The organism is Lentzea sp. NPDC054927, assembly GCF_053610285.1.
The window spans coordinates 81,316-129,667 of record NZ_JBSGXZ010000024.1 but is presented as its reverse complement, the minus strand read 5'-3'; the positions used below and the strand labels follow the sequence as shown (position 1 = coordinate 129,667).

Below are 48,352 nucleotides of genomic sequence, written 5' to 3'. Positions count from 1 at the left end.
TGTCCGATGTGGACACGCCCCGCTCGCCGGAACCGGTTGTCAGACGGTGACTCCACCGCCGACCGCGGTCGACGCGTGGCCGAGCTGGACCTGCCCGGCGGCGTCGTCGTCGGTCTTGATGACCTTCTTGTTGCGGCGGTTGCGCTTCTCGAGGTACGTCGCGAGCCACGAGAGCAGCAGGCACAGTCCGATGTAGATCAGGGCGACCACGATCATCACCGAGATCATCGGACGGCCGAAGCTGGGCGCGTCACCACCGATGCGGGTACCCCACCTCAGCAGCTCCTCGTAGGTGATGAGGAAGCCCAGCGCGGTGTCCTTCAGCAGCACGACGAGCTGGCTGATGATGGTCGGCAGCATCGCCCGCAACGCCTGCGGCAGCAGCACGAACGTCATCACCTGCGTCTTGCGCATGCCCAGCGCGTACGCCGCCTCGCTCTGCCCCTTCGGCAACGAGTTGATGCCCGCGCGGAAGATCTCGGCGAGCACCGAGCCGTTGTAGAGCATGAGGCTCAGCACGACAGCCGTGAACGCGGTCAGCTTCACGCCGGCCACGGGAAGGCCGTAGTAGAAGAAGAACATCATGATCACGAGCGGGATCGCGCGGAAGATCTCGACGATCACGGCCGCGGGAGCGCGCACCCACGCGTGGTCCGACAGCCGGGCGGCTGCGAAGAGCGCACCGAACGTGAGCGCGAGGATCGCACCGGCGGCGAACGCGCTGAGCGTGTTGCCGATCGCCTCGACCAGGGAGAGCTGGATCTGCTTGTAGTTGATCCAGTCGAGCCTGCGGGAGGAGAACTGGTCCGTGGCGATGAAGCGCATCACCGCGTACACCACGCCCGCGAGCACCGCCGCGATGCCGATGACGGCCATCATCTTGTGACGTGTGCGGGCCTTCGGGCCGGGGACGTCGAACAGCACCATGCTCATCGGGCCACACTCCACCGCTTCTCGAAGAGCTGCTGCGCGTACGTCAGCGGCATGACCAGGATGACGAACCCGAGCGCCACCCACAGGAGTCCGAACAGGACGTTCTCACCCTGCTCCGACAGCAGTTCGCGGATGTTGCCCGCCTGGACGACGCCGAAGCCCGAGGCGACGGTCGTGTTCTTCAGCAACGCGATCATGGTGCTCGTCATGGGCGGCACGACCGAGCGCAACGCCTGCGGCAGCACGATGTTGCCCAGCATCTGCGTGAACGTGAGACCCAGGGCGCGGGACGCCTCCGCCTGGCCGACCGGCACGGTGTTGATGCCCGAGCGGACGACCTCGCAGACGAAAGCCGCGGTGTAGAGCGACAACGCGACCACCGCCGCGGTGTAGTTGCTGATCTTCAGCACGTCCAGCAGCGGGTACGCGAAGACGAAGAACACGAAGACGAGCGTCAGCGGCGTGTTGCGCACGACCGTGACGTACGTCGTGCCGATGCCCCGGAACACCGGGACCGGGCTGACCCGCAGCGCGGCCAGGATCGTGCCCAGCACCAGCGACAGCACCGCGGAGATCGCGAAGAGTTGGAGTGTCTTCCAGAACAGGTCCAGGAAGAGCGGTAGGTGGTTGGTGAGGACGCTCATCGGTTTCCTTGCCGTCGTCCGCCGTCAAAAGGAACGGCCGGTGGACCCACGTGGGATCCACCGGCCACGTGAGAGACCGTCAGTAGCGGTCGATCTTCGGCTTCTCCGCGGACGAACCGGACTTGCCCAGCGAGTTGTCGTAGATCTTCTGCCAGGTGCCGTCGTCGAGCGCGGACTGCAGGACGTCGTTCAGCTTGTCGCGCAGCGCCTTGTCCTCCTTGGGCACGCCGATGCCGTACGGCTCGCTGGAGAACGTCTTGCCGACGACCTTCAGCTTGCCCTGCTCGGCCGCCGCGTAGCCCTTGAGGATCGCGTCGTCGGTGGTGACCGCGTCGACCTCACCGTCGAGGAGCTTGGTGACGCACTGCGAGTAGCCCTGGAACTCGATGACGTTGGCCGCCTCGGTCAGGCCCTCCTCCTTGATGCGCTTGGCCGGCGTGGAGCCGGTCACCGAGCACACCTTCTTGCCCTTGAGGGTCTCCTTGCCGGTGATCGTGGTGTTGTCGGCCTTGATCAGCAGGTCCTGGCCGGCGACGAAGTACGGTCCGGCGAAGCCGACCTTCTCCTTGCGACCGGCGTTGATCGTGTAGGTGCCGACGTAGTAGTCGACGTCACCGTTGATCAGCGCCTGCTCGCGGGCGGCCGACTGGATCGTCTTGAACTGGATCTTCGTCTCGGGGTCGAAGCCCAGCTTCGCGGCGACCAGGCGCGCGATGTCGATGTCGAAGCCGCTGTACTTGTTCGTCGTCGGGTCCTTGTAACCGAGGCCCGGCTGGTCTTCCTTGACACCGACGATGAGCTCGCCGCGCGCCTTGATCTTCTCGAACGTGGGCGAGCCGTCGACCTTGACGTCCTTGGCGACCTCGAACAGGCCGGCGGGCGCGCCCTGGTCGGTCGGGGTGCCCTCCTTGCCACACGCGGTCAGGGCCAGTGCGCCCGTCAGCAGCACCGCCGCAAGGGTGCGAACCCTCATCGTCCTTCTCCTGCCATTCGTTCGAAAGTTGGGCTGACTACTAGTGAGTCAGGATCTTGCCAAGGAAGTCCTTCGCGCGGTTGGACTTCGGGGCCGAGAAGAACTCTTCCGGAGTGGAATCCTCGACGACCTCGCCGTCGGACATGAAGATGACCCGGTCCGCGGCCTTGCGGGCGAAACCCATCTCGTGCGTGACGACCAGCATCGTCATGCCGTCCTTCGCGAGACCCGTCATGACGTCCAGGACCTCCTGGACCATCTCCGGGTCGAGCGCCGACGTGGGCTCGTCGAACAGCATCACCTTGGGCTTCATCGCGAGCGCGCGGGCGATCGCCGCACGCTGCTGCTGCCCACCGGACAGTTGTGCCGGGAACTTCTCCGCCTGGTTGGCGATCCCGACCCGCTCCAGCAGTTCCATCGCGGTCTTGCGGGCGTCGGCCGCGGGGGTCTTGCGCACCTTCGTCGGAGCGAGCATCACGTTCTCGACGATGGTTTTGTGCGCGAAAAGGTTGAAGGACTGGAACACCATGCCGACATCGGCGCGCAGGCGGGCCAGTTCCTTTCCTTCGGCGGGAAGTGGCTGCCCGTCGACCTCGATGACACCGGAATCAATCGGCTCGAGGCGGTTGATGGTCCGGCACAGGGTCGACTTACCGGAACCCGACGGCCCCAGCACGACCACGACCTGCCCCTTCGGCACTTCCAGCTGCACGTTCTTGAGCACGTGCAACGGGCCGAAGAACTTGTCCACACCCGCCACACGAATCATCGGCGGGGCAGAGGCGGCAGTCATCCAGTCCTCCATTTGGGGGTCGTCGGCGTTGGCGGAAACCTAGGTGTCCGCCACCACACCAGTCCAGGACATTGAGCAAGACTTAGGGTCTCAACTCTGTCACAGGCAGACATCGGTTGCCCGGGAGGTAGCGAAAGTGCGCGTGCTGCTCGTCGAGGACGACGACAGGGTCGCAGAGGCCTTGGTCCCAGCCCTGACCAGACGGGGTTTCCACGTCGACCGGCAGGCGACGGGCCGCGGCACGCTCGACCGCCTCGCCGGCGTCGACGTGGTGCTGCTCGACCTCGGTCTGCCCGACATGGACGGCGTGACGCTGTGCCGTGCCATCCGGGCCGCCTCGGACGTCGCGATCATCGTCGTGTCGGCGCGGGGGGAGATCGACGACCGGATCCTCGGCCTGCACGCCGGGGCCGACGACTACCTGGTCAAGCCCTACGACGTGGGCGAACTCGTCGCCCGCGTGCACGCCGTCCGGCGTCGCCGCGGCGCCGACCCGGTCGGGGTGGGCGCGGTGTCCACGGAGGTGTTCGAGACCGGTGACGTGCGGGTCGACCTGGGGCGGCACGAGGTCACCGTCGCGGGGGAGTCGGTCGCGCTGTCCCGCAAGGAGTTCCAGGTGCTCGCGCTGGTGATGGCGGCGGGTGGCGCGGTGTGCACGCGGGAGCGCATCCTGGCCGAGGTGTGGGGACGGACCTGGTCGGGTGCCAACAGGACACTGGACGTGCACGTCGCGACGTTGCGCACCAAGCTTGGCCGGCCCGCGCTGCTGGAGACCGTGCGCGGTGTCGGATACCGGCTGGGGCAGGTGTGATCTCAATTGGGTGATCTTTTGTCGGGTGATCTTCGGTCGGCGTGTCGCGGCCGGGTGGGGTGACGGGCGGTGAGGTCCCGACTGCTGGGCGTGGTGCTCGCCCTGATCGTGCTGGTGCTCGTCGGTCTGGGCGTGCCGCTGGGCCGTGGCGTGGCGGCCGCTGAGCAGCAGGAGATGTTCCTCGACCGGCTCACCGACACCAGCCGGTTCGCCTCGCTGGCGCAGCGGCCGTTGATCGACGACAAGCCGGACCTGCTGCGGCCGGAGCTGGAGCGCTACGACGAGCTCTACGACATCGGCGTGGCGGTGGTGGCCCGCGACGCGCCGACCGTCGCGATGGTGGCGTCGCGCAACGACCTCGCGCTCGGTGACAGCGGGGTGCAGGACCTGGTCAGCAAGGCCCTGGCCGGGCGGCTGCCGGTCGCGCCGCCGTTGTTCATGCCGTGGAGCGAGACGAAGGTGGTGCTCGCCGAACCGATCCTGGTCGACGGCGAGGTGCGCGGCGCGGTGATCACGTTCTCGCCGACGTCCAAGACCCGCTTCGAGGTGCTGGCCTGGTGGGGGCTGCTGCTCGCGGCGTCGCTGCTGGTGCTGGCTCTGGCGGTGCTGCTGGCGTTGCCGGTGGTGCGCTGGACGTTGCGGCCGGTGCAGGCCCTGGACGACGCGACGGGCAAGCTCCTCGCGGCCGTGGTGTCGGGCCGGCCGGTGCCGCCGGTGGGCGCGGACAGCGGACCGCCGGAACTGCGGCAGCTCTCGCGGTCGTTCGACCAGATGGCCGCGAACGTGGGCGATGTTCTTGCCGCGCAACGGGCCTTCGTCGCCGACGCCTCACACCAGCTGCGCAATCCGTTGACCGCCTTGAAACTCCGTCTGTCCAACCTGGAGGGTCACGTCGACGCCGAGGCCGAGGTGCACCAGGTCGAGGCGTTGAGCGAGACCGACCGGCTGAACCGGATCCTCGACGAGCTGCTCGCCATGGCGAGAGCAGAGTCGAGCTCCGTGGACCCGGTGCCGGTGGACGTCGACAAGTCCGTGGCCGCGCGGCTGTCGGCGTGGCAGGCAGCGGCGGCCTCGAAAGAGGTCCACCTGGTGCTCGACGGGGAGCGCGTCGGCATGGCCCTCGCGCCGCCGCGCGGCATCGAGACGATCCTCGACGCGCTGCTGGACAACGCCCTGAAGTTCACGCCGGAGGGCACCCTGATCGTCGTCGACGCCCGCAAGATCGGCGAGGTCATCAGGCTCTCGGTCGCGGACCACGGGCCTGGTCTGCAGGCCGACGAGCTCGAACGCGCGACGGACCGGTTCTGGCGGAGTCCGGCGCACCAGAACGTGCCGGGATCCGGGCTCGGGCTCTCGATCGTGCGGCTGGTCGTCGAGCGCGTCGACGGCAACGTCCGCCTCGAATCGCCGGAGGACGGCGGGTTGAAGGTCGTGATCGAGCTGCCCGCCGCCTAGACCGTTGTTAGACCTTGGCTTCGCGGTAGTAGCGCATCGCGCCGGGATGCAGCGGTACCGGTGACGTCTCGATCGCCGACCGCTGTTCGATCGTGCGTGCCGCCGAGTGCGCCTTCACCAGATCGGGCTGCCCCTCGAACAGCTGCCGCACGAGCGCCTCGGCCACGTCGTCGGGCATCTCCTCGCGGACGAGCAGGAAGTTGCGCACGACGAGGGTGATGACCGGGCCGGACTGCAGGTTGTAGATGGAGGCGGGCAGCGTCGCCGACCCGTACACCGGGTACTGCTGACGGAACTTCGGCAGCTCGTCCTTCAGGTCGAGCATCCGCACGCCGAGCCCCTTGGCGAGGTCGGTGATCTTGCTCGTCGGCAGGCCGCCCGACCAGAAGAACGCGTCGATCCTGCCCTCCTGCATCGCCTGGGCGGAGTCGTCGAGACCGAGGTTCACGGCCTGCGGCGTGACGTTCTCGGACCGCAGCAGCCGGCTCGCGATGATCTCCACGCCCGATCCGGTCGCGCCGATCGACACCCGCAGTCCCGACAGCTCGCGCAGCTTCGTCACCGGCACGTCGGCGCGAACGATCACCTGCAGGTAGTCGTCGTGCATGCGGGCCAGCGCACGCAACCGGGAGGCACCCTCGACGCCTTCGACCGCGTCCGCCTGGGAGAAGCCGACCTGGGCCTGGTCGTTGACGAGCCGGGTGACGTTGTCCTTGGACCCGTCCGTGCGGACGACCTGGGGCCGCACGATGCCGAGCCGCCCGCTCCAGATGTCCGCCAGGCCGTTGCCGAGCGAGTAGTAGACGCCGACCTCGCTGCCCGTGGCCATCGTGATCTTGATGTCCGACACCGTGCTGCTACAGCCCGTCAGGACCGTTGCGGCGGTCAGCAGGCTCACGGCGGCATGTACTCGTCCCAGCACCACCGCATCGTGCCACGGGGGTGGTCCGCGCTTGCACCCGACGAAGGTCCTGCCTGGTCAACGTGCGGATGGGCCCGGGTTTCCGCAGTCCGCGCACATTGGGCCACTGACCAGGGTTTATCGTGTTGGGCGTGAGTACCGCGCAGGTTCGCAGAAGCTTCCAGATCCGCACGTTCGGGTGTCAGATGAACGTGCACGACTCCGAGCGGCTCGCCGGTCTGCTGGAAGGCGCGGGCTACGAGCGGGCCACCGAGGACGAGCAGGCCGACGTCGTCGTCTTCAACACCTGCGCGGTCCGCGAGAACGCCGACAACAAGCTGTACGGCACGCTCGGCCACCTCGCCCCGCAGAAGGCGGAGAGGCCCGGCATGCAGATCGCCGTCGGCGGCTGCCTCGCCCAGAAGGACCGCAGCGAGATCGTCCGCCGCGCCCCGTGGGTCGACGTCGTGTTCGGCACGCACAACATCGGTTCGCTGCCGGTGCTGCTCGAACGCGCGCGCCACAACTCCGAGGCGCAGGTCGAGATCCTCGAGGCGCTGGAGACGTTCCCGTCGTCGCTGCCGGCCGCGCGCGACTCCGCCTACTCGGGCTGGGTGTCGATCTCGGTGGGCTGCAACAACACCTGCACGTTCTGCATCGTGCCGTCGTTGCGCGGCAAGGAGAAGGACCGCCGTCCCGGCGACGTGCTCGCCGAGGTCCAGACGCTCGTGGACGAGGGTGTGCTGGAGGTGACGCTGCTGGGCCAGAACGTCAACTCCTACGGCGTCGAGTTCGGCGACAGGTTCGCGTTCGGCAAGCTGCTGCGGGCGTGTGGCGGCATCGACGGCCTCGAGCGCGTGCGGTTCACATCGCCGCACCCCAAGGACTTCACCGACGACGTCATCGCCGCCATGGCCGAGACGCCGAACGTGTGCCACAGCCTGCACATGCCGCTGCAGTCCGGTTCGGACCGGCTGCTCAAGGCGATGCGCCGGTCGTACCGCACCGAGAAGTACCTCGGCATCATCGACAAGGTCCGTGCCGCCATGCCGGACGCCGCGATCACCACCGACATCATCGTGGGCTTCCCCGGTGAGACCGAGGAGGACTTCCAGGGCACGCTGGACGTGGTGCGCCAGGCCAGGTTCTCCTCCGCCTTCACGTTCCAGTACTCCAAGCGCCCCGGCACGCCCGCCGCGGACCTGCCGGACCAGCTGCCCAAGTCCGTCGTGCAGGAACGGTTCGAGCGGCTCGTGACGCTGCAGAACGAGATGACCCACTCGTTGAACGTCGAGCAGGTCGGCCGCACCGTCGAGGTCCTCGTCGCCACCGGTGAGGGCAAGCGCGACGCCGAGACGCACCGCATGAGCGGCCGTTCCCGCGACGGGCGCCTGGTGCACTTCACGCCCGGCGCCACGGTTCCGCGTCCCGGCGACGTCGTCGAGACCGTCGTGACCTACGCGGCCCCGCACTACCTCGTCGCGGACGGCGACCCGCTGACGTGGCGCCGCACCAAGGCCGGTGACAGGTCGGCGGCGGGCATCAAGCCCAAGACCGCCGGCGTCGGCCTGGGTCTGCCCGCTTTCGGCGCGCCCGCCCCGCTGCCCGCCGCTGTGTCCGGGTGCGCCGCCCAGTGAGCGACGAGGACTTCCTGCGCAAGGAGATCGACGCCGTGGAACAGCAGGCGGCCAAGCGCATCGACCCCGGCACCGGAGCGCTGACGATCTCGATCGCCGTGCTGGCGTTGCTGGTGTCGCTGATCCTGCCGTGGGTGGGGGACAAGACGGGCCTGAACGTCCTGCTGGGCGACTCGACGAGCTTCGTGCCGCGGCTGTTCTCGTTCATCGCGCTCGGCGTCGGCGTGCTCGGTTCCGGCGTCACGCTCGCGGTGCGCCGCTGGGGGCTCGCGTGGGTGTGCGCGCTGGGCCTGTTCGCGGGCTCGGTGACGGGCGTGCTGTCGATCTGGACGCAGCAGACGACCACGAGCAACAAGACGATCGGCCCCGGTCCCGGCATCGGCCTGATCATCGCGGTGCTCGCGGTGATCGTCCTGCTGGTGAAGTGGGTCAGGATCGCGGCTTCCCGCCCGCCGCAGCTCTGATCCGTAGTACGGTCTCGGCTCCATTTCCTCTCAAACGGTGAGTCGAGGTCCCGTGGAATGGCGGACGAGACGTCCAACAGCATGTCCGGCGAGAACAACGGCACGTCCTTCATGGCGGGGGAGGTGCACGGCAACGTCACCTTCCACTCGCCGCGCAGGCGTTCGGTGATGGCGGTCGGCGGCGTGGCCCTCGGAGCCGTCGTGCTGGCGGCGGTGTTCATCGCCGGCACCCGCGTCGACGACCCGCCCGCCCCTGGCCCGGCGACCACGTCGACCACACCGCCGTCTCCGTCGTCAGCGCCACCGGCGACGACCACCACCGCGGTGCAGGCCGCGACCACGAAGCCGCCCAGCCCGGTCCCCCAGCCGCCCGCGCCCGCGCCGAAACCGGCCGACGACGGGCCTGGCTACCTGCTGACCGCCGGGAACAGCGGCGAGGTGGTCGACACCACCGGGGTCACTCTCGACGCCCTCCTGGTCGCAAGGAAGGCGGAGGGCGCGTACGAGGCGGACGTCCAACGGAGCTGGGTGCGCGAGTTCTCCAGCGCCACACCGGACCTCTTCCGCTTTCGCAACACCAGCAAAGGCCTGTGCCTTGAGACGGGTACCGGCGCGGCCGCCCGCGGTGAGTCGATGCGGCTCGCCGACTGCTCGTGGGAGCGCACCCACCAGCTGTGGCGCGCCAGGAACCCCGGCCAGGCCGCCAGTGCCGTCTCGGGGGAGTGCCTGGGGCCGGGCGACGCCTCGCCGCCGTTCGGCACCTCGGTCGTCGTGACCGCCTGCCAGGACGGTCCCGCGCAACGCTGGCAGATCTCCCGCTGAAACGCCCGAGGGTCCCTCTCCCGCGCGGGAGAGGGACCCTCGGTGCGTCACGAACTAGCGGGTCGCCAGCGCCTGCTCAGCGGCGGCGAGCCACTCGCGCCACTGCGCGGCCTGCGCCTCGGCCTGCTCCGTGCGGCGCTTGTCGCCCGCGGCACGAGCCTTCGCGGCCTGCGCCTCGAACTGCTCCACGCGCTCGCGGAACTGCGCCACGCGGGCCTCGGCCTCGGGGTCGGAGCGACGCCACTGCGCGTCGACCGCGCCGCGGACCCTCTCCTCGATCGTGCGCAGCTTGCCCTCGAGCTCGCGGATGCGCTCGCGCGGCACCTTGCCGATCGCGTCCCAGCGCTCCTGGATCTTGTAGAGCTGGTTGCGCGCCGACTCGAGGTCGCTCGACGGGTCGATCGCCTCGGCCTCGGCGAGCAGCTCCTCCTTCAGCTTCGCGTTCGCCGTGAACTCGGCGTCCCGCTCGCTGAACGCCTCGGAGCGCTTCTGGAAGAACGCGTCCTGGGCGGCGCGGAAACGCTGCCACAGCGCGTCGTCGGCCTCCTTGGGCGCACGCCCGGCGGCCTTCCACTCGACCATGAGCTCCTTGTAGCGACCGGCCGTGGGGCCCCAGTCGTCGGAGTCGACCAGCTTCTCGGCCTCTTCGACGAGCGCCTGCTTGGAGGTCTTCGCCACCGAACGCTGCCGGTCGAGGTCCGCGAAGTGCGAGCCGCGACGGCGGTTGAACGCGTCGCGCGCCTTCGAGAACCGGCGCCACAGCTGCTCGTCGGTCTTGCGGTCGACGCCGCGGATCGTCTTCCACTCGTCGAGGATCTGGCGCAGGCGGTCGCCGGCGACCTTCCACTGGGTCGACTCGTTGGCGATCGACTCGGCCTCTTCGACGAGCGTCTGCTTGCGGGCGACGGACTGGGCGCGGGCGGCCTCCTTGGCCTCCTTCGCCTTCTCCATGCCGGCCTCGGCCTGCACCAGCACGTGCTCGACGCGGGCGGCCAGCGCCTTCAGGTCGCCCACCACGGCGGCCTCGGCGAGCTGCTCCTTGACGTGCTTCGCGCTGGTCATGGCGTGCTTCGGGTCGCCGGCGCCGGTCTTCAGGCGCGACACCAGCAGCTCGACCTCGGTGCGCAGGTCGTCGAACCGGCGGGCGAAGTGCGCGAGGCCCTCGACCGGCTCGCCTGCCTGCCACGACCCGACGGCACGCTCGCCGTCCTCGGTCTTCACGTACACGGTGCCGTCGGCGTCGACGCGCCCCCAGCGGTCAGGGTGGTCCGACGCCACGGGGACGGCCGGAGGCGTCGCGTGCGCCGCGGTTTCCTTCGGCGTCTCCTCGACTCCAGCCTCGGCTGCGACCTCCACAGCACCCTCTGCTGGGGCGGCTTCGACCACTGCCTCCGGTGTGCTGTCCTGCTCCGACATCGCCGGTTCCTCCCATCTGACGCCCGTGCCTGCCACGGGCGCCCCGCCGCGGCGGGGCCGATGCAATACGGGCGCTGGAGGGTCTCCCGTCCCCAGTTCCCCGCGCGCATTCAAACAGGTCAGAGCTCGACTCGGTACTGGGAGTCCACGATAGGTAGCCTCGTTCGTCGTGATCACCCGTGCCGCGGTGGTGCCCCACCCACCTCTTCTGGTCCCAGAACTGGTCGCGGGAGCCGCCGCCGAAACCGAGCCCGTGCGCGCCGCAACCCTTGCGGCGGCAGGAAAACTGCCCGGTCCGTGGATCGCGGTGGCGGTCGACGCCTGCGGGCCGGCCACCGTTGTGCCACCGTTGTCGGGAACTTTTCTCGGTTTTGGTGTGGATGTACCTGTGTCACTCGGCGGTGACCTGCCTCCAGCCCCCCGAATTCCGTTGCCTGTGCTAATCACCGCGTGGCTGCGGGAACACTGCGGAGTCGAGGTGTCACGCGTTGAACTCGTACCGCCTGACCTGGCTCCTTCGGAATGTGTCTCGTTTGGACAACAACTCGCGGACGAGTCCGCCGGGCTGCTGATTCTCGGCGACGGTTCGACGCGGCACGGCATTCGCTCGCCGGGCTCGAACGACGAGCGTTCGGGGCCGTTCGATGAGCACGTGCACTCCCTGCTGGCCACCGCCGACGTGGACGGCCTGCTCGGCATCGACCCCGAACTCGCCCGTGAGCTGGGTGCGCAGGGCCGCGCGGCGTGGCAGGTCCTCGCCGGCGTGCCCGGACCGTGGCGCGGCACCGGCGCCGAGTTCTTCGCACCTTTCGGCGTGGGCTACCACGTCGCCCTCTGGGAGCGCCCGTGATCACCCCCATCGCTGTTGTCGGACCCACCGCGACCGGCAAGTCCGACCTGGCCGTCGCGCTCGCCGAACGGTTCGGGGGAGAGGTCGTCAACGCCGACGCCATGCAGCTTTACCGCGGCATGGACATCGGCACGGCCAAGATGACTCTCGCCGAACGCCGCGGGATCCCGCACCACCTGCTCGACGTCCTCTCCGTCACCGAGACCGCGTCGGTGGCGGCCTATCAGCGCGAAACGCGTGCCGTCATCGAACGCCTGCTCGCGGACGGGCGGCCGCCGATCCTCGTTGGTGGTTCGGGTTTGTACGTACAGGCGGTGCTCGACGACCTGAAGTTCCCCGGCACCGACGACGCCGTGCGCGAGCGCTTCGAGGCGGAGCTGGCGTCGGTAGGCCCGGAGGCGTTGCACCGGCGCCTGCAGGAGCTCGACCCGGCCGCCGCGATCGCGATCCTGCCGTCCAACGGCCGCCGCATCGTGCGCGCGCTGGAGGTCATCGAGCTGACCGGGCAACCGTTCTCCGCGAACCTCCCCAAGCCCGGCCCCGCGCGCTACGACACCGTCCAGATCGGCGTCGACCGCGAGGTGTCCGAACTGGACGCACGCGTCGACCTGCGCGTGGACGTGATGTTCGGTTCCGGTTTGGAGGACGAGGTGCGCGCCCTGGTCCGGCTCGGCCTGCGCGAGGGCAAGACGGCTTCTCGCGCGCTGGGCTACCAGCAGGTGCTGTCCGCAATGGACGGAGCGTGCACGATCGACTTCGCCGCGGAGGAGACCAAACGCGCCACCCGCCGGTTCGTGCGCAGGCAGCGGTCGTGGTTCCGGCGTGACCAGCGCATCACCTGGCTGGACGGTGCTCGGCCGGATCTTTTGGAAGCCGCCGGTAATCTGGTCCCGTGGAGTTCGTGAAGGGGCACGGCACGGAGAACGACTTCGTCATCCTGCCCGACCTCGATGACCAGCTGGACCTGACGGTGGCGCGCGTCCAGGCGCTGTGCGACCGGCAGCGCGGCCTGGGCGCGGACGGCGTGTTGCGCGTCGTGCGCTCCGAACCGGCGTCCGACGCCAAGTGGTTCATGGACTACCGCAACGCCGACGGTTCCATCGCCGAGATGTGCGGCAACGGCCTGCGCGTCTTCGCCCGCTACCTCGTCGACGCCGGGCACCAGCCGCAGGGCACGTTCGTCGTCGGCACCCGCGCGGGCGACCGCACCGTCACCACGCACCCGGACGGCTCCGTCACCAACGACATGGGCCCCGCCCGCATGACCGGCACGTCCATCGCGGCGGTCGACGGCCACGGCATCGGCGGCTTCGCGATCGACGTCGGCAACCCGCACCTGGCGTGCGTCACCGACGTCCCGGTCGACAGTTTCGACCTGACCGTGCCGCCCGGCTTCGACCCGGTGTTCTTCCCGCACGGCGTCAACGTCGAACTGATCAACGTCCTGGAAGCCGACGGTCCGCGCGGGGGCGCTCTGAAGATGCGCGTCTACGAGCGCGGCGTCGGCGAGACCCGCTCCTGCGGCACCGGCACCGTCGCGTCCGTCGCGTCCTGGCTCGCCGGCCAGGGCAGGACCACCGGCTCGGCGACCGTCGACGTCCTCGGCGGCCAGGTGTTCGTCACCATCGATCCGACGACGTCGACGCTCACCGGGCCCGCCGTGCTCGTCGCGCGCGGCGAGCTCGACAAGTCCTGGTGGGACGCCCTCGCCTAGTTCCCTGACTGATATATCGGATCCGATATATCAGTTCAGGTCGTAGACCTCGATCTTCCCGAGCTTCTCGGGCTTGACGACGTCCGGGTGCGAATCCGGCGCCGTCAGGCAGACGAGCTTGTCGCCGACGACCGCGACGGCGAAGCACGTCTGCGTCGTCTCGACCCGGTGCGTGATCTTGCCGCCCTCGGTCACCCGGAACGCCGCGGGCTGCAACGCCGCCGCCACCCACACCCCGTCGCCGTCCCCGGCGATCCCGTCCGGCGCGATGCCGAACTCCTTCACATCGGCCCACACCCTGCGGTTTTGCAACGATCCGTTGCGGTCGATCGAAAACGAAGTGAGGTGGAATGCAACGGTCTCGGCGACGACGAGGATGGTGCCGCTCTCCGACTCGCCCGTCGGGTCGGGCAGCAGGGCCATGCCGTTCGGGAACTTGAGGTCCTCGGCCGCGACGCTGACGGAGCCGTCGGGCTGGACGAGGGCGAGTGCGGCGCCCTGCGGTTCGAAGTCCGGCTCCAGCAGCCGCGCGATCCCGACTTCGGTGATGAGGCCGTGCAGGTCGAAGCCGAAGTTGCCGACGTACGCGCGGCCCTCGCCGTCGACGAGCATGTCGTTGGCGTGGAACGTCGCGATATCCGATATATCGGCGTGCATCACCAGCTCTTTGCTTCCTGCGTCGTCACCCTCGAGCCTGCGCACCGAGCGGTCGAGCATCGAGACGACGAGGAGGCTTCCGTCGGGCAGCCAGCCGAGGCCCGAGGGCTGGCCGTCGAAGGCGACGACGAGTTCGTCCTCGCCTGTCGCGAGGTCGAGGGCGTGGACCTCTCCCGCGTAGAAGTCGGAGTAGTAGAGGCGGCCGTCGGGGCCGCGTCGCGGTCCCTCGCCGAAGTGAAGACCGTCCCGCAGCACCGTGGTGTCAGCCATGGGCCTCGACGCTAGACGTGGTCGGCAGGTCCCGCATAGACCGCAACGGTGAGAGCAGGACCCACACCATCCCGCCGACGGAGCCGGCGAGCGCGATCCACAGCGTCGGCACGATCCCGATCCACGTGCCGAGCCCGCCGCCCAGCAGCGCGCCCAGCGGCGTCGACCCCCACACCACCCAGCGGATCGAGGCGTTCATCCGGCCCAGCAGGTGGTCGGGGCAGATCGCCTGCCGATAGCTCACCTGGCCGATGTTGTAGACGACGATGCCGAACACGCTCACCGCGGAACCAGCCATCGGCAGCACGAGGCCCCAGCCGTCGGACACGAACGGCAACGTCAGGGTGAACGGCCAGGTCAGCAGCGGGATGAGCCAGATCATCCTGGCCTGTCCGACCAGTTTGCCGATCCGGTAGGCGAACGCCGCTCCGAGCACGCCACCGACACCTCCCGAGCTGAGCAGCAGGCCGGCGGTTCCTTCGCTCAGCCCCACGGTGTTCAGCAGGAAGAGGATGAACACGGCGTTCTGGATGCCGTGGAAGAAGTTCGACGTGCCGGTGGTGGCCACGATCATGCGCAGGGTGACGTTGCTGAAGACGAACCGCAGTCCCTCCGCGATCTCGCGGCGCAGGTGCGGGTCGGGGTGGCGTTCCGGTGCCGGTTCGACGGTCCTGATCCGGAACAGGAAGAACGCCGAGCTCAGGTAGCCCACCCCGGTCGCGAGGACACCGTTGGCCGCGCCGAGGAACTGGGCCGCGTAACCACCGATCGCGGGCCCGGACACCTCCGCGACCGCGAGGCTGGCCTGCAGCTTCGAGTTGCCCTCGACGAGCTGGCCGCGACCGACCAGTGAGGGCAGGTAGGACTGGTAGGCGACGTCGAAGAACACCGTGCACACGCCCACCGCGAGACTCACCACGATCAGCTGCGGCAGTCCGAGCAGGCCGAACCACCACGCGACGGGCACGCTCAGCAGCAGAGCGGCGCGAGCGACGTCCATCGCGATCATCAGCGGTTTGCGCCGCATCCGGTCCACCCACACGCCCGCGGGCAGGCCGATCAGCAGGAACGCCATCATGCTCGCCGCCGACAGCAGACCCATCTCGAACGGTGTCGCGTTGAGCACACCCGCCGCGAGCAGCGGGACCACTGTCATGCCCACGTTCGCGCCGAACTGGCTGATCGTGTCGCCGATCCAGAGCCTGCGGAAGTCGGGGTGCCCCCAAAGCGCCATGCCGAGAAGTCTGCGCTGAGTGATTGGAAGCTGTCAATCACTTAGACTGGGTCCCGTGACGCTCTCCCGGGACCGACGTCCCGCGACCAGGGACGAAGCCGCGGCCCTCAGCTCTGACCTGCGGCTGCGGATGATCCGCATGACGTTCGACCGCCCGCTGACCAACAAGGAGCTGGCGCAGCGGCTCGGCAAGGATCCGGCCACGACGCTGCACCACGTCCGCAAGCTGGTCGCCGCGGGATTCCTGGAGGCGATGCCGGCGCGCGCGGGCAACCGGGGCGCGAAAGAAATCCCCTATCGGTCGACAGGGCTGTCGTGGCAGCTCGACAACAGCGAAAATGTGGTCGCCGTGGGTGAGGCGATGCTGCACGCTTTCCTCGGCGAGGTTGCCGACATCGGGCTCGAACACGTGGATCAGAGCCGCCTGGTCGTCACCGTCGACCCGGAGGAACTAAAGCAGCGGCTCGCGTCGTTGTTGGATGAGCTGGCCGCGCAACCGGTCAAGCCGGATGTTCCCCGTGTGGCGATCTACCTCGCGGTGTATCCGGGGGACTAACTGTCCGTGGGACGATGAAGGGCAAATGACGGAAAACATCCAGAGCACAGAGTTCGACCCCGAGTTCGACTCGACGTGGGAAGAGGAAGACTTCTCGACGGGCGACTACGAACGCGTCGAACGCGCCGCACTGCGTCGCGTCGCCGGGTTGTCGACCGAGCTCGAGGACATCACCGAGGTCGAGTACCGGCAGCTCCGCCTGGAGCGGGTCGTGCTCGTCGGGGTGTGGACCGAGGGCACGGCGGCGGATTCAGACGCGTCGATGGCCGAACTCGCCCGCCTCGCCGAGACCGCGGGTTCCGAGGTGCTCGAAGGCGTGGTGCAGCGGCGCGACAAGCCGGACGCCGCGACGTACATCGGCTCCGGCAAGGTCTCCGAGCTGCGCGACGTCGTGCAGTCGACGGGTGCCGACACCGTGATCTGCGACGGTGAGCTCTCGCCAGGCCAGCTGCGTCAGCTGGAGGAGAAGCTCAAGGTCAAGGTCGTCGACCGCACCGCGCTCATCCTGGACATCTTCGCGCAGCACGCGCAGTCCAAGGAGGGCAAGGCGCAGGTCGAGCTGGCCCAGCTGCAGTACCTGATGCCGCGTCTGCGCGGCTGGGGTGAGTCGTTGTCGCGGCAGGCCGGTGGTCGTGCCGGTGGCGGCAACGGCGGTGTGGGTCTGCGCGGTCCCGGTGAGACCAAGATCGAGACCGACCGCCGCCGGATCCGTGCGCGCATCGCCAAGCTGCGCCGCGAGATCGCCGCGATCGGCGTCGTCCGCGAGACTAAGCGGGGCCGCCGCACGGCGAACGAGATCCCGAGCGTCGCCATCGCGGGCTACACGAACGCGGGCAAGTCGTCGCTGCTCAACGCGCTGACGGGCGCCGGTGTCCTGGTGGAGGACGCGCTGTTCGCCACCCTCGACCCGACGACGCGCCGCGCGGAGACGCCGGAGGGCCTGGCGTACACGCTGACGGACACGGTCGGCTTCGTCCGGCACCTGCCGCACCAGCTGGTCGAGGCGTTCCGCTCCACGCTGGAGGAGGTCGGCCAGGCCGACCTGCTCGTGCACGTGGTCGACGGCTCCGACGCCATGCCGGAGAAGCAGGTCAGTGCCGTGCGCGAGGTCATCTCCGAGATCAACGAGAAGACCGGCGCGGCGATGCCGCGCGAGCTGCTGGTCGTGAACAAGATCGACGCCGTGGGCGACCTGGGCCTGGCCCGGCTGCGGCACCTGTTCCCGGACGCGTCGTTCGTGTCGGCGCACTCGGGCCTCGGCATCGAGGAACTGCGGGTCCGCATCGCCGAGCTGATGCCACGTCCCGAAGTGGTGGTCGAGGCTCTCGTGCCGTACGCGCGCGGCGAGGTGGTCGCCCGCGTGCACCGCGACGGCGAAGTGCTGTCCGAGAAGCACACGGAGTCGGGCACGCTGCTCAGCGCCCGAGTGCGCCCGGACCTCGCCGGCGTGCTCGAGGAGTTCGCGACGAACGGAACGCCTGCTTGATCCCGCCTCCACCGGTGGACGTGTGCCCGGTAGCCATGCAGGAGCTCTCCGGGCTCACGTCCGACGGCAAGCAGTTCTTCGCCGTCAGCGACAGCGACAACGGCACGCTGCGCATCCAGGTCATGGGCCGCGACTGCGTGGTGACGCGCACGATCACCGCGCCCGTGGACCCCTACGACGTCGAAGACCTCGCGATGACGCCGGACGGCACCCTCTGGGCCTCCGACACCGGCGACAACAACAAGTCCCGCACCACGGTCGCCCTGCACAAGGTCTCACCAACGGGCGCCGTGGAGCGGTACCGCGTGACGTACCCGGACGGCAAACACGACGCCGAAGCCCTGCTCATCGACAAGGCCGGTATCCCGTACATCATCACCAAGGAACCCCTGGGTTCCGCACTGGTATACCGCCCCACGGCCGCACTCCGAACCGATGTATCAGTCCCGTTGGAGCAGGTGGCCCGCGTGTCCCTGTCGACGACGGACACCCCGGGCGGCCCGCTCGAAGGCACCCTCGACTCACGCCTGGTGACCGGCGCCGCCTCGATGTCCGACGGCTCCGTCATCGCCCTGCGCACCTACACCGACGCCTACCTCTACCCGGTCCCGGACGGCGACATCTCCAAGGCCTTCGCCGGCGACCCGGTCCGCGTCCCCCTGCCGAACGAACCCCAGGGCGAGGCCATCGCCTTCGACCCGGACGGCACCCTGCTCTCCGCCTCCGAAGGCGCCGGCACCCCGATCCGTTCCGTGGCAGGCGCCGCCGCCCTGGCCCAGCCACCCGCGCCGACGACAACCACGCCTCCACCCGCGGCCGACCAACCGCAGTCGTCGCCGTCGGACTCGCCGAGCTCCTCGTGGCAGAACTGGCCACTGGCCCTGACCCTGGGCGGCCTCGTCCTCATCGCCGCCCTCGTCATCGGCCTCCGCTTCCGCCGCCGCGCCTGACCGCGGGTTCGGGCGGTCAGTCCCAGGCGACGGGCATGCGTTCCAGGCCGCCGATCACCAGGCTCGCCCGGTGCGGCAGTTCGTTCTCGGGGACGGCGAGACGCAGCTTGGGGAACCGGGTGAAGAGGCCCGGAAAGGCGATCTTCAGCTCGATCCGGGCCAGGTGCTGCCCGATGCACTGGTGGATGCCGTGGCCGAACGCGAGATGGCCGGCCGCCCCGCGCGCCAGGTCGAGGACGTCGGGGTCGGCGTAGCGCGCCGGGTCGCGGTTGGCCGAACCCAGCTCGACGAACACGGTGTCACCCGCGCGCACGAGGGTGCCGTCGATCTCTGCGTCCTCCAACGCGGTGCGCGCCGTCGCCGGCGTCAGGCTGATGTAGCGCAGGAGCTCTTCGACGGCTGCGTCGGGATTCGCCAGCATCGCGTCCACCCGCTCCGGCGAGCGCATGAGTTCCAGCGTGCCGAGCGACAGCATGTTCGTGGTCGTGTCGAGGCCGCCGCCGAGCAACGCCATGCCCATCGCGGCCATCTCGTCATCGGTCAGGTCGCTTCCCGACGACGAATTGGCGTTGACGAGGTCGCTGAGCAGGTCGTCGGTCGGCTGCAGGCGCTTCGCCGCGACCATTTCCAGCATGAACCGCTGCAGCCGTTCGAACGCGGCGAACATCTCCGCCGCCTCGTCCGCTCCCGCGCCGCTGGCGCCGGTCAGCAGCATGGCGTCCTGCTGGAAGTCCGTGCGGCGCTCGTACGGGACGCCCAGCAGTTCGCAGATCATCAAGCCTGGGACCGGCACCGCGAAGTGCGCGACCAGGTCCGCCGGCGATCCCTGCGCCGCCAGCTCGTCGAGGTGGTCGGCGGTGATCGCTTCGAGCCGCTCGGCGAGCAGGCGCATCCGGCGGACGGTGAACTGACCGGTGAGCTTGCCGCGGTAGCGGGTGTGGTCCGGCGGGTCGTGGTCGGTGAACGCGCCGGGTGGTGACGGCGGCGCGTCGCCGGGGCTGCCGGGACCGAACGGGTTGTGCATCAGGTCCGGCCGGATGCTGAAGCGGTGGTCCGCGAGCACGGCCCGCACGGTGGCGTGGTCGTGTGCTCGCCAGCCGGCGTGCCCGTCCGGGAACGTCATCGGGCTGAGTGGCATTGCTCCCCCTTGCAACGAGGTCTTTCCCCTACCTGCAAGCTAAGAACGTTTGCGGACGAAGTCAAAAGACTCATTGCAATGGCCTGAGGCGCAAGGCACCATGAGGTTGTGCCTGGTAAGCGGCTAGATGAAGAGGAACGGCAGCTCATCGCCCAGTGGGTGTGGGACGGGCTGGGGTACTCCGAAATCGGGAGGCGGTTGCAAAGGCCGGCGTCCACGATCCAGCGGGAAGTGGTGCGCAACGGGGGCCACAACAATTACCGGCCGGCCGCCGCGCACCGGGCGGCGAGCGAGCGGGCGATGCGCCGGATGCCCGCGGCGGACGATCTCGACGTCGACGACGAGGCGTACTCGTTCGACCGCAGCCCGGGACAGGTGCAGGAGTTCCACCTGAGGCTGGTCGCGGTGTTCGTGCAGACCGGGCTGACGCGCACGGCGGCGCGGATCCTCGCCGAGATCTTCATGACCGACAAGGGCAGTCTGTCCGCGACCGAGCTGGTGCTGCGGTTGTCGGTCAGTCCCGGCACGATCTCGCGGTCGACGACTCACCTGCAGCAGTTGGACCTGTTGCGCGCCGAGCGCGACGGCAAACGCATGCGGTACTTCCTCGACGACGAGATCTGGTACCGCGCGTGGCTGTCCAGCGCCCAGCGCAACTCGACCTGGGCGCACACCGCACTGGACGGTGCCGAGATCTTCGGTCTCGACACCCCAGTGGGTGCACGCCTCAAGGACATGGGTCAGTTCTTCAGCTTCGTCGTCGTGGACATGGAGTCCACGCGGCAGAAGTGGCTGGACTTCTTCGAGAAGAAGAAGCGAGCCAGGGGAGAGAGCTAGAACTGGTGAGGAGAACTACGGCAGGCGCCGCAGCACGGTGACGACCTTGCCGAGGATGGTGGCCTCGTCGCCGTTGATCGGCTGGTAGGCCGTGTTGTGCGGCATCAGCCACACGTGCCCGTCCTTGCGCTTGAACGTCTTCACGGTCGCCTCGCCGTCGATCATGGCGGCGACGATCTCGCCCTGGTCCGCGGTGGGCTGCTTGCGGATCACGACCCAGTCGCCGTCGGTGATCGCGGCGTCGATCATCGAGTCACCGACGACGCGCAGCAGGAACAGCTCGCCCTCGCCGACGATCTCGCGCGGCAACGGGAACACGTCCTCGATCGACTCCTCCGCCAGGATCGGGCCACCGGCGGCGATGCGGCCGAGCATCGGCACGTACGCGGGCGTCGGCTTGGACATCGGGTCGAGGCCGGGATCGATCTCGGACGGCAGCATCCCCACCGCTCGCGGGCGGTTCGCGTCGCGGCGCAGGAAACCCTTCCGCTCCAGCGCGCGCAACTGGTACGCGACCGAGGAGGTCGACGTGAGGCCGACGGCCTCACCGATCTCCCGCACGCTCGGCGGATAGCCGAATCGGTCGACCCAGTCGCGAATCACGTCGAGCACCTTGCGCTGGCGCAAAGTCAGGCCGGCATTACCTGCGATCTCGCTTACCTCTGTCTCAACAAGAGCGGGGTCTGGGCCGATCGTCTTGCCTGCCACGGTCGCTGTCCTCCTCGCCGCCCCCAGTTCGAATGGGATTCCGGCCTCCGTCGATCTTCGTGGTCGACGGTAGTCGTGTTTGCTGCACAGATCAAACACCTGTTCGAGGTATTTGGGCGCGTGTTGTGGCGTCCGGCGGGTCGCCGTGGTAGAAATTCGCACGGACGTTCGATCGAACCCCTGTTCGATCAAGGTACTTGACCTGCGATGGAGGGCGTCATGGCGGTGCTCGTCGAGAAGCGGTTGCGCGTAGTTGATGACACTGAGGTCGCAGCCGTCGCAGCGGGACGTCCACTCCGTTCGGGTCCCCGCGTCATGCCGAGGCGCCCGGCGACCAGGCCGCGCCCGGTCGTCGTGGCGGCGCCGCGCGAGTCGAGCTCGTGCGAGGTCCGGCCGAAGCGCGAGTCGCTGTTCGAACTCATCGCGGTCGGTGTTCTGAGCGCACTCACGGTGGTCGCGCTCGGCGTGCTCTACCTACAGCAGGCGGGGGTCACCCCGTAGGCCTGCCCCTACATCTTGTGTTTGCGACGCCCGACGTGACGTGTTCACTCCGTCATGTGCGGGCGTCGTTGCGTAATCACCGCTGATCGCTCGCGGTTCCTCCAACAGAGTGACACGCGACGCGCCGTGTCGAGTTGCGTCGGCGTCCGCTGCGATCTAGGTTCTACCCCTACATCTAGTGGTTACACCGTTGTAAGTAGTCCACAGGTTGTGGGTAACCCGACCAGTGTGGCTGCTGCGGCGGGTGCTGCGCTGGGAAGGGGTGAGTTGGCGTGCGGTGTCCGTTCTGCCGCCATTCGGACTCACGGGTCGTTGACTCCCGTGAGGTCGACGAGGGTCAGGTGATCCGTCGTCGTCGCTCCTGCAACAGCTGCAGCCGCAGGTTCACCACGGTCGAAGAAGCGGTTCTCGCCGTGGTCAAGCGCTCCGGCGTGACGGAGCCTTTCAGCCGCGACAAGGTTGTCGTCGGCGTGCGCAGGGCGTGCCAGGGCCGCCCGGTCGACGAGGACGCGTTCCAGCAGCTCGCCCAGCGAGTGGAAGAGTCGATCCGGTCGACGGGATGTGCGGAAATCGCCAGCCACGAGGTCGGCCTCGCCATTCTGGGCCCCCTGCGTGAGCTCGACGAGGTCGCATATCTGCGCTTCGCGAGCGTTTACAGGTCCTTCTCGTCCGTCGAGGACTTCGAGAAGGAAATTCTTGATCTTCGCACTGCGAGAGCCGAGGACGTACCGGCCGAGCAGTGATCCGCGCGCCTCAAAGCACGCGAAGCCACCATCTTTCTTTTCCACGCACCAGCACTAGGGAGATCCACCGTGACCGAGACCGTCGGCGGCTCAGCCAAGAAGACAGCCGCACGGGCGGCTGCGAAGCCTGCCGCGCTGAAGGTCCAGCGCGTCTACACCACCGAGGGCAGCCACCCCTATGACGAGGTCACCTGGGAGCGCCGCGACGTCGTCATGACGAACTGGCGCGACGGCTCGGTGAACTTCGAGCAGCGCGGTGTCGAGTTCCCCGAGTCCTGGTCGGTGAACGCCACCAACATCGTGACCAGCAAGTACTTCCGCGGTGCCGTCGGCAGTGAGAAGCGCGAGCAGTCGCTGCGCCAGCTGATCGACCGCGTGGTGCACAAGTACGTGGGCGCGGGCAAGGAGCACGGCTACTTCGCTTCCGAGCAGGACGCGGAGATCTTCGAGCACGAGCTCACCTACATGCTTCTGCACCAGGTGTTCAGCTTCAACTCGCCGGTGTGGTTCAACGTCGGCACGACCTCGCCGCAGCAGGTCAGCGCGTGCTTCATCCTCGCGGTCGACGACACGATGGAGTCGATCCTGAACTGGTACCGCGAGGAGGGCCTGATCTTCAAGGGCGGCTCCGGTGCCGGCCTGAACCTCTCGCGCATCCGTTCCTCGAAGGAGCTGCTGTCCTCCGGCGGCACCGCGTCCGGCCCGGTGTCGTTCATGCGCGGCGCCGACGCGTCCGCAGGCACCATCAAGTCCGGTGGCGCCACCCGCCGCGCGGCCAAGATGGTCGTTCTCGACGTCGACCACCCGGACGTCGAGGAGTTCATCGAGACCAAGGCGAAGGAAGAGAACAAGATCCGCGCGCTGCGCGACGCCGGGTTCGACATGGACCTCGGCGGCGCGGACATCGTGTCGGTGCAGTACCAGAACGCCAACAACTCGATCCGCGTCTCGGACGAGTTCATGCACGCCTACGAGAGCGGCAACGACTTCGGCCTGCGCGCGCGCCAGACCGGTGAGGTCATCGAGCGCGTCGACGCCAAGTCGCTGTTCGGCAAGCTCGCCCAGGCGGCGTGGGCCTGTGCCGACCCCGGCATCCAGTACGACGACACGATCAACGACTGGCACACCTGCCCCGAGTCGGGCCGCATCACCGCGTCCAACCCGTGCTCGGAGTACATGCACCTCGACAACTCGAGCTGCAACCTCGCGTCGCTGAACCTGATGAAGTTCCTCGGTGACGACGGCCGCTTCGACGCCGTCACGTTCGCCAAGGCCGTCGAGCTGATCATCACCGCGATGGACATCTCGATCTGCTTCGCGGACTTCCCGACTGAGCCGATCGCGGACACCACCCGCAAGTTCCGTCAGCTCGGCATCGGCTACGCCAACCTCGGCGCGCTGCTGATGGCGACCGGCCACGCGTACGACTCCGAGGGCGGCCGCGCGCTCGCCGCGACCATCACCTCGCTGATGACGGGTGTCTCGTACCGCCGTTCCGCCGAGCTCGCGGGCATGGTCGGCGCGTACGACGGCTACAAGCGCAACGCCACGGCCCACCAGCGCGTCATGCGCAAGCACGCCGCCGCCAACGACCTGATCCGCACCTACGGCGGAAACGACGCCGCCACGCACAAGGTCGCGACCGAGGCGTGGCAGCAGTCGCTGGAGATCGGCGCGAAGAACGGCTGGCGCAACGCCCAGGCGTCCGTGCTGGCCCCCACCGGCACCATCGGCCTGATGATGGACTGCGACACCACCGGTATCGAGCCGGACCTGGCCCTGGTCAAGTTCAAGAAGCTCGTCGGCGGCGGCTCGATGCAGATCGTCAACCAGACGGTGCCGCGCGCCCTGAAGTCCCTGGGCTACCAGGACGAGCAGATCGAGGCGATCGTCGAGTTCATCGCCGAGCACGGCCACGTCGTCGACGCGCCGGGCCTGCGCCGCGAGCACTACGAGGTCTTCGACTGCGCGATGGGCGAGCGTTCCATCGCGCCCATGGGCCACGTGCGGATGATGGCGGCCACGCAGCCGTTCCTGTCCGGCGCGATCTCCAAGACGGTCAACATGCCGGAGAACGCCACGGTCGAGGACGTCGAGGAGATCTACTACCAGGGCTGGAAGCTCGGCCTGAAGGCACTCGCGATCTACCGCGACAACTGCAAGGTCGGCCAGCCGCTGTCGGCGGGCAAGGGCGCGAACAAGGGCGCCGAGGCCAAGACCGAGACGGTCGTCGAGTACCGCCCGGTCCGCAAGCGCCTGCCGAAGAAGCGCCCGTCGCAGACCGTGTCGTTCACGGTCGGTGGCGCCGAGGGCTACCTGCACGCCGGTTCCTACCCGGACAACGGCCTCGGCGAGATCTTCGTCAAGCTGGGCAAGCAGGGCTCGACGCTGGCCGGCGTGATGGACGCGTTCTCGATGTCGATCTCGGTGGGTCTGCAGTACGGCATCCCGCTCGAGTTCTACGTCTCGAAGTTCCAGAACCTGCGCTTCGAGCCGGCGGGCATGACCGACGACCCGGACGTGCGCATCGCCACCTCGGTGCTGGACTACCTGTTCCGCCGCCTGGCGCTGGACTACCTGTCCTACGACAAGCGCGCGCAGCTCGGCATCTTCACCGCCGACGAGCGTTCCGCACAGGTCGCGGGCGAGTACGGCGCGCCTTCGTCCGATGTGGACCTCGAGGGTCTGCGCGGTTCGGTGGAGTCGGCTCCGAAGCAGGTCGAGGCCTCGGTCGAGACCCCGAAGCACGTCGGCAGCTCGACCGAGCTGCTGGAGCTGCACCTGGGCAAGGCCGCTGACGCGCCGCTGTGCATGACCTGCGGCACGAAGATGCGCCCGGCCGGCTCGTGCTACCTGTGCGAGGGCTGCGGCAGCACCTCCGGCTGCAGCTGACCCGAGGGTCTTCAACTGGTGAAGTGAACGTTCAGAGCCGGGGCGGCCGCGGTCGCCCCGGCTCTGGCATGCCCGCTGTTCATCACGGCGGCTACGAGGAGGCTCCGATGGATCAACTCCTGGCCGGCTACCTGGTGGCCGCGAGAACTACCAGGACGGACTGGCAGGCCGAGGGGCTGCCGAGCGGTGACCTGATCTCGATGAGCGGCTGCGTCGCGGATCTGGTGCCGGCGAGGCGCGACGGCTGGGACGACTGGTTCGACGATCCGGTCTCGGCTGAGCAGGCACGCACTCGTGCGGGCCGATCGGGGCTTCAGGTGCTCGCGGTCGGCATCGCCGCGACCGACGCTCCCGCGTTGCTCCAGGACCTGGCCGAAGGAGGCCTCCGCCCGGACATGGGCGGAGTGGCGGAGCGTCTGGATCGCCAGGAAGCCTTTCCCGGCCCGCACTCCGGTCGAGTGCGGGGCTTCGAACTGGTCGGCTACGACTCCGGACTGTGGCACACGTGGACCTGCCTCGGCGGGCTCGTCAACGACGTCCGGCAGGCGACGGGCATCCGGCCGGGAGCATGGGGGCTGATCCAGGACGAGCAGGAGGCTCGCCGGGCCGCGGCGTGGCTCACGGCCTCCGGGCTGGGCGACCCGAAGGTCTTCCTGTGGGTTCCGGCTCTCCTGGTCGAGATCGGTGAGCACGGGGACAGCGTCACGGCAGTGTGATGCCGTGACGGTCCGCCAGCTTCTTCTCGATCTCCGCGATCACGCACGCGATCGTCGACGGGTTGAGCCGGCCCTCTCCGAAGCGGACGACGGTCTTCGCGAACTCGGCCGCCGCCAGCGCCCGGCACTCGGCGTTGAGAGACCGGTGGTTGACGGGCGCCTCCTTGAAGCACTCCAGCGGCTTGCGGCCGAAGATGACCTCGAACTCCTCCCACCCGCGCAACGTCCAGTACGTGTCGTAGGACGAGACGGCGGTCGCGCGCAGCCACCGCCACAGATACTGCGGATCCAGGTGGCTCGGCGACTCGGTGACGCATCGCCCGCACAACAGCACGAGGTTGTCCGTGGTGCGACTGCCACCCATCGACGCAGGCACGACAAGGTGTTGCTCCAGTGAGGACCTGTAACCACAGCGCCAGCATCTTTCGTGTGCGGTGCTCCAGTCGACGACGAGGTCGACCTCGTGCTCGACCCAGTACGCGACGATCTGCTGGTTGCTGATGCTCATGGTGCCCTCCCCAGTTGAGTTGACCTTCCTGTCGGTGTCGCGGGCGATTGCGTTTCACATACGGGCAGCTGATAAAACAACGCGGCGAAGGGGGAGAAATGCGTTCGTTCGACGACTTACGCCGTTACCTGCTCGGACAGCTCAACGCCGCTGTTCGGCGACCTGGCATGTACGGCGGTGAGGCGGTGATCCTCAACCTGCTAGACGCGCTGGCGTTCGCCGACGACCGCACGGACCGATGGCAGACCGAGCTCGACGCACTGGTGGCGCGCGGCGCGGCCAACGCGGCGATGGTGAGCGGCGCGGTGCACGAGGTGCTCGGCCACCGCAGCGAGGACGTCATGGCGTCGGTGTACGCGGATCTCGCGCACCGGCAGGGCTGGTTGTCGCTGGACGCGGACAGCCGGATTCCCGGGGTGCTCGGCGAACGGGACTGCGTGCTCGACGACGTGATCGCGGAGTACGGCGAACCGCCGTTGTGGCTGGGCGGCACCAACCCGAAGTACTCGAAGACGCTGGCCTACCCGGACCGGTCCGGCTCGCTCGTGTTCTTCCACTTCATGCCGGAGCTGCGGCTGATGGCGACGAGGCGTGGCGAGGGCGGGTTCCGCGACAGCTTCGTCTTCACGCCTGCCGGGCAATCGCGGTGACGATCTCGATGAACTCGGCGATCAACGGTGTGCGCCGGTGCTCGGCCCACGCCAGCGCCACCTCGTTCGGCGCGATGTCCTCGATCGGCACGTGCACGAGGTCGTCGCGCGAGTAGAACACCGCCGTCGACAACGGCAGGATCGCGACGCCGCCGTGCAATGCGACGTGCTCCAGCTTCTCCTCGACGGACCGGAACCCCGGCGGGTCGGTGTGCTGCACGCGCCGCTCGCCGGACAGGTCCGTCTCCAGCACGCTTTCCTTGCCCGCCAGCCGATGCGTCACCGGTACCACGGCCACCCGCGGCTCGCTGAACAACGGCGTCAACCGCAGGCCGGCGTCAGGAACCGGCAACCGCACGTAGCTCACGTCCACGCGCCCGTCGTGGATCACCTCGACCTGGTCCTCCCACGTCGTGCGCAGGACGTCGACCCGCAGCCCGGGGTGCCGCGAAGCCAGCAGGCGGACCGCGGGCGTGATGATCAGACCCGGCATGAAGCCGACCGTGAACGTGTCCGCCACGCCCACGCGCCGCAGCAACGCCGAGGCCTGCGCGAGCAACGGGCGGGCGTCGGCCAGCAGTTGCGCACCGGCAGGAGTCAGCGCGGTGCCCTTCGAGGAACGGTCGAACAGCTGCACCTTCAGCTCGGCTTCCAGCGCGCGGATCTGCCGCGACAGCACGGGCTGCGCGATGTGCAGCGTCTCGGCGGCGCGGCCGAAGTTGAGCTGCTCCGCGACCGCCACGAAATACCGCAGCTTCCGCAGGTCCAGGTCCATACCTCCAGGGTATGGCAGACGACCGGACAAGTCTTGGACCACGCGCCCGTCGCGGGAGCACGCTGGAACCATGAAATCCACACTGGACGGACAGCGTGTCGCGATCCTCGGCGGCTCTTCGGGAATCGGCCTGGCGACGGCCCAGGCCGCACGGGACGCGGGCGCGCAAGTCACGATCGTCTCGCGCAAACCGCAGCCCCAGCAGGGAATCGCCACGCACGCGGCTGATCTCACCGATCCCACCGCGGTGGTCGACGTCTTCGCGGCGATCGGCGAGATCGACCACCTCGTGTACACGGCGGGGGAGCCGCTCGAACTGATGGAGATCGGCGCCCTCGACCGCGACCGCGCGAGGACCTTCTTCGGCCTCAGGTACTTCAGCGTGCTCGACGCGGTGAAAGCAGCCAACGTCACCACTTCGATCACCCTCACCACCGGCATCGCGAAAGACCGGCCGGGACCCGGTTGGGCGGTCGCGGCGAGCATCTGCGGCGCCGTCGAGGCGTTGACCAGGGCACTGGCCGTGGAACTCGCGCCGCTGCGGGTCAACGCGGTCAGCCCCGGCGTGGTGCGCAGCCCGTTGTGGGGCCCGGACGCCGGCCAGCTCTACGCGGACGTGGCCAGGACGCTGCCGCTGCAGCGGGTCGGTGAGGTCGAGGAGATCGCGCACGCGTACCTGTACCTGATGACGCAGCCGTGGACGACCGGCACGATCCTCACGGTCGACGGAGGTACCGTGCTCGCCTGAAATCCGTTGCGGGGCAAGGTAAAATGACAGGTGATGCGCATAGTTCTGCATGCTCGTGCGCGCCTGGACCTCGCATACGACTCGCTCGACGGGCTCTCCGTCGGCGACGCTCTGGGCGCACAGTTCTTCATGGTCGGCCGCTCGTTGCCCGACCTCGTGGCCGGCACGCCGCCACGAGGGCCCTGGGAGTGGACCGACGACACCGAAATGGCCTGCAATCTCGTCACCGAGCTCCGTGATCACGGCGACATCGACCAGAACCGGCTCGCGGCGATCTTCGCCGACCGCTGCGAGCCCTATCGCGGGTACGGCGCGGGAGCGTTCGTCATCCTGCGCAAGATCCGTCAGGGCACGCCGTGGAAAGAGGCGGCGAGCAGTGCGTTCGGCGGTCAGGGTTCGTGCGGCAACGGCGCCGCCATGCGGATCGCACCACTCGGTGCGTACTTCGCCGACGACCCGAAGGTGGTGACGGAGCAGGCGATCAAAGCCAGCGAGGTCACGCACCAGCATCCGGAAGGCATCGCGGGCGGCGTGGCCGTGGCGCACGCGGCGGCCATCGCGACGATGGCCAGGCTGTCCGGGTCGCCACCGCGGGACCTGCTCGGCAACGTCGTCGAGCACCTCGAGGACTCGTTCGTGCGCAGGGGGATCGAGAAGGCGCGCAAGATCGACAACGCCGAGGAGGCGGCCTACGTCCTCGGCAACGGTTCACGCGTGACGGCGCAGGACACCGTGCCGTTCACGCTCTGGGTCGCCGCCCACCACCTCGGCGACTACCGCGCGGCCATCACGACGTGCGTCAAGGCGGGCGGTGACGTCGACACGACCGCCGCGATCGTCGGCGGCATCATCGCGAAGGCACCACCGGAGTGGCGTGCGGAGCGGGAGGGGCTCCCCGACTGGGTGAGTCGAGAGTGATTTATTCATCACGTGTTGAGTTTTTGGCCGAACGCTCGTAACCTCCTCTTCAGGTGAAACCTGGAGGAACCATGTCGCTCGTCCTCGACTTCAGCGCTGTCGACGGTTCGATGCTCGCCATCGTGGGCGGGAAGGCCGCGAACCTCGGTGAGCTCACGCGGGCCGGCCTGCCGGTGCCGCAGGGCTTCTGCGTCACCACGGAGGCCTACCGCGCCGTCGCCGTGGCGGACGAACTGGCGAGCACGACTCCGGAGAACGCCCGCAGGACGTTGGTGGAAACCCCTGTGCCGCGGGAGATCCGGGACGCGATCGTCGCCGAGTACCGCAAACTCGGTGACGGTCGCACTCCTGGGCTTCCGGTCGCGGTGCGGTCCAGCGCGACGGCGGAGGACCTGCCGTTCGCGAGCTTCGCCGGCCAGCAGGACACGTTCCTCAACGTCGTCGGCGAGGACGCGGTGGTCGACGCGGTGCGCCGCTGCTGGGCATCGCTGTGGACCGACCGCGCCGTCAGCTACCGCGAAACGAACGGCATCGACCACACCACGACCTACCTGGCTGTCGTGGTGCAACGGATGGTGCAGTCCGAGGTCTCCGGCGTGATGTTCACGGCGAACCCGGTCACCGGCACGCGCGACCAGATCGTCATCGACGCGAGCCCCGGCCTGGGCGAGGCGGTGGTGTCGGGCGCGGTCAACCCCGACCACTTCGTCGTCGACGGATCCGAGATCGTCGAGAAACGGCTGGGGGACAAGAAGTTCGTCATCCGCTCGCTGCCCGGCGGCGGTACCGAGCACGTCGAGGTCGGCGAGAACGGCGAACCCTGCCTGACCGACGGGCAGATCCACGCGCTCGCCGTGCTCGGCCGCAAGGTGCAGCGGCACTACGGTTCGCCGCAGGACATCGAGTGGGCGATCGACGCCGACGGCGAGCTGCACCTCACCCAGGCGCGGCCGATCACGACGCTGTTCCCGTTGCCGGACAACCCCGACGGCGGCGCTCACGTCTACTTCTGCTTCAGCCTCGCGCAGGGCCTCGAACGACCGATCACGCCGATGGGACGCGCGGCGTTCCGCGAGATCGCCAAGTCCGCGCTCGAGATCGTGATCGGCGACCCGAAGAGCAAGTCCTACGTGGAGAACGGCGAACGGATCTTCTTCGACGCCACCAAGGCCCTGCAGAGCCGCGTCGGCCGGGAGTTCATCACCCGGTTGCTCGGCGTGATGGAGGCGCGATCTTCCGAGGTGCTGCGCAGCCTGTTCGACGACCCGCGCTTCGCGATCAGGAGCCACTCGCCGACGCCCGCCCTCAAACGCGTCCTGCGGCTGGGCCGCCGGTTCCGCGTGCCGGTGGTCGCCTGGAAAGCGCTGACGAACCCGGAGAAGGCCGTGCGCACCGCGTTGCTGATGGAGCGCGAGATCCTCGAGAAGTCCGCGGCACTCCCGATCGAACAGGCGCTGCGGCAGTGCGTCATACCGGTGCTGCCGCGACTCGCGCCGACCGCGTTGATCGGTTTCGCGATGCTGGGCCTGGTCGGCAAGGTGGTCAAGGTCGAGCCCGGTGAGCTGCAGACCGTGCTGCGCGGCCTGCCCAACAACATCACCACCGAGATGGACATGGCGATGTGGGACCTCGCGCAGCAGATCCGGCGCGACCCCGTGGCGCTGCGGCAGTTCCAGAACGGTGAACGCCCCGCCGCGGTGGATGTCTTCCTCGCGAAGTGGGGTCACCGCGCCGTCGCCGAGATCGACCTCGGTCTGCCCCGGTGGTCCGACGATCCGACGTACGTCATCGGCGTGGTGCGGAACTTCCTGCGCCTGGAAGACGAGAACGCCGCGCCGACCGAGGTCTTCGCCCGCGGCGCCGCGGAAGCCGAAGCGATGATCGAAACGCTGGCGAAGCGCGCGTGGGGCCGTGGCTGGTTCGTGCGCTTCGCGTTGCGCCGCACCAGATTGCTCGCCGGCCTGCGGGAGTACCCGAAGTACCTGATCATCACGCTGTTCGGCGCACTCCGCAAGCGCATCGCGGACCACGGAGCCGACCTGGTGTCGCAGGGCCGCCTCGCGCAACTCGACGACGTGTACTTCCTCAACTTCGAGGAAATGCGTTCCACGGAAGGAGATCTGCGCGAGGTCGTGGCGCAGCGCCGTGAGGTCTACGACCGCGAGTTGCGGCGCAGGCACATCCCGCGCGTGCTGCTGTCGGACGGCACGGAACCGGAAGCCGTGCACCACGGTGGCGCCGTGGAAGGCGATCTCGTGGGCACCCCGGCGTCGGCGGGCACGATCACCGGCATCGCGCGCGTCGTGATGGACCCGGTCGGCGCGCACCTGGAACCCGGCGAGATCCTCGTGGCGCCCTCGACGGATCCGGGCTGGACGCCGTTGTTCCTGACGGCGGGCGGGCTCGTGATGGAGATGGGCGGCGCGAACTCGCACGGCGCGGTGGTGGCCCGTGAGTACGGGATTCCGGCGGTGGTGGGGGTGCGCGAGGCCGTGACGCGGATCAAGACCGGCGAGCGGATCACCGTGGACGGCAGCACGGGCGCGGTCACTACACTGGACGACGGGTCGTGACTGGCGCAGTCGAGGTGGAGCACCACCGGGGAGCGACCCTCAGCTGACCGCTGCCGCGCGCCTGGGCGAATCCATCGGTGGAGGCTGCCCATGTTGATGTCCGGAACCCAACTCGCGCGCGACATCGTCCAGCGAGCGTCCGAGAAGGCCGCCGGCCACACGTCGCGCACCGGCCGCAAACCCTGTCTGGCCACGGTGATCGTCGGCGACGACCCGGCCTCGGTCACGTACGTGCGGATGAAGCAGAACCGGTGCCACCAAGCGGGACTCGAGTCCCGCCGCGTGGCCCTGCCGGAGGAGACGACGACCGAGGAGCTCGTCGCGAAGATCCGCGAGCTGTCGGACGACGCGGACGTGCACGGCATCCTGTTGCAGCACCCTGTTCCTCACCACATCGACGAGCGCGCGGCGTTCGAGGCGATCGCGCCGCACAAGGACGTCGACGGCGTGACGATGCACTCGTTCGCCGGTATGTCCTTCGGGCACAACGGGTTCGTGTCCTGCACGCCCGGCGGGATCATGCGCCTGCTGGACGCCTACGACGTGGACATCGCGGGCAAGCACGCGGTCGTGATCGGCCGCAGCCCGATCCTCGGCAAGCCCGCCGCGATGTTGCTGCTGGCCAGGGACGCCACCGTGACGATCTGCCACTCGAAGACGATCGGCCTGCCGGAAATCGTGCGCACGGCGGACATCGTGGTCGCCGCGGTGGGCAAGCCGCGGTTCGTCCAAGGAGACTGGATCAAGCCCGGCGCCGTCGTGATCGATGCCGGCTACAACGAGGGCAACGTCGGTGACGTCGACTTCGACGCCGCCGCGCACGCCGGTCTGATCACGCCCGTACCAGGGGGAGTGGGCCCCACGACGATCGCGGTTCTGCTGGAACAGACCGTTGACGCCGCCTCCCGTGAGCTGAACGCGTAATCTCGGGTTTGTGGCTGAGTCCAAGGGTGAGTCCAAGGGTGAGCTGAACAAGGTCCAGCAGGGCCTCGCCGACTACCTGCTGCGTGCCGGCGTGGACGGGTTCGGCCCGTTCAAGAGCGCACGCGAGGCCGCGTCCGACGCGCTCGTCAAGAAGGGCGACGAAGAGGCCGCGATCAAGCACCTCGTCCGCACTCACGTGGCGCTGGCCGGTGCGCAGGGGTTCATCACGAACCTCGGCGGCCTGATCACGCTGCCCATCTCGTTGCCGTCCAACGTCGCGGCCACCTACGTGATCCAGACGCACCTCATCGCGTCGATCGCGTCGATGCGCGGTCACGACGTGGACAGCGAAGAGGTGCAGACGGCCATCCTGCTGTGCCTGCTCGGCAACGCCGGAACCGAACTGTTCAAAAAGGTCGGCATCAAGCAGTTCACCAAGAAGGCCGCCTCGGCACTTATTACAAAATACGGTACAAAGAAGCTCGGCACGATCGCGGCGAAGGGCGTTCCGGTGCTGGGCGGCGTCATCGGCGGTGGCGTCGACGCCGCTTCTACCAGAGCGGTCGGCGCATTCGCAAATCGCTACTTCGCTCACACGAACCCGTTGCCGAAGGTTATCGACGGCGAGGTGCTCTCGGTCGAGATCGAAGAAGCGGACGGAACGGCCGATTCGCGCTAGCTCAGCCGGTCCAGTGCGGAGCTGAACGCGTCCGGCTGGATGTGCACGCCACCGCTGAACGGGTTCTGCAACTGGTAGATCGCGAACAACAGCAGAACCAGCGTCGAACTCAGCGTGATGGTGATGAGCAGCTGTGAGATCAGGTTCGGCCCGCCGAACAGGAACGGGAACAGCAGCGAGAGCCCGGTGCCGATCAGCAGCGCGAGCCACACGACCGGGTTGACGCCGTTGCCCACCGCGTCCAGCCGCTCCTGCCTGGCCTGGTAGACCTCCCACAACTGGTTCGCGGCCTCGGTCTTGCGGTCCTCCTGCCAGCCGCCGTCCGGCGCCGCCGTCGCGATCGTGTCCCTGAGCTGGTTCAACGTGTTCCAGCCCTGGTTGCCGACGTCCTGGCCCTCGCGCATGCGCGGCCACTCGTCGTCGACGACGGTCGAGACGTAGTCCCGGATCAGCTGCTCCACCCTGGTCTTCGCGGGCTCCGGCAGCGAGTCGGACGACCAGTCGACGGCGACGAGCGCGTTGGCCTCCTTCTGCACCTGCTCCTCCGCGCCGTTGGCCGCGTCGAACAGCGAGATCAGGATGAACGCGATCAGCACGGCGTGCAGGCCGGCGACGATGCTGAACACCGATCCGCCCGGGCCGAGGTTCTTCTCGCCCACTTCCTCCGAGCCGAACCGACGGGTGACCACGACGAGGACGGCGGAGATGACGGCGGCTCCGATAACCCAGAGCGTGCCGGTGAGGTAAATGCTCAATTCGGCTCCTTTCTGGTGTGGGATTAGACCACGGTCTACTGTGGCCGGTACAGCACGGTCTGGTTAACGAGCAATGGTCAGGTGCGAATGCGCGGCAACAGCAGTGATACCCGGTTGTCGTATTGGACTGCTCCATTCCGGTGGCGGCGGAATTTGCTCGCGTTGAGCGGCGTCTCGTCTCTTCTGGTGCTTTCCGCGCCGTTCACCAGCGCTGTTGCTCAGGCCGCACCGCCGAACTGTGACGCTTATCAAGTTCGTTCATCCCATCGTGGCGCACTCTCGACGTTGGCCAAGGTGGACACGTCATCCGGTGGGGTGACGGAGATAGCTCGGCTCGACTACGCGGTGAATGCGCTGGGGTACTCGGCGACGTTGGGCCGTCTGGTTGGTCTTACGTCGAAGGGGCGGCACTGGTGGAAGAACCCCTCGCACGTCGTGCTGATCGACACCAAGGGCGTGGTCGACGACCTCGGACCCGTTGGCGCGCACTGGTTCCGCACCGACGACGTGTCCGCGGGCGCGGTCGTCGGCACCACGTTCTACGTGCGCGACAACGCCCGGCTGCACGCGATCGACATCGACCCGGAGAGCCCGTCGTACCTCGAGATCGTGCGAACCGTCGTGCTGGACTGGCCCGCGCTGACGCTCGACGACTTCACCGCGAACCCGGCGAACGGGAAGCTGACCGGGGTGTCGGCGGCGGGCCGGGGTCCTGGCGAGGTCGTGACGTTCGATCCGGTGTCCGGACGTGGGCTCGGCAGGACGGAAGTCGCTGAGCTGCCAGGGAAATCCACCTATGGCGCCGTCGTGATCGACTCGGCGGGCACCGTCTACGCCACCAACAACGGCTACCAGGGCCGCAGCCGCACCTACCGGGTGTCCGGCAGCGCGGTGGAGCTGTCGGCGGGCCCGGAGATGGGCATGATCGACGCGGCGGGGTGCCTGCCGAACCCGATGCCACCCCGTGCCGAACCGCCCGCGCCCCGGCCGGAGGTGCCGCCCCCGCCGCCTCCCGCTCCGGTACCGCCGCCCGCCCAGGCCCCTGCGCCCGTTCCCGCGCCGGTCGTCCCGCCGACTCCGGTCGTCGCGACCACGCCGCCTTCCGTTCCGCCGCAACCAGTTCCGGTGCGTGCCGCGCGGCAGCGAACCGAGCCGCGCAAGGATCTTCCGCTCACCGCCGAGACCACGCCGCTGACGAAGTCCCGCAAGTGGGCGATGGTGACGATCATCCTGGTGATGCTGGGCGCCGGCGCCGCCGCCGCGAGGGCCCGCGGATAAATCGGTTGGCGTGACACGGCGGCGTCGCTAGCGTTGCGGACATGTTCTTCATCTGATGAAGCCCCGCGGCGCTCTCGACGCTGCCTGCGCGACTCTTGAAGTCGCCTCGGTGACCCTTTCGCGGGTCCTTCTCTCACGGCCGTCTTCCGCCGTGTCCTTGCACGCCCTCGTCACGAGGAGGCTTTCGCATGCCTGCGACCACCCCGCCAGAGCCGTCCAACCGCGCTGCGCGCCGCGCGCAGAAGCGGGGCAAGATCGACCAGAACCCGCACGTCCAGCTGCCACAGCAGCGCGTGCCGGTAGTCCCGCCGCGCCAGTTCATGGCCCGTCGCCGCGGTGGATCCGCGTAGCCGACGCCGAACCGGGCGCGACACCGCAGGGGCACGTTCACCCGAACGTCCCCCTGCTCCCTTTGTGGGCACGATGCGGGTTCGATCTCCCGTTCTGTCCGGATCCGATCTAGCCTGAGTTGCTACCGGACCGACAGGATCGGAGGCGCCAGGTGAGGATCGCTGACGTTTTGCGGACCAAGGGATCGTTGGTCGCGACCATCGAGCCGGACGTACCTGTGTCCGAACTGCTCAGAGCATTGGCTGAACACAACGTCGGCGCCATCGTCGTCGTCGGCCCGTCCGGCGTGGCGGGAATCGTGTCCGAGCGCGACGTCGTGCGCCGTCTGCACGAATCAGGCGCTGAGCTGCTGTCTTCTCCCGTATCGGCGATCATGACCACCGAGGTGCACACCTGCTCGCCGTCGGACACGGTGGACAGCCTGACGGTCGTGATGACCGAACGGCGCTTCCGCCACGTACCCGTTCTGTCCGACGGGCAACTGGTGGGGATCGTCAGCATCGGTGACGTCGTGAAGAGTCGGATCGGGCAGCTGGAGCAGTCGCAGGACCAGCTGCAGGCCTACATCGCCCAGGGCTGATCCGACCTGATGCTTGGCAATGAGACTTTTGACTTCGTCGTCAAAAGTCTCATTGCCAAAGCAGGATTCACGTTCAGCCGGCCCGGTCGATGCCGGGCGGCTCGGGGACGTTCTCGGTCTTGGTGCCCGACGGCATCGCCCACATGAAGGCGCGCATCATCGCGTACTGGAGCTTCATGCCGGTGCCGACGTCGCCGGACTCGACGACCTGCTTGAGCGCGGCGAGGATGCCCTTCCAGGTCGCGTCGACCTTGTCGAGCCGCTTGACGTCCGCGGGCCAACCGGAGTTGCGCAGCGTGACGCGCGTGCCGCCGTCGACCTCTTCCAGCTCCCACGAGACGACGGTCCACGGGTCGTCGCGCATGGTGAGCCGTTGCGTGTGGGAGAGCAGCCGCGGCGGGTCGACCTCGACGACGCGTCCGACGACGAAGACCCGCTTGCCGTCGGTCGACCGGTAGTACAGCGGCGCGCCCGGCGTCAGCTCCGAGTCGAGGACGGCGTCCATCATGGCGCGCTGCTTGCCGTCGAGTTTGGTGATCTCCGCCCACACCTTCTCGATGGGCGCGGCGATCACGATGCTGTGCAACAGCTCGGTGCCTGGTTCAGCCAACGTCCTCATCCTCCTGTTCGACGCTCTCGACCGCGTGCTTCAGGCCGACCAGCGCCGCTGCCCAGTTCTCCTCGTAGTGCGCGACCCACCGCTGATGGATCTGCTGGATGGGCACTGGATTCAGGTGGTTGACCCGCTTCCGGCCCCGCGGCTCCACGAGCACCAGATCGGCCTCGCGGAGCACACCGAGGTGCTGCATGACGACGTGCCGGCTCACCTCCAGCGCTTCCACCAGCTCACCTGTGGTGCGCGGGCCGGTGCGCAGGACGTCGAGGATCGCGCGCCGCAGCGGGTTCGCCAGGGCGCGCCAGACGGCGTCATCATCATGTGGCAACTTCATTACGTAAGATTTCTAACACCTAACCTGGCTCGTGTCGAGCGCAGCGGACGGAAGAGTGCCCCTGAAGATTGACTCGGGAGTCAGTCGGTGATGTGATCACGCCCGCACCCGAAGTGGTGCAGACCTTTTCCCTAAATCCGCCGCCATGGATGTTGGGGAGGAACGGGCGTGGAGATCTCTCGGCGTTCGGCGTTGATCGGTGGGGCGGCGGCAGTTCCGCTGCTCATGGCCGGTTCCGGGCTCGCGCAGGCGGCTGCCTGGAAGCTCAAGTGGAGTCCGCAGGCGAACAAGGACGGTCTCGGCGCCTTCGAGGGCATCGAGGACGACCGCGCCGGCTCGCATCCGGGCACGAAACACATCTACGTGTCGGGCAACGACTACCGGTTCGACATGCACACCCGCGACCGGGACACGTCGACCGACCGGCAGCGCAACGAGGTCCGCGGCATGAAGGCGGGTGGCCAGAACCTCGATATCGACAACGGTGAGACGTGGAAGTGGACCTACTCCATGTTCATCCCGAGCTCGTTGAAGTCGACGACCTCGTTCACCCACATCATGCAGACCAAGATGCCCGGCCTCGGCTCCGCGCCCGTGACGGTCATGTCGCTGCGCCGCACCGGTGGTGTGCAGAAGATCGAGTTCAAGATCACCGAGGGCAACGTGCTCGTCGGCGAGGTGAACCTCGAGCCGCTGCACAACAAGTGGATCGACACCGAGGTGGAGATCAAGGCCGGCAACGGCACCGGGCGCGTCCGCTGGGTCGTCCGCGAGGGCGGCCGCACCGTGCTCGACGCGACGAAGAACAACGTCGACACGTGGCTCGACGACCGGTTGCGCCCGAAGTGGGGCATCTACCGCTCACTCGGCGACACATCGGGTGCACTACAGAACTGCTACCTGCTGCTGCGCAACCTCAAGGCCTATAAGTTCGAATGATGCTGCACGACGTCACCGACGCCACGCACCAATATATTAGTTTGCTCGCAGGTGGCCAGCGCGAACACGCGATTCGCGCGGTCACCGACGACGACCTGAGGCACCGCTGGGCGTATACACCCGGTGCACGGGCCGGCCTCGTGCTCGGCGAGCTCCGGCGTGACCAGCGCAAGGCTGTACACGGAATGCTGGCGACCGTCCTCAGTCCACACGCCTACGCGCAGGCCGCGGCGGTGATGGCGCTGGAAGACGTGCTCGACCACCGCGAGGGCGGGCACCGCGATCGGCACAGCGGCGACTTCTGGACAGTGCTCTTCGGCACGCCCGGCGACGACGAACCGTGGGGCTGGCGCGTCGAAGGCCACCACCTGTCGGTCAACGTGGTGGTCGTCGACGGCCGCGTCTCGGCGACCCCGTTCTTCCTCGGCGCGAACCCGGCCCGCGTCACCTACCGCGGCCACGTCGTCGGCCAGCCGCTCCGACTCGAAGAGGAACTCGCCCGCGAGCTCCTCGACCGGATGGGCCCGACCGCCCGCCGCCTCGCCGTCGTGTCCGACACCGCCCCGCACGACATCCGCAGCGGCAACTCCCCGCGCGTCAGTCCGTCCGAACCGGTCGGCGTGACGCCGGCACAGCTCGGCAAGCCCGCGGGTGAGCTGCTCGTCGACATCGTCCGCTTCTACCTCGACCGGCTCGCGTTCGAACTCGCCGACGAGGAGTTCGCGCGGATCGACCAGGAACGCCTGCACTTCTCGTGGGAGGGCTCGCTGCGCCGCGGCGAAGGCCACTACTACCGCGTCCAGGGCCCGGAACTGCTCATCGAGTACGACAACACGGCCAACGAGGCCAACCACGTCCACACCGTGTGGCGGCGTCATTCGGGTGACTTCGGCGACGACCTCCTCGCCGCCCACTACGACTCGTCACGGCACACTGTCGCCCGTGGAGTGGCCCAAAACAGTTGAAGACGCTGTCGCACTGCAAGAGCGCCTGCGCACCCAGGTGATCACCACGAGTGCCCCTGACCTGCGAATAGACACCGTCGCGGGCTTGGACGTCGGCTACCGCAGCAATGACACGGTTGCGGGCGTGTGCGTGGTGTTGGATGCAAAGACGCTGGTCGTCCTCGATGAGGTCGTCGTCGAGGACACGACGGACTTCCCATATATCGCGGGGCTCTTCGCGTTCCGGGAGATGCCGGTGCTGCTGCGCGCGCTCGATCAGGTGACCGTCGCGCCGGACCTGTTGGTCGCGGACGGTCAGGGCCTCGCGCACCCGCGCCGGTTCGGGCTGGCGTGCCATCTCGGCGTGCACACGGGCATCCCGAGCATCGGCGTCGCGAAGAACGCGATGGGCGCGTTCGCGCAGCCCGGCCACGCCCGCGGGTCGACGAGCGACCTCGTGATGGAGGACGAGGTCGTCGGCAGGGCGTTGCGGACGCAGGACGGCGTGAAGCCGGTCTTCGTGTCGGTCGGTCACAAGATCGACCTGGACCGGGCGTGCGCCGAAGTGCTGCGACTCGCCCCGCGCTACCGGCTGCCCGAGACGACCCGCCGCGCCGACACGCTCACGCGGCAGGCTGCTTCGTCGGCGTGAAACTCAGCAGCACGAGCAGGATCGCGCCGCAGACGAGCGCGATGTCCGCGACGTTGCCGACGAACCAGCCGTTGTAGTCGATGAAGTCGACGACGTGCCCGCGCGCGAAACCCGGCGGCCGGAACAACCGGTCGAGCAGGTGCGTCGTCGCGCCGCCCAGCATCAACGCCAGCGCGGCTGCCCGCAGCCTGGTCTGCGGCTGCATGCCGTACCGCGCGAGCATCACGACGGCGACGGCCGCGACGATGGTGAAGATCCACGTCGACCCCGCGCCGATCGAGAACGCCGCACCGGGGTTGTAGAGGAGCCTGAGCTGCAGGAATTCCCCGAGCACTGGGATGGGCGCGCGTCCGGTCAGCGCGCTCTCGGCCCAGAACTTCGTGGCTTGGTCCAGCAGCAGCACGAGCACGGCGATGCCCATCACGAGCGGCACGCGGCGAGAGGTGGTGGTGTCCATTTGCGGACGAGCGTAGTTAAGAACGCCACCGCTTGGCATCAGGGCCCGGAGTCGGGCCCAGAGTCAGGCGCTGGTCACGTCCTCGGCGCCGAACGCTTCGACGTCGTCGATGTCGATCCCCGCGAGGAACTCTTCCTCCAGCGTTGCCGACCGTTCGTCGGTGTCGTAGTCCACGCAGATGCGCCACCGTCCGTCGGTGCGTCGCGCATATGTGTGGAAGCGCCCATAGAACGTGCGCCCGTCGCCGTCCGCGCGCGTCGACACGATCTGGAAGATGCCACGCTCGCTCGCGAGGTCGTTCGAGGCGATGCGCTCGACGAACCGGAACGAGATGGTCACGGAGCTGCCGCGGTCGGCGAGCTCGGCGAACCACTTCCCGATCTGGTCGGAGTAGTCGGCGAACCCGAACACCTGCTTCGCCGGCCCGCCCGCGCGGATCAGCTCCGGCGAGTGCAGATCGAGGAACGCAGCCGCGTCCAGCTTCGAGTAAGCCAGCCGGAACGGGTGCCAGATGTCGTTGTTGAGCTGCCGCAACAGGTTGGTGTCCACCCTTTCAGAAGCTAGCGCGGATACCGCCCGGACTTCATCCGATATTCCGTTGCGGCCCCAACGTCAGGAACGGATGGGTGTCGACGATCTTGCGTGCGACGGTGACGGAGTCGACGAGCGGATGCAGCGCCAGCGCCTTCACGGCGTGCTCGCGCTCGCCACTGATCGCCGCCCGGATGGTGGCGCGCTCGACGACCTTGAGCGCCGTGACGAGTCCGACGCCCTCGTCCGGCACCTGGCTCACCGCGACGGGCCGCGCGCCGTTGGCGTCCACGAGACTCGGCACCTCGATGACGGCGTCGGCGTCGAGGCAGGACAACGTCGTTCTGTTCGGCACGTTGAGGATCAAGGTGGTTCGTTCGTCGCTGGCGATGGCGTGCATCAGATCGAGCGCGACCTGCTCGTAGCCGCCGCCGTCGAGGTCGTTCGTGTCGCGTTCGTCGTCGCGTGTCTCGGCCATGTAGGTCTGTTCGCGTTCGAGTCGCGTCCGTTCCCAGCTTTCCAACGACGGCGTGGCGTAGAACCGTTTCTGCTGCTCCAGCAGGAACGCCCCGCGCGACGCACCGGACTCCACCGCCTCACGCGTGAAGTAGTAGTAGTGCAGGTACTCGTTCGGGATGGCGCCCAGTGCTCGCAGCCACTCGGCGCCGAAGAGCTTTCCCTCTTCGAACGACTCCAGCCGCGCGGTGTCGGCGAGCAGATCCGGCAGCACATCGCGCCCGTGCACGTGGACACCCCGCAACCAGCCGAGGTGGTTGAGGCCGGCGTAGTCGAGCCAAGCGTCGTCGAGGCTGATGCCGGCAGCACGTGCGACGCGTCTGCCGAGCCCGACGGGGGAGTCGCAGATGCCGATGACCCGGTTGCCGAGATGCGCCGACATCGCCTCGGTGACCATGCCGGCGGGGTTGGTGAAGTTGATGACCCACGCATCCGGCGCGTGCACTGATATACGACGTGCGATGTCGAGCGCGACGGGCACGGTACGCAGCCCGTATGCAACACCGCCGGCGCCGACCGTCTCCTGCCCGAGCACACCGCACCCCGCGGCGACGCTCTCGTCGGCCGCGCGCCCCTCGAGCCCGCCGACCCGGATGGCGGAGAACACGAAGTCCGCTCCGCGCAGCGCTTCGTCCAGGTCCGTCGAGGTCGTCACGCTCGGGGCATCCGACACATCGGTCGCGAGTTCCGCCAGGACCCCGCCGACGGCGGCGAGCCGGGTGGCGTCGAGGTCGTGCAGCACGACCTCGGTCACGCGTCCGGGCGATCGATCGGTGAGCAGCGCGCGATAGACCAGCGGCACGCGAAAGCCGCCGCCGCCGAGGATGACCAGCTTCATGCCTTGACCACACCCATTTCGGCCTCTCCTGCAGTACGAGCCGAGCCCTCCGGATCGTACATTTCAGGTGCGGTGCACGACGAATTTCTCACTGCGGCACCGGTGGTCGGCGATGAATTCTTCCGGCAGTGCCGGTGGGCCCGACTGCGGTGGCGCGACCGACGCTGCAGGGCAGATCGTGGCAGCTCAGGCGCTCGCAAGGGGTTCCGCGCACGGCAGATCCGTGATACAAAGAATGGCTTTGCATTTTCGGAATGAATTTTCCGGGAAGATATGAAGGATTGTATCACAGGGGGCAAGGTGTTGGCGAGCGAACAGGCACGGATCACCTCTCTGTATGAAAGGCTCGATCAGAATCGGAACAAAGCGGCCGCTGACCTTGCGGCCGTGCTGCGGGACACCACCACCCAGAGGCTGGACCGCGAAACCGCCGTCCAGGGGCTGACCAGGGAGGTCGGGAAGTACCGGGCGGCGGAGGAGGGGCTGGTCTTCGGCCGCATCGACTCGGAGAAGGGCGAACGGACCTACATCGGACGCGTCGGACTGTTCGACGACGACTTCGAGCCACTGCTGCTGGACTGGCGGGCACCCGCGGCGCGGCCGTTCTACACGGCGACCGCCGCGAACCCGGAAGGCGTCGTGCTGCGCAGGCACTTCCGCGTTCGCGATCGAGAGCTGCGCGACTTCCACGACGACGAACTGCTGACCGACACGACCGCACTGCTCGACGCTCTCAACGCGCCGCGGACCGCGACGATGCGCGACATCGTCTCGACCATCCAGGCCGAGCAGGACGAGATCATCCGCTACTGGGGTCCTGGCGTGCTGGTGATCGAAGGCGGGCCCGGCACCGGCAAGACCGCTGTGGCCCTGCACCGCGTGGCATACCTGCTGTATACGCGTCGTGAACGTCTGTCGCGGCACGGTGTGCTGATCGTCGGCCCGAACACGGGCTTCCTCCACTACGTCGGAGAGGTCCTGCCGTCGCTGGGGGAGACCGACGTCGTCTTCGCGACACCTGGTGAGCTCTATCCCGGAGTCTCCACCGACGTCGAGGACGCCCCGACGCTGCAACGCCTGAAAGGCGATATCTCAGTTCTGGACCTGCTTGCCGTCGCCGTCGCCGACCGGCAGGAACTTCCCGACGAACCAGTCGAGATCGAGTTGGAGGACGTCGTCGTCCCGCTCGACGCCCACATCGCCGCCGTCGCGCGTGAGAAGACGCGTTACTACGGCCTGCCGCACAACGCCGCTCGCAAGTACTTCTTCCTCGCGCTTGCCGAGGAGCTCGTCGCACCGGCGTTGCGGCTGATCGGCGTCGACTGGCCGGAGATCGAGGACGAGGTTCGCCACGAACTCCGGCAAAGCTCCGCGTTGCGCGCGGCGGTGGACCGGTTGTGGCCGCTGCTCACGCCGGAGCAGTTGCTCGCCGACCTGTACCGGGGGCGGTGCTTCCGGATCGGTGCGCCGGAGCTGTACCGGGAGGACGCCGACGTGTGGACGGTGTCCGACGTGCCGTTGCTCGACGAGCTCGCCGAACTGCTCGGCTCGGACGGCTCGGCGGAACGCGCCGCCAGGCGTGAGGAGGAGGAACAGCTCGAATACGCCCGCGGCGTCATGGACGTCCTGTCGATCGACAGGCGCGCCGACAGCGACGAGTACATCGTCACCGACTTCGTCAACGCCGAGGTGCTGGCCGCCCGGCACGAGGTGCGCGACCACCGCACTCTCGCCGAACGCGCCGCCGCCGACCGCACGTGGACGTACGGCCACGTGGTCGTCGACGAGGCGCAAGAACTGTCCGCAATGGACTGGCGGGTGCTCCTGCGCCGGTGCCCCAACAGATCCATGACCGTCGTCGGCGACCTGGCCCAGCGCCAGGCCGCGGGTGGTGTCCGCAGCTGGGGCTCGATCTTCGACCGGTTCACCTACCGCCGGCTCGAGGTCAACTACCGCACGCCCGGCGAGATCATGGCCGTCGCCACACCAGTCCTGAAACTCGTCGACCCCGACGCGTCGGTGCCGGTATCCGTGCGCAGGACCGGCGTACGCCCGTGGGCGCGGCGCGTGACCGATGTATCGGCGGCGGTCCGCGACGAACTCGACGCGCACGCTGACGCACGCAACGGACGCACGATCGCTGTCATCGGTGACGGCTGGATGCCGCCGCGTGCGTCGAAGGGGCTGGAGTTCGACGTCGTCCTCGTCGTCGAACCGCAACGCATGTCGCCCAGCGAGCTGTACGTGGCGCTGACGAGGGCGACGCAACGGCTCGGTGTACTGCATACCGAGCCGTTGCCACGTCACCTACGAGGTCTCCTCTGATACCCACGCGAGGTAGTCGTCGTTGCCCCCGGCCACGGGGGTGACGACGACCTCTGGCACGTCATAGCTGTGATTGGCCTTGATGTGCGCGACGAGTTCGTCGGCGCGGTTGGCGGACGTCTTCACGACGCACTGCCACTCCGCGTCGACGCGCACCTCGCCGTCCCACCGGTAGACGCTGCGAATCGGCACGATCTGCACGCACGCGCCGAGCCGCGCCTCGACGATGCCCTTCGCCAACGACTCCGCGGCCTCGGCGGAGTCGACGGTCGTCGTCACCACGCACACACCACTCACAGCGCGTCGATCTCCTTCAGCAACTGGTCCTTGAGCTCGGCCGGCGCGAACGACGCGCGCACCGCGGACCGCGCCAGGTCGGCGAGCTCTTCGCGGCCGAACCCGAACTGCTCGTGGCACAACAGGTACTCGCGGTCGAGATCGGTGTGGAACATGCCGGGGTCGTCGGTGTTGACCGTCACCGTCACCCCGGCCTCCAGGAGCCGCGGCAAGGGGTGCTCGTCAAAGGACTTCACCGCGCCGGTGCGGATGTTCGACGTCGGGCACATCTCGACGACGATGCCCTCGTCAGCGAGATGGCGCACCAACTCGGGATCGTCGATCGCGCTGACGCCGTGCCCGATCCGTTCGGCCCGCAGATCGCGCACCGCGGCCCAGATCTCGCTGGCCGGCGCCGTCTCGCCGGCGTGCGGCACCATCCGCAGCCCGGCGTCGCGCGCCATCGCGAACGCCTCCCGGAAGTTCGCCCTCGGCGCGTCGGACTCGAACGCGCCCAGCCCGAACCCGACCAGTCCCTCCGGCCGGTGCTCGGTCGCGAACCGCGCACTCGTCATGCCCCAGTCACGATCCCAGACCCCAGGCACGTCGAAGATCCACTGCAGCGCCACGCCATGCACGGCGAGCGCTTCTTCACGTGCTGCCGCCAAGGCTTCGACGAGCTCGTCGTGCGCGATGCCCGCCCGCAGGTGACTCGACGCGCTGATCGTCAGCTCCGCATATCGGATGTTGGTCCGCGCGGCGTCGCGCGCGTATCCGACGATGAGAGTGCGGACGTCCTCGCCGGTGGTGACGAGGTCGTTGACGACGCCGTACACGTCGATGAAGTGGCCGAAGTCCGTGAACTCGTAGAACTTCCGCAGTGCGGCTTCGTCTGTCGGCACGGACCCGTCGGGGTGGTTGCGGGCGAGCGCGAGGACGGTGTCGACGGAAGCCGCGCCGACGAGGTGGACGTGCAGCTCGGCCTTCGGCAGCGCGTGGACGAAGTCGGAAATGTGCATGGCCAATGCTCTCAGGTCAAGGGCCGTTCGACGGGTGACATGTCTTGCAGTCAAGGGGAAGGGTGCAGGGCGAATCCCTTGTACCTGGCCTTGCATTGGGGGTGCCTCGTGAGGGGCGCACGAAGAGTCGCACTGCTGACAGCGGTGCTTGTCCTGCCTTTCCTCCCGACGACCGCCCAAGCCGCTGAGGGGCCGGTCTTCAAGGACGGCGAGGCGCAACCCGTCTTCGACCCGAAGGACGTGGTGAAGGAAAGCCTCTGGGTCCGGGCGCCGGTCGACAGCGACCGCGACGGCAAGGACGACGAGGTCTACACCGAGGTCGTCCGGCCGCGCGCCACCGAACGCGGCCTCAAAGTGCCGGTCGTCTACATGGTCAGCCCGTACTTCTCGGGCGGCAACGACGTCCCCAACCACAACGTCGACGTCGAACTTTACGTGCCGGACAAGCGCAACGGCCGTTTGCTGAAGTCCTCCTCCGACGAACGCGTCACCGCCGCCCTCGGCCCGAACCCGATCACCTCGGGGCGCTATGAGGCCTACTTCATCGCGCGCGGATATGCAGTCGTCTACGCCGAATCGCTTGGCACCGGCAAGTCGACGGGCTGCCCGACGACGGGCGACGTCAACGAAACGATCGGCGCGCGCGTCGTCGTCGACTGGCTCAACGGTCGTGCGTCAGCCCGCACCGCAACGGGTGAAGCCATCAAGGCGACCTGGTCGACCGGCAAGACCGGCATGATGGGCGTCTCCTACAACGGAACGCTGCCCAACGCCGTCGCCTCCACGGGTGTGCGCGGTCTGGAAGCCATCGTGCCGATCGCCGCGATCTCCAGCTGGTACGACTACTACCGCGCTGACGGCGCCGTCGTCGCGCCCGGCACGTTCCAGGGCGAGGACGCCGACGTGCTCGCCGAGTACGTCTACACCCGCGCCGATCGGGAGATCTGCAAGCCGATCATCGCCGAGATCGCGAAGGACCAGGACCGCGTCACCGGTGACTACACCAGGTTCTGGGACAAGCGGAACTACCTGAACGACGTCCGCAAGGTCCGTGCGGCCGTGCTGGCGGTCCACGGGCTCAACGACTGGAACGTCAAGATGACGCACGTCGAGCAGTGGTACTCGGCGTTGAAGAAGGTCGGTGTGCCGCACAAGATCTGGCTGCACCAGTCCGGGCACACGGACGCCGACACGCTGCGCTCGGTGGAGTGGCGGCGCACGTTGAACCGCTGGTTCACCCAGTACCTCTGGGGTCATCGCAACGGCGTCGACAAGGAGCCGAAGGCGACGATCCAGCGTGAGGACAAGACGTGGGCCGACGAGAAGGACTGGCCGGCTCCCGGCACGTCCGACGTGCGGCTGCGGCCGTCCGCGGGCGGATCCGCGAAAGGCGGCCTCGGCGTGTGGCCGGGCCGGGGCGTCGAGAAGCTGACCGATGACGCGACGAAGACGGCCGAATCGCTGATCGACCAGGCGACGTCGCCGAACCGGCTGTCCTACACCTCGGAGCCCACGAAGAAGCCGTTGCGGCTGTCCGGCAAGTCGACCGCACAACTGCGGATCGCGTTCGACCGTCCCGCGGCCAACGTGACGACGCTGCTCGTCGACCGCGCTCCGGACGGCAAGTCGCACGTCATCACGCGTGGCTCGACCGACCCGCAGAACAGGGAGCGGCCGGACAGGACGACGCCGATCAAGCCGGGCAAGTTCTACGACGTCGCCGTGCCGATCGTGCCGGACGACTACATCCTGCAGGCGGGGCACCGGCTCGAGTTCGTGGTGATCTCCAGCGACTACGACTACACGCTGCGCCCGAAGCCGGGTGCCGGACTGTCGCTGGACCTCGCCCGGACGTCGATCGAACTGCCGGTCGTCGGCGGCTGGCGCGCTGTGTTCCAGACGTTCTGACCGTCGTGTTCTGACCGTCGTGTGGGGGGGGGGGGGGCGGCCGGGGGGGGGGGGGGTCCGCCGCCCCCCCCCCAAATGGTTCACCGGGGGGGGGGGGGGGGCCTTGGGCTGGGGGCGGAGTTGGTCCGGTTGCCGACGAACTTCCCTCTGTTGGCTG

General features: G+C 68.3%; 50 protein-coding genes and 1 riboswitch. Of the genes, 30 read left to right on the top strand and 20 right to left on the bottom strand.

All coding sequences use genetic code 11. The features are described from left to right. Nucleotides 1-39: 39 nt before the first annotated feature. From ACWGE0_RS27855 to ACWGE0_RS27840, 4 genes are all read right to left on the bottom strand, one after another. Complete coding sequence (locus ACWGE0_RS27855) at nucleotides 40-933, bottom strand: amino acid ABC transporter permease (RefSeq protein ID WP_452263842.1); 894 nt, start codon at nucleotides 931-933, stop codon at nucleotides 40-42. Beyond that, nucleotides 930-1,577 (bottom strand): amino acid ABC transporter permease, encoded by a 648-nt coding sequence (locus ACWGE0_RS27850; protein WP_452263841.1) that lies wholly within the window; start codon nucleotides 1,575-1,577, stop codon nucleotides 930-932. The genes ACWGE0_RS27855 and ACWGE0_RS27850 overlap by 4 nt, the downstream gene beginning before the upstream one ends. A 79-nt stretch (nucleotides 1,578-1,656) precedes the next feature. Next, entirely contained in the window at nucleotides 1,657-2,550 is an 894-nt protein-coding gene (locus ACWGE0_RS27845) for a glutamate ABC transporter substrate-binding protein (RefSeq protein ID WP_452263840.1), read from the bottom strand. Nucleotides 2,551-2,590: 40 nt separating this feature from the next. Continuing rightward, on the bottom strand, nucleotides 2,591-3,319 hold the full coding sequence (locus tag ACWGE0_RS27840; RefSeq protein ID WP_319964722.1) for an amino acid ABC transporter ATP-binding protein: 729 nt from the start codon (nucleotides 3,317-3,319) through the stop codon (nucleotides 2,591-2,593). 160 nt (nucleotides 3,320-3,479) lie between these two features. Here ACWGE0_RS27840 and ACWGE0_RS27835 point away from each other — a divergent pair, with 160 nt between their 5' ends. Next, complete coding sequence (locus ACWGE0_RS27835) at nucleotides 3,480-4,154, top strand: response regulator transcription factor (RefSeq protein ID WP_319964593.1); 675 nt, start codon at nucleotides 3,480-3,482, stop codon at nucleotides 4,152-4,154. Nucleotides 4,155-4,223: 69 nt separating this feature from the next. Further along, nucleotides 4,224-5,609, top strand: coding sequence for a sensor histidine kinase (locus ACWGE0_RS27830; RefSeq protein WP_452263839.1), 1,386 nt, complete (start codon nucleotides 4,224-4,226; stop codon nucleotides 5,607-5,609). Between the two features lie 7 nt (nucleotides 5,610-5,616). On the opposite strand, the gene ACWGE0_RS27825 is transcribed toward ACWGE0_RS27830, so the two are convergent. After that, nucleotides 5,617-6,531: a TAXI family TRAP transporter solute-binding subunit gene (locus ACWGE0_RS27825; protein ID WP_452263838.1), complete on the bottom strand. Its 915-nt coding sequence runs from the start codon at nucleotides 6,529-6,531 to the stop codon at nucleotides 5,617-5,619. A 131-nt stretch (nucleotides 6,532-6,662) separates the two neighbouring features. Between ACWGE0_RS27825 and miaB the strand changes: the two genes are divergently transcribed. The 3 genes from miaB to ACWGE0_RS27810 are packed head-to-tail and all read left to right on the top strand — an operon-like array spanning nucleotide 6,663 to nucleotide 9,433. Continuing rightward, nucleotides 6,663-8,147, top strand: a complete 1,485-nt coding sequence (gene miaB, locus ACWGE0_RS27820; RefSeq protein ID WP_452263837.1) for a tRNA (N6-isopentenyl adenosine(37)-C2)-methylthiotransferase MiaB — start codon at nucleotides 6,663-6,665, stop codon at nucleotides 8,145-8,147. Beyond that, nucleotides 8,144-8,611 (top strand): Rv2732c family membrane protein, encoded by a 468-nt coding sequence (locus tag ACWGE0_RS27815; protein ID WP_452263836.1) that lies wholly within the window; start codon nucleotides 8,144-8,146, stop codon nucleotides 8,609-8,611. Before miaB ends, ACWGE0_RS27815 begins: the two co-directional genes overlap by 4 nt. Before the next feature lie 57 nt (nucleotides 8,612-8,668). After that, nucleotides 8,669-9,433, top strand: a complete 765-nt coding sequence (locus ACWGE0_RS27810) for an RICIN domain-containing protein (RefSeq protein WP_452263835.1) — start codon at nucleotides 8,669-8,671, stop codon at nucleotides 9,431-9,433. A 54-nt stretch (nucleotides 9,434-9,487) separates the two neighbouring features. On the opposite strand, the gene ACWGE0_RS27805 is transcribed toward ACWGE0_RS27810, so the two are convergent. Further along, nucleotides 9,488-10,849 carry a DUF349 domain-containing protein gene (locus ACWGE0_RS27805; RefSeq protein ID WP_452263834.1) on the bottom strand — a complete coding sequence of 454 codons (1,362 nt, stop codon included), beginning with the start codon at nucleotides 10,847-10,849 and terminating at the stop codon, nucleotides 9,488-9,490. Between the two features lie 478 nt (nucleotides 10,850-11,327). Here ACWGE0_RS27805 and ACWGE0_RS27800 point away from each other — a divergent pair, with 478 nt between their 5' ends. Genes ACWGE0_RS27800 through dapF form a run of 3 tightly spaced genes read left to right on the top strand, consistent with a single transcriptional unit; the run spans nucleotide 11,328 to nucleotide 13,413 of the window. After that, complete coding sequence (locus tag ACWGE0_RS27800; RefSeq protein WP_452263833.1) at nucleotides 11,328-11,699, top strand: hypothetical protein; 372 nt, start codon at nucleotides 11,328-11,330, stop codon at nucleotides 11,697-11,699. Further along, nucleotides 11,696-12,604: a tRNA (adenosine(37)-N6)-dimethylallyltransferase MiaA gene (miaA, locus tag ACWGE0_RS27795; RefSeq protein WP_452263832.1), complete on the top strand. Its 909-nt coding sequence runs from the start codon at nucleotides 11,696-11,698 to the stop codon at nucleotides 12,602-12,604. Before ACWGE0_RS27800 ends, miaA begins: the two co-directional genes overlap by 4 nt. Beyond that, nucleotides 12,592-13,413 (top strand): diaminopimelate epimerase, encoded by an 822-nt coding sequence (gene dapF / locus ACWGE0_RS27790; RefSeq protein ID WP_452263831.1) that lies wholly within the window; start codon nucleotides 12,592-12,594, stop codon nucleotides 13,411-13,413. The genes miaA and dapF overlap by 13 nt, the downstream gene beginning before the upstream one ends. Before the next feature lie 30 nt (nucleotides 13,414-13,443). On the opposite strand, the gene ACWGE0_RS27785 is transcribed toward dapF, so the two are convergent. After that, complete coding sequence (locus tag ACWGE0_RS27785; protein ID WP_452263830.1) at nucleotides 13,444-14,340, bottom strand: SMP-30/gluconolactonase/LRE family protein; 897 nt, start codon at nucleotides 14,338-14,340, stop codon at nucleotides 13,444-13,446. After that, entirely contained in the window at nucleotides 14,333-15,574 is a 1,242-nt protein-coding gene (locus tag ACWGE0_RS27780) for an MFS transporter (protein WP_452263829.1), read from the bottom strand. The genes ACWGE0_RS27785 and ACWGE0_RS27780 overlap by 8 nt, the downstream gene beginning before the upstream one ends. Nucleotides 15,575-15,629: 55 nt before the next feature. Between ACWGE0_RS27780 and ACWGE0_RS27775 the strand changes: the two genes are divergently transcribed. The 3 genes from ACWGE0_RS27775 to ACWGE0_RS27765 are packed head-to-tail and all read left to right on the top strand — an operon-like array spanning nucleotide 15,630 to nucleotide 18,566. Continuing rightward, nucleotides 15,630-16,130, top strand: coding sequence for an ArsR/SmtB family transcription factor (locus ACWGE0_RS27775; protein ID WP_452263828.1), 501 nt, complete (start codon nucleotides 15,630-15,632; stop codon nucleotides 16,128-16,130). A gap of 25 nt (nucleotides 16,131-16,155) precedes the next feature. Next, the gene (gene hflX, locus ACWGE0_RS27770) at nucleotides 16,156-17,616 is read left to right on the top strand and encodes a GTPase HflX (RefSeq protein WP_452263827.1); all 1,461 of its coding nucleotides are present in this window, start codon (nucleotides 16,156-16,158) and stop codon (nucleotides 17,614-17,616) included. Next, the gene (locus tag ACWGE0_RS27765; RefSeq protein ID WP_452263826.1) at nucleotides 17,613-18,566 is read left to right on the top strand and encodes a hypothetical protein; all 954 of its coding nucleotides are present in this window, start codon (nucleotides 17,613-17,615) and stop codon (nucleotides 18,564-18,566) included. The genes hflX and ACWGE0_RS27765 overlap by 4 nt, the downstream gene beginning before the upstream one ends. A gap of 16 nt (nucleotides 18,567-18,582) precedes the next feature. Here ACWGE0_RS27765 and ACWGE0_RS27760 read toward each other — a convergent pair whose 3' ends face one another. Further along, entirely contained in the window at nucleotides 18,583-19,704 is a 1,122-nt protein-coding gene (locus tag ACWGE0_RS27760; RefSeq protein WP_452263825.1) for a cytochrome P450, read from the bottom strand. Nucleotides 19,705-19,812: 108 nt separating this feature from the next. On the opposite strand from ACWGE0_RS27760, the gene ACWGE0_RS27755 reads away from it, so the two are divergent. Then, a complete protein-coding gene (locus ACWGE0_RS27755; protein WP_452263824.1) occupies nucleotides 19,813-20,541 on the top strand; it encodes a helix-turn-helix domain-containing protein in 729 nt (242 codons plus the stop codon). Between the two features lie 15 nt (nucleotides 20,542-20,556). Here ACWGE0_RS27755 and lexA read toward each other — a convergent pair whose 3' ends face one another. Continuing rightward, on the bottom strand, nucleotides 20,557-21,234 hold the full coding sequence (lexA, locus tag ACWGE0_RS27750) for a transcriptional repressor LexA (protein ID WP_452263845.1): 678 nt from the start codon (nucleotides 21,232-21,234) through the stop codon (nucleotides 20,557-20,559). A gap of 234 nt (nucleotides 21,235-21,468) precedes the next feature. Here lexA and ACWGE0_RS27745 point away from each other — a divergent pair, with 234 nt between their 5' ends. The 4 genes from ACWGE0_RS27745 to ACWGE0_RS27730 all read left to right on the top strand — a co-directional run bounded on the left by ACWGE0_RS27745 (nucleotide 21,469) and on the right by ACWGE0_RS27730 (nucleotide 26,101). Continuing rightward, the gene (locus tag ACWGE0_RS27745; protein WP_452263823.1) at nucleotides 21,469-21,750 is read left to right on the top strand and encodes a hypothetical protein; all 282 of its coding nucleotides are present in this window, start codon (nucleotides 21,469-21,471) and stop codon (nucleotides 21,748-21,750) included. A gap of 272 nt (nucleotides 21,751-22,022) precedes the next feature. Continuing rightward, nucleotides 22,023-22,493 carry a transcriptional regulator NrdR gene (nrdR, locus tag ACWGE0_RS27740; protein ID WP_086666468.1) on the top strand — a complete coding sequence of 157 codons (471 nt, stop codon included), beginning with the start codon at nucleotides 22,023-22,025 and terminating at the stop codon, nucleotides 22,491-22,493. A 69-nt stretch (nucleotides 22,494-22,562) separates the two neighbouring features. Then, nucleotides 22,563-25,385 (top strand): vitamin B12-dependent ribonucleotide reductase, encoded by a 2,823-nt coding sequence (locus tag ACWGE0_RS27735; RefSeq protein WP_452263822.1) that lies wholly within the window; start codon nucleotides 22,563-22,565, stop codon nucleotides 25,383-25,385. A gap of 107 nt (nucleotides 25,386-25,492) precedes the next feature. After that, nucleotides 25,493-26,101: a hypothetical protein gene (locus tag ACWGE0_RS27730; RefSeq protein ID WP_452263821.1), complete on the top strand. Its 609-nt coding sequence runs from the start codon at nucleotides 25,493-25,495 to the stop codon at nucleotides 26,099-26,101. Here ACWGE0_RS27730 and ACWGE0_RS27725 read toward each other — a convergent pair. Next, nucleotides 26,088-26,609 carry an HNH endonuclease gene (locus tag ACWGE0_RS27725; protein ID WP_452263820.1) on the bottom strand — a complete coding sequence of 174 codons (522 nt, stop codon included), beginning with the start codon at nucleotides 26,607-26,609 and terminating at the stop codon, nucleotides 26,088-26,090. The two genes, ACWGE0_RS27730 and ACWGE0_RS27725, sit on opposite strands and share 14 nt — an antisense overlap. Before the next feature lie 98 nt (nucleotides 26,610-26,707). Between ACWGE0_RS27725 and ACWGE0_RS27720 the strand changes: the two genes are divergently transcribed. Next, on the top strand, nucleotides 26,708-27,259 hold the full coding sequence (locus tag ACWGE0_RS27720) for a hypothetical protein (RefSeq protein ID WP_319964612.1): 552 nt from the start codon (nucleotides 26,708-26,710) through the stop codon (nucleotides 27,257-27,259). On the opposite strand, the gene ACWGE0_RS27715 is transcribed toward ACWGE0_RS27720, so the two are convergent. After that, nucleotides 27,234-28,034 (bottom strand): LysR family transcriptional regulator, encoded by an 801-nt coding sequence (locus ACWGE0_RS27715; RefSeq protein WP_452263819.1) that lies wholly within the window; start codon nucleotides 28,032-28,034, stop codon nucleotides 27,234-27,236. The genes ACWGE0_RS27720 and ACWGE0_RS27715 overlap by 26 nt on opposite strands. Before the next feature lie 70 nt (nucleotides 28,035-28,104). Here ACWGE0_RS27715 and ACWGE0_RS27710 point away from each other — a divergent pair, with 70 nt between their 5' ends. From ACWGE0_RS27710 to ACWGE0_RS27690, 5 genes are all read left to right on the top strand, one after another. Beyond that, entirely contained in the window at nucleotides 28,105-28,782 is a 678-nt protein-coding gene (locus tag ACWGE0_RS27710; protein ID WP_452263818.1) for an SDR family oxidoreductase, read from the top strand. Between the two features lie 33 nt (nucleotides 28,783-28,815). After that, nucleotides 28,816-29,700: an ADP-ribosylglycohydrolase family protein gene (locus tag ACWGE0_RS27705; protein WP_452263817.1), complete on the top strand. Its 885-nt coding sequence runs from the start codon at nucleotides 28,816-28,818 to the stop codon at nucleotides 29,698-29,700. A gap of 71 nt (nucleotides 29,701-29,771) precedes the next feature. Continuing rightward, nucleotides 29,772-32,273, top strand: a complete 2,502-nt coding sequence (locus ACWGE0_RS27700) for a PEP/pyruvate-binding domain-containing protein (RefSeq protein WP_452263816.1) — start codon at nucleotides 29,772-29,774, stop codon at nucleotides 32,271-32,273. Next, a riboswitch (ZMP/ZTP riboswitch) is annotated at nucleotides 32,260-32,347 on the top strand. (Overlaps the previous gene by 14 nt.) 16 nt (nucleotides 32,348-32,363) lie before the next feature. After that, complete coding sequence (locus ACWGE0_RS27695) at nucleotides 32,364-33,197, top strand: bifunctional 5,10-methylenetetrahydrofolate dehydrogenase/5,10-methenyltetrahydrofolate cyclohydrolase (protein WP_452263815.1); 834 nt, start codon at nucleotides 32,364-32,366, stop codon at nucleotides 33,195-33,197. Nucleotides 33,198-33,207: 10 nt separating this feature from the next. Continuing rightward, on the top strand, nucleotides 33,208-33,876 hold the full coding sequence (locus tag ACWGE0_RS27690; protein WP_452263814.1) for an EcsC family protein: 669 nt from the start codon (nucleotides 33,208-33,210) through the stop codon (nucleotides 33,874-33,876). Here the strand turns inward: ACWGE0_RS27690 and ACWGE0_RS27685 are convergent. Continuing rightward, a complete protein-coding gene (locus ACWGE0_RS27685) occupies nucleotides 33,873-34,631 on the bottom strand; it encodes a bestrophin-like domain (RefSeq protein ID WP_452263813.1) in 759 nt (252 codons plus the stop codon). The two genes, ACWGE0_RS27690 and ACWGE0_RS27685, sit on opposite strands and share 4 nt — an antisense overlap. Before the next feature lie 87 nt (nucleotides 34,632-34,718). Between ACWGE0_RS27685 and ACWGE0_RS27680 the strand changes: the two genes are divergently transcribed. The 3 genes from ACWGE0_RS27680 to ACWGE0_RS27670 all read left to right on the top strand — a co-directional run bounded on the left by ACWGE0_RS27680 (nucleotide 34,719) and on the right by ACWGE0_RS27670 (nucleotide 36,840). Then, nucleotides 34,719-35,909: a DUF6923 family protein gene (locus ACWGE0_RS27680; RefSeq protein ID WP_452263812.1), complete on the top strand. Its 1,191-nt coding sequence runs from the start codon at nucleotides 34,719-34,721 to the stop codon at nucleotides 35,907-35,909. Nucleotides 35,910-36,097: 188 nt separating this feature from the next. After that, entirely contained in the window at nucleotides 36,098-36,259 is a 162-nt protein-coding gene (locus ACWGE0_RS27675) for a hypothetical protein (protein WP_452263811.1), read from the top strand. Nucleotides 36,260-36,411: 152 nt separating this feature from the next. Beyond that, nucleotides 36,412-36,840 (top strand): CBS domain-containing protein, encoded by a 429-nt coding sequence (locus ACWGE0_RS27670; protein ID WP_452263810.1) that lies wholly within the window; start codon nucleotides 36,412-36,414, stop codon nucleotides 36,838-36,840. Nucleotides 36,841-36,913: 73 nt separating this feature from the next. On the opposite strand, the gene ACWGE0_RS27665 is transcribed toward ACWGE0_RS27670, so the two are convergent. Both ACWGE0_RS27665 and ACWGE0_RS27660 read right to left on the bottom strand, forming a co-directional pair. Continuing rightward, nucleotides 36,914-37,450 carry an SRPBCC domain-containing protein gene (locus ACWGE0_RS27665; protein WP_452263809.1) on the bottom strand — a complete coding sequence of 179 codons (537 nt, stop codon included), beginning with the start codon at nucleotides 37,448-37,450 and terminating at the stop codon, nucleotides 36,914-36,916. Next, the gene (locus tag ACWGE0_RS27660; protein ID WP_452263808.1) at nucleotides 37,443-37,790 is read right to left on the bottom strand and encodes an ArsR/SmtB family transcription factor; all 348 of its coding nucleotides are present in this window, start codon (nucleotides 37,788-37,790) and stop codon (nucleotides 37,443-37,445) included. The genes ACWGE0_RS27665 and ACWGE0_RS27660 overlap by 8 nt, the downstream gene beginning before the upstream one ends. 168 nt (nucleotides 37,791-37,958) lie before the next feature. Between ACWGE0_RS27660 and ACWGE0_RS27655 the strand changes: the two genes are divergently transcribed. Genes ACWGE0_RS27655 through ACWGE0_RS27645 form a run of 3 tightly spaced genes read left to right on the top strand, consistent with a single transcriptional unit; the run spans nucleotide 37,959 to nucleotide 40,325 of the window. Next, nucleotides 37,959-38,729: a Tat pathway signal sequence domain protein gene (locus ACWGE0_RS27655; RefSeq protein ID WP_452263807.1), complete on the top strand. Its 771-nt coding sequence runs from the start codon at nucleotides 37,959-37,961 to the stop codon at nucleotides 38,727-38,729. Further along, complete coding sequence (locus ACWGE0_RS27650) at nucleotides 38,729-39,694, top strand: DUF3500 domain-containing protein (protein ID WP_452263806.1); 966 nt, start codon at nucleotides 38,729-38,731, stop codon at nucleotides 39,692-39,694. The genes ACWGE0_RS27655 and ACWGE0_RS27650 overlap by 1 nt, the downstream gene beginning before the upstream one ends. Continuing rightward, entirely contained in the window at nucleotides 39,672-40,325 is a 654-nt protein-coding gene (locus ACWGE0_RS27645) for an endonuclease V (RefSeq protein WP_452263805.1), read from the top strand. Before ACWGE0_RS27650 ends, ACWGE0_RS27645 begins: the two co-directional genes overlap by 23 nt. Here the strand turns inward: ACWGE0_RS27645 and lspA are convergent. The 3 genes from lspA to ACWGE0_RS27630 all read right to left on the bottom strand — a co-directional run bounded on the left by lspA (nucleotide 40,297) and on the right by ACWGE0_RS27630 (nucleotide 42,667). Further along, a complete protein-coding gene (gene lspA / locus ACWGE0_RS27640; protein WP_319964628.1) occupies nucleotides 40,297-40,782 on the bottom strand; it encodes a signal peptidase II in 486 nt (161 codons plus the stop codon). The genes ACWGE0_RS27645 and lspA overlap by 29 nt on opposite strands. A 63-nt stretch (nucleotides 40,783-40,845) precedes the next feature. Then, nucleotides 40,846-41,331: a YybH family protein gene (locus tag ACWGE0_RS27635; RefSeq protein WP_452263804.1), complete on the bottom strand. Its 486-nt coding sequence runs from the start codon at nucleotides 41,329-41,331 to the stop codon at nucleotides 40,846-40,848. A 34-nt stretch (nucleotides 41,332-41,365) separates the two neighbouring features. Continuing rightward, complete coding sequence (locus tag ACWGE0_RS27630) at nucleotides 41,366-42,667, bottom strand: 6-phospho-beta-glucosidase (RefSeq protein ID WP_452263803.1); 1,302 nt, start codon at nucleotides 42,665-42,667, stop codon at nucleotides 41,366-41,368. Between the two features lie 387 nt (nucleotides 42,668-43,054). On the opposite strand from ACWGE0_RS27630, the gene ACWGE0_RS27625 reads away from it, so the two are divergent. Next, nucleotides 43,055-44,992, top strand: coding sequence for a helicase (locus ACWGE0_RS27625; protein ID WP_452263802.1), 1,938 nt, complete (start codon nucleotides 43,055-43,057; stop codon nucleotides 44,990-44,992). Here the strand turns inward: ACWGE0_RS27625 and cutA are convergent. Beyond that, nucleotides 44,975-45,274, bottom strand: a complete 300-nt coding sequence (cutA, locus tag ACWGE0_RS27620) for a divalent-cation tolerance protein CutA (protein ID WP_452263801.1) — start codon at nucleotides 45,272-45,274, stop codon at nucleotides 44,975-44,977. The genes ACWGE0_RS27625 and cutA overlap by 18 nt on opposite strands. 11 nt (nucleotides 45,275-45,285) lie before the next feature. Then, nucleotides 45,286-46,287 (bottom strand): adenosine deaminase, encoded by a 1,002-nt coding sequence (gene add / locus ACWGE0_RS27615; protein ID WP_452263800.1) that lies wholly within the window; start codon nucleotides 46,285-46,287, stop codon nucleotides 45,286-45,288. 108 nt (nucleotides 46,288-46,395) lie between these two features. On the opposite strand from add, the gene ACWGE0_RS27610 reads away from it, so the two are divergent. Continuing rightward, a complete protein-coding gene (locus tag ACWGE0_RS27610) occupies nucleotides 46,396-48,195 on the top strand; it encodes a Xaa-Pro dipeptidyl-peptidase (RefSeq protein ID WP_452263799.1) in 1,800 nt (599 codons plus the stop codon). The last annotated feature ends 157 nt before the right edge of the window (nucleotides 48,196-48,352 follow it).

What these genes read in the sequence shown, in the direction of transcription:
- ACWGE0_RS27855 (WP_452263842.1), bottom strand. Translation starts at nt 933, where the DNA reads ATGAGCATGGTGCTGTTCGACGTCCCCGGCCCGAAGGCCCGCACACGT.
- ACWGE0_RS27850 (WP_452263841.1), bottom strand. Translation starts at nt 1,577, where the DNA reads ATGAGCGTCCTCACCAACCACCTACCGCTCTTCCTGGACCTGTTCTGG.
- ACWGE0_RS27845 (WP_452263840.1), bottom strand. Translation starts at nt 2,550, where the DNA reads ATGAGGGTTCGCACCCTTGCGGCGGTGCTGCTGACGGGCGCACTGGCC.
- ACWGE0_RS27840 (WP_319964722.1), bottom strand. Translation starts at nt 3,319, where the DNA reads ATGATTCGTGTGGCGGGTGTGGACAAGTTCTTCGGCCCGTTGCACGTG.
- ACWGE0_RS27810 (WP_452263835.1), top strand. Translation starts at nt 8,669, where the DNA reads ATGGCGGACGAGACGTCCAACAGCATGTCCGGCGAGAACAACGGCACG.
- ACWGE0_RS27805 (WP_452263834.1), bottom strand. Translation starts at nt 10,849, where the DNA reads ATGTCGGAGCAGGACAGCACACCGGAGGCAGTGGTCGAAGCCGCCCCA.
- ACWGE0_RS27785 (WP_452263830.1), bottom strand. Translation starts at nt 14,340, where the DNA reads ATGGCTGACACCACGGTGCTGCGGGACGGTCTTCACTTCGGCGAGGGA.
- ACWGE0_RS27780 (WP_452263829.1), bottom strand. Translation starts at nt 15,574, where the DNA reads ATGGCGCTTTGGGGGCACCCCGACTTCCGCAGGCTCTGGATCGGCGAC.
- hflX (WP_452263827.1), top strand. Translation starts at nt 16,156, where the DNA reads ATGACGGAAAACATCCAGAGCACAGAGTTCGACCCCGAGTTCGACTCG.
- ACWGE0_RS27760 (WP_452263825.1), bottom strand. Translation starts at nt 19,704, where the DNA reads ATGCCACTCAGCCCGATGACGTTCCCGGACGGGCACGCCGGCTGGCGA.
- ACWGE0_RS27745 (WP_452263823.1), top strand. Translation starts at nt 21,469, where the DNA reads ATGGCGGTGCTCGTCGAGAAGCGGTTGCGCGTAGTTGATGACACTGAG.
- ACWGE0_RS27730 (WP_452263821.1), top strand. Translation starts at nt 25,493, where the DNA reads ATGGATCAACTCCTGGCCGGCTACCTGGTGGCCGCGAGAACTACCAGG.
- ACWGE0_RS27725 (WP_452263820.1), bottom strand. Translation starts at nt 26,609, where the DNA reads ATGAGCATCAGCAACCAGCAGATCGTCGCGTACTGGGTCGAGCACGAG.
- ACWGE0_RS27720 (WP_319964612.1), top strand. Translation starts at nt 26,708, where the DNA reads ATGCGTTCGTTCGACGACTTACGCCGTTACCTGCTCGGACAGCTCAAC.
- ACWGE0_RS27715 (WP_452263819.1), bottom strand. Translation starts at nt 28,034, where the DNA reads ATGGACCTGGACCTGCGGAAGCTGCGGTATTTCGTGGCGGTCGCGGAG.
- ACWGE0_RS27710 (WP_452263818.1), top strand. Translation starts at nt 28,105, where the DNA reads ATGAAATCCACACTGGACGGACAGCGTGTCGCGATCCTCGGCGGCTCT.
- ACWGE0_RS27705 (WP_452263817.1), top strand. Translation starts at nt 28,816, where the DNA reads ATGCGCATAGTTCTGCATGCTCGTGCGCGCCTGGACCTCGCATACGAC.
- ACWGE0_RS27700 (WP_452263816.1), top strand. Translation starts at nt 29,772, where the DNA reads ATGTCGCTCGTCCTCGACTTCAGCGCTGTCGACGGTTCGATGCTCGCC.
- ACWGE0_RS27695 (WP_452263815.1), top strand. Translation starts at nt 32,364, where the DNA reads ATGTTGATGTCCGGAACCCAACTCGCGCGCGACATCGTCCAGCGAGCG.
- ACWGE0_RS27680 (WP_452263812.1), top strand. Translation starts at nt 34,719, where the DNA reads ATGCGCGGCAACAGCAGTGATACCCGGTTGTCGTATTGGACTGCTCCA.
- ACWGE0_RS27675 (WP_452263811.1), top strand. Translation starts at nt 36,098, where the DNA reads ATGCCTGCGACCACCCCGCCAGAGCCGTCCAACCGCGCTGCGCGCCGC.
- ACWGE0_RS27660 (WP_452263808.1), bottom strand. Translation starts at nt 37,790, where the DNA reads ATGAAGTTGCCACATGATGATGACGCCGTCTGGCGCGCCCTGGCGAAC.
- ACWGE0_RS27650 (WP_452263806.1), top strand. Translation starts at nt 38,729, where the DNA reads ATGCTGCACGACGTCACCGACGCCACGCACCAATATATTAGTTTGCTC.
- lspA (WP_319964628.1), bottom strand. Translation starts at nt 40,782, where the DNA reads ATGGACACCACCACCTCTCGCCGCGTGCCGCTCGTGATGGGCATCGCC.
- ACWGE0_RS27630 (WP_452263803.1), bottom strand. Translation starts at nt 42,667, where the DNA reads ATGAAGCTGGTCATCCTCGGCGGCGGCGGCTTTCGCGTGCCGCTGGTC.
- add (WP_452263800.1), bottom strand. Translation starts at nt 46,287, where the DNA reads ATGCACATTTCCGACTTCGTCCACGCGCTGCCGAAGGCCGAGCTGCAC.